This window comes from Arenimonas sp. (assembly GCF_035721105.1).
Lineage (GTDB): Bacteria > Pseudomonadota > Gammaproteobacteria > Xanthomonadales > Xanthomonadaceae > Arenimonas.
Genome location: NZ_DASTNG010000075.1, coordinates 1 through 40,596, shown reverse-complemented (window position 1 = coordinate 40,596; position 40,596 = coordinate 1). Strand labels below are relative to the sequence as shown.

The following is a 40,596-nucleotide window of genomic DNA, read 5'->3' as shown; positions in this document are numbered from 1 at the left end:
CCGAAGCCGCCGGCGCGGTCGAAGCGCCCGCCGCCGAGCGCCCGGCCCAGCGCCCGTCGCCGTCGTCGCCGATGCAGGTCGATCCGAACGCCCCCGCGCGCAAGCGTCGTCGCCGTCGCGGCGGTCGCCCGGTGGGCGAGGCCGCGGGCGCCGAGGGCGGCAAGCCGCGCGGCGAGCGCAAGCCCGAGGCCGCGCCGGCCAAGGCCCCGGCCGGCGAGAAGCCGTCGCTGTTCGGTCGCATCAAGGCGGGCATCAAGTCGCTGGTCAAGCGCACCCCGCCCACCGGCCACTGACCGACGCTTTCCGTAGGAGGGCCTTCAGGCCCGAAGCTCTTCGCCAAGAGCTTCGGGCCTGAAGGCCCTCCTACCTTTCTTCACGTCTGCTAGATTTGTGGCGCTTTCGCCGCCCCGGACCCGCATGGCCCTCCTCCGCTTCGACAACGTCACCAAGGCCTACCCGGGCAGCGCGCCCGCGCTGAGCGAGGTCAGCTTCTCGGTGGAGCAGGGCGAAATGCTCTTCGTCACCGGCCACTCCGGCGCCGGCAAGTCCACCCTGCTGCGACTGGTGCACCTGTCCGAGCGGCCGAGCCGCGGCACCGTGCTGGTGAACGAGCGCAACCTGGCCAAGGTCCGCGGCGGCAAGGTGCCGCTGCACCGGCGCCAGGTCGGCGTGGTGTTCCAGGACCACCGCCTGCTAACCGACCGCAGCGTGTTCGACAACGTGGCGCTGCCGCTGCTGATCGCCGGGATGCCCGGCGCCGAAGTCGGCAAGCGCGTGCGCGCGGTGCTGGACAAGGTCGGCCTGGGCGATCGCGAACGCGCCCTGCCGCTGCAGCTCTCGACCGGCGAGCAGCAGCGCGTGGGCATCGCCCGCGCCATCGTCGCCCAGCCGCAGCTGCTGGTGGCCGACGAGCCCACCGGCAACCTCGATCCCCAGCTGGCGGCCGAGATCATGCAGCTGTTCGCCTCGCTGCCGGCGCTGGGCACCACCGTCATGGTCGCCAGCCACGACCTGGCCCTGGTCAAGCGCATGCGCCGCCGGGTGCTGGTGCTCGACCACGGCAAGCTGCTCGACGACATCTCGCCCGAGGACCTGGCGGCATGAACACCCCGTCCGCCAAACCCGCCGCCAAGCCGGCCGCCAAGCCCGCGGCCGCCGAGCGCGTGAAGGCCGGCGGCCTGGGCAGCCGCCTTCGCGCCTGGCGCGAACAGCATCTGTATTCGCTGGTTTCCAGCCTCGGCCGCCTGCTCAAGCGGCCCTTCGCCACCGGCCTCACCGTCGGCGTGATGGCGATCGCGCTGGCGCTGCCGCTGGGCCTGGGGCTGGCGCTGGGCAACATCGAACGCTTCTCCGGCAGCGTGTCCGAATCGCGCGAGATCGGCGTCTTCCTCAAGGCCGACATCACCGAGGCGCAGGCCCGCGAGCTGGCCACCGGCATCGGCACCCGCCCGGACGTGGCCGCGGTGATCGTGCGCACGCCCGAGGAAGGGCTGGCGGAGTTCCGCGCCATGAGCGACCTGGCGGGCGCCCTCGAGGTGCTGGACGAGAACCCGCTGCCCACCGTGCTGATGGTGCAGCCGCGCGACGACGGCGACGCGCTGGCCGCCGACCTGCGGGCCCTGCCCCAGGCCGAGGTGGTGCAGCACGACGCCGCCTGGCGCCAGCGGCTGTCGGCCTGGCTGGCCTTCGGCGAGCGCCTGGTCCAGGTCGTGGCCGTGCTGCTGGGACTGGGCGTGCTGCTGGTGGTGGGCAACACCGTGCGGCTCGACATCGGCGCTCGCAGCGAGGAAATCGCCGTGCTCCAGCACCTGGGCGCCACCGATGCCTTCGTCCGCCGGCCCTTCCTCTACCTCGGCGCCTGGTACGGCCTGGCCGCGGGCCTGCTGGCCGGCCTGCTGCTGGTCGTGGCCGGCCTGCTGCTGCAGGGCCGGCTGTCGGCCCTGGTGGCCAGCTACGGCAGCCAGTTCGACCTCGCCGGCCCCGGCTGGCGGGGCAGCCTGGCCCTGCTGGCGGGGGCGGCGTTGATGGGGTGGCTGGGCGCATGGCTCGCAACCGGGCATCATCTACGTCGGACCCGTCCGGTGGACGTCTGACATGAACAGCCCCAGCTTCCGTAGCTTCGACACCAGCTCGCCCCGCATCATGGTCGTGGACGGCTCCAAGGTCGTGCGCAAGATGATCGAGGGCGTCCTGCGCCAGCAGCTGCCGGGCATGGAGTTCGTCGGCTGCGAAACCGGCGAGGAGGCCAAGGCCGCCCTGCAGGCCGGCGCCGTCAACCTGGTCACCACCGCCCTGCGCCTGCCCGACATGGACGGCCTGGACCTGGCCCGATACCTGCGCGAGCACACGCCGCAGGCCTACATCCCGATCATCGTGGTCTCGGGCGACGTGCAGGAGCGGCTGGAGAGTCGTTCGATCAGCGACGACGTCACCGACTACTTCGACAAGGCCCTGGGCTTCAACGCGCTGGCCGCCTTCATCAAGGGCTACGTGGCGCCCGAGTCCGAGGCCGGCGGCGAAGTGCTGTACGTCGAGGACAGCCGCGTCGTGGCCATGGCCACCCGCCGCATGCTCGAGAAGCACGGCCTGAGCGTGATCCACGCCACCGGCGTGGAAGACGCCATCGCCCACCTCGAAACGATGAAGGCGCAGGGCCGCATCCCCGGCCCGGACGTGGTGCTCACCGACGTGTATCTGAAGGGCGAGCTGACCGGCAAGGACCTGCTGCACTCGATCCGCCACGAATTCGGCTACGCCAAGGGCATGCTGCCGGTGCTGGTGATGACCGGCGACGCCAACCCGGCCAACCAGAGCGACCTGCTGCGCGAAGGCGCCAACGACCTGGTGCAGAAGCCGATCGAGGAGCGCCTGCTGGTGACCAAGCTGCTGTTCCAGCTGCGCGTCGGCCGCATGCTCCGCGACAAGCTCGCCAAGAAGTAAGCGGTGTCCGACGAGGACCGGATCCGGCTAGAGCCCTCCTGGAAGGCGCGGGTCGGCGACTACCTGCAGCGGCCCGACATGCGCGAACTCGGCGCCTTCCTGCGTCAGGAAAAGGCCCGCGGCAAGGCCATCTTCCCGCCCGGGCCGCGGATCTTCTCGGCGCTCGACGCCACGCCCTTCGACCAGGTGAAGGTGGTCATCCTCGGCCAGGACCCCTACCACGGCGCCGGCCAGGCCCACGGGCTGTGCTTCTCGGTGCTGCCGGGCGTGCCGGTGCCGCCCTCGCTGCAGAACATCTACAAGGAACTCAAGGCCGACCTGGGCATCCCGCCGGCCGACCACGGCTGCCTGCTCAGCTGGGCCCGGCAGGGCGTGCTCCTGCTCAATGCCGTGCTGACGGTCGAGGAGGGCAAGGCCGGCTCGCACCAGGGCAAGGGCTGGGAGGGCTTCACCGACGCCATCGTCCAGGCCCTGGACCGGGAGCGCGAGGGCCTGGTGTTCATGCTCTGGGGCAGCTACGCCCAGGCCAAGGGCAAGCTGGTGGACCCGCGCCGGCACTGCATGCTGCGCGCCCCGCACCCGTCGCCGCTGTCGGCGCACCGGGGTTTCCTGGGCTGCGGCCACTTCGGCAAGGCCAACCGCTGGCTGGAGGGTGCCCGCCAGGCGCCGATCCAGTGGGCGCTGCCGCCGCGCGGCGAAATCGAGGCCGCGTTGGCCCGCGGCGACTGAGGTGCTTGGGGCGGCGGCGCCCCGGGCCGGGAGCCTGTCCCGGGGCCCGGCGCCGGCCCGATCGGCGCCAGGAAGTCCCGCCCGGGCCCCCTTGAACCCGCCGTCACGGCCCCCAGAACAGGAACGTCGCCAGGGGATTGGCTGTTCCATTCATGGGACGGACAGGGAACTTTTGGCCTATTCAGCACTCCAACAGGCCGAGTGCTAAACTCTGGCCCATGAACGAGGAACGCATGACCACCACCGCCCTGATCGCGAATAACCTGCCGATCCCGAGTGCGCTCGGCTCGCTGGATGCGTACATCGCCGCGGTCAACCGCGTGCCCGTGCTCACCGTCGAGGAAGAGCAGGACCTCGCGCGCCGCTTCCGTGACGAAGAGGACCTCGATGCCGCCAAGGCCCTGGTCGTCTCCCACCTGCGCTTCGTCGTGCACGTCGCCCGCGGCTACCAGGGCTACGGCCTGGGCATGGGCGACCTGGTGCAGGAAGGCAACATCGGCCTGATGAAGGCGGTCAAGCGCTTCGACCCCGACCAGGGCGTGCGCCTGGTGTCCTTCGCCGTGCACTGGGTGCGCGCCGAGATGCACGAGTTCATCCTGCGCAACTGGCGCATCGTCAAGGTCGCCACCACCAAGGCGCAGCGCAAGCTGTTCTTCAACCTGCGCAAGTCCAAGAAGCGCCTGGGCTGGATGAACGACGCCGAAGTCACCGCGGTCGCCAAGGACCTCAACGTCTCCAAGCGCGAAGTGCTGGAGATGGAGTCGCGCCTGAGCGGTCGCGACATCGGCTTCGACGCGCCGGACGAGGACAATGACAACGCGCCGCCGTCGCCGGTGGCCTACCTGCGTGACGCCAGCGACGACCCGGCCATGGCCTACGAGCGCGAAAGCCACGAGGACGACCAGCTCGAGCTGCTGCGCGAGGGCCTGGCCGGCCTCGACCAGCGCTCGCGCGACATCCTCAAGCGCCGCTTCCTGGGCGAGCCCAAGGCGACGCTGCAGGAGCTGGCCGACGAGTACGGCGTCAGCGCCGAGCGCATCCGCCAGGTCGAGGCCAACGCGCTCAAGAAGATGCGGGCGCTGTTCGCGGCCTGAATTCGCCCCAGCGCAACAGACGACGGCCCCGCAAGGGGCCGTTGTCGTTCCAGCGTCTGGAAAACCGCCGCGGCCCCCGATGAAACCCCGGTCTCAGCCCAGGTCGGCCAGCAGGCCGCGCTCTCGGGCGATGCGGGCCAGTTCTGTGCTGTTGCGGGCGCCGAGCTTCTCCATCAGGTTCGCGCGGTGCCGGTACAGGGTCTTGTCGCTGATGCCCAGGTCGTAGGCGATCGCCTTGGGCGGCCGATCCGAGAGCAGGCCGCGCAGGGTGGCGCGCTCGCGCGGCGTCAGCAGCGGGGCCGGGTTCGAGACCGGTGGCGCCAGGTCCGAGCTCAGCACCACTTCGCCGGCGGCGACCCGGCGCAGGCCGTCGAGCAGCTCGTCGGCCGCCACCGCCTTGGTGAAGTAACCGCGCGCGCCCTGTTCCAGCGCACGCAGCACCAGCCCGGAGTCGTCGTGCATGCTCAGCACCACGCAGCGCAGGCCGTGCATCAGGTCCCGCAGCAGGGCGATCAGGTCCAGGCCGCTACTGGCGCCATCGCCCAGGCTGATGTCGACCACCGCGATGTCGGCGGAAACGCGCTCGAGCGCGGACAGTGCCTCGTCGGCGTTGCGCGCCTCGGCCACCACCAGGAAGCCCGGCGAACTCTCGATCAGCCGCTTGAAGCCCTCGCGGACGATGGCGTGGTCGTCGATGAGGAGGACGCGGATCATGGCGACGAGTTTGACAGTTCCGGCATCCTCCCGGCCCCGGGACTGAGATTTTTTCTTAGTGTGACCGGAGTCCTTGTACGCGGCCCGATTGCGTACGGACAATCCGCGGATGCGCGCGGACCCCCTTGCTCCTTACCCCGGAACCGCGCTGCGGTCGGCCTGGCCCGCGGCAGCCGCGTTCGGCCTGGGCTACTGGCTGCTGCTGGTGCTGGGGTTCCTGCACTGGCACGTCGCCACCGGACTGCTGTTCCTGGCCCTGTGGCTGCAGCCCCGGCGGCAGTGGCCGGCGCTGGTGCTGGCCACGATCCTGGTGCGTTGCCTCAACGGCCTGCTGATCGGCTGGCGCAACGGCGTCGACGGCGGCTTCCTGCACTACTGGCATGACGCCACGTCCTTCGTGCTGGGCAACCTGCTCGAACCCTTCCTGGTAATGGCGGGCGTCGCCCTGCTTTGCCGCGCCAACATCCGGCCGCTGGCGCTGGCCGCCGGCGACGGCATCGAACGCTTCCTGGTGGCGGCGCTGGTCGCCGCCGCGCTGCTGGCGGCCAAGGACGTGGGCTATGTCCTGAACGAAGGCAGCATCAGCGACATCCGCCTGTCGCTGCTGGTCGACACCGTGCGGCTGGCGGGCGACGCGTCGCTGCTCGGCTTCTTCGCGGTGAAGAACCTGCTGGGGCATTTCATCGGCATGCTGCTGGTGGTGCCGCTGGGCGCGTGGATCGCCGAGCCGCGGCACCACCCGGGCAGCCGCCGCATCCTGGGCGAGGCGATGATGCTGGCGCCGCTGTTCATCGCGCTGCTGTCGCTGGTGGCGGTGGCCCGGGAGTCGGCGGCGCTGGCCGAGCTGCTGCGCATGCTGGTGCTGGTGGCGGTGGTGGTGTTCTCGATGCGCCACGGCTGGCGCGGCGCGGTGCTGTCGCTGCTGTCGGCCAGCGTGCTGATCGCGCTCGAGGACCACCTGGGCCTCGCCGCGCAGTGGCCGGTGTGGCTGCAGCTGTTCATCGCCATCGCCGGCACCATGGCGCTGATGTTCGGCGCCACCGTCGACGGCCTGCGCCGGCAGTCGGCCGAGCTGGCGGTGGCCAGGCGCCGGCAGCTGCTCCTGGCCGAAGAGCTGCACGACGCCGCCATCCGCAACCTCAAGGTCGAGGAGCGCGAACGCCAGCGCCTGGCCGGCGAACTGCACGACGAATTCGGCCAGAACCTCGCCGCGCTGCAGACCCACCTGAAGCTGTCGGCCCCGGACCTCGCGGCCGCCGGCCGCGCCGGCGTGGTCGACCGGCTCCTGGAGATCACGCGCGCGATGCAGCAAAACATCGGCCGCGTGCTGGACTCGCTGCGCCCCGCGGCCCTGGACGAGTTGGGCCTGTTCGGCGCCATCGACCGCGGCAGCCTGCGCCGGCTGGTCGAGGACGCCGGCCTGGTGTTCGAGACCCGCCTCGAGGGCGATGCGCGGCTGCTGGCCCGGCTCAATCCGGTGCATCGCGTGGCGGCGTTCCGCATCGCGCAGGAATCAATCACCAACATCGTGCGGCACTCGCGCGCCCGGCACTGCTCGCTGCGGCTGCGGGTGAGCGCGCGCGACGGCCAGCTCTGCGTGTTCCTGGACATCCGCGACGACGGCTGCGGCCGCGTCGCCGAGCTGCGCCCCGGCAACGGCATGACCGGCCTGCAGGACCGGATCCTGGCGCTCGGGGGGCGCCTGGTGATCAGCCAGCTTCGTCCTGGCCTGCGCGTGCACGCGGTGCTCCGGCAGCCGCTGCGGTCCCCGGATCCCGGCGCGGCGCCGCGCCCACGATGATCCGGGCGTGGCGCGGGCAGGTCCAATACGCCCGGCGCCTTCAGTAGAGATCGGTGGGGTCGACGTCGAGCGACCAGCGCACCTTGCGGGCCGACTTCAGGGCCTGCAGGCGCGGCAGCCAGTCCTGCAGCGCGGCGTGCAGGGGCGCGCGCTGGAGGGCGTCGAGCAGGATCTGGCCGCGCGCCTTGCCGGCGCGGCGTGCCATCGGGGCCGGCATCGGGCCGTTGAGCTGCACGCCCTCGCGGCGGTCGAATGCTTCCTTGGCTTCGCGCAGGAAGGCCTGCATGTCGCCCTCGGTCGGCGCCTCGGCGCGCAGCAGCGCCAGGTGCGCGTAGGGCGGGAACTGCGCGACCTCGCGCTCGGCCAGCTGCAGCGCCGCCACCGCGGGGTAACCGCCGGCGAGCAGGGTGTTGAGCAGCGGGTGCTCGGGGTGGTGGGTTTGCAGCACCACTTCGCCCGGCAGCTGGGCGCGGCCGGCGCGGCCCGCGACCTGGATCAGCAGCTGCGCCAGCTTCTCGCCGGCGCGGAAGTCGGCGCTGAACAGGCCTTCGTCCACGCCCACCACCGCCACCAGCGTCAGCCGCGGCAGGTCGTGGCCTTTGGCCAGCATCTGGGTGCCGACCAGGATGCCCGCCCGGTCGCCGAAGGCTTCCAGGTGTTTCTCGATGGCGTCGCGGCGACGCGTGGTCTCGCGGTCGACGCGGATCATCAGGGCGTCGGGGAAGCGCTCGGCCAGCGCCTCCTCGATGCGCTCGGTGCCGGCGCCCTGCGGCTGCAGCGCCAGGCTGGCGCAGTCGGGGCAGGCATTGGGTGGGGTGGCGCGGGCGCCGCAGTGGTGGCAGATGAGGCGGCGGCCGCCGGCGTGCACGGTCATCGCCGCGTCGCAGCGCTTGCAGTGCGCGCTCCAGCCGCAGTCGTGGCACAGCAGCACCGGCGCATAGCCGCGGCGGTTCTTGAACACCAGCGCCTGTTCGCCGCGCGCCAGGCAGCGGCCGACGGCATCCAGCAGGTCCTCCGACAGGCCGTTGCGCAGCTGGCGCTTGCGGATGTCGACCACGCGCACGGCGGGCGGGCGGGCGCCGCCCGCGCGCTGGCCCAGGCGCAGATGCCGGTAGCGGCCGGACAGGGCGTTGTGCAGGGTTTCCAGCGACGGCGTGGCGCTGCCCAGCAGCACCGGGACACCGAGCTTGCTGGCGCGCACCAGGGCCAGGTCGCGGGCGTGGTAGCGGACGCCGTCCTGCTGCTTGTAGGAGCCGTCGTGCTCTTCGTCGACCACGATCAGGCCGGCCTCGGGCAGCGGGCAGAACACCGCCGAGCGGGTGCCCACCAGCACCCGCGCCTCGCCCCGCAGCATCGCGGTCCAGGCCCGGGCGCGTTCGCCGTCGGCCAGGCCCGAGTGCGCCGCCAGCACCGGCACCCCGAGGCGGCTGCGGAAGCGGGCCAGCGCCTGCGGGGTCAGGCCGATCTCGGGCACCAGCACCAGCGCCTGCTTGCCGGCCGCCAGGCAGTCGGCGATTGCTTGCAGGTAGACCTCGGTCTTGCCGCTGCCGGTGACGCCCTCGAGCAGGCAGGGGCGGAAACCCTCGCCCTCGCGCAGCGCGGCCAGGGCCTGGGCCTGGGCCGGCATCAGGGCCGGGCCGGGCGCCAGCGGCGCTGGCTCGGGGCGGCCAGCCAGCACGATCCGTTCGGCCAGGCCGCGCTCGGCCAGGGCGCGGGCGGCGCCGCGCCAGTCTTCGCCGGCCTGGTCCAGTCGGTCCTCGCCCCAGGGGCGGGCGGCCAGCTGCAGCAGCAGGCGCCGGGGCTTGCCGTCCCGGCCGGGCGCGGCGGCGGCGGCCTGGCCGGCGGCCGTGAGCGCCCAGCCGTGGCGGGCGGTCTCGGGCAGGGGCTGGCCGGCGCGCAGCGGACCCGGGAGCGCCATCGCCAGCACCTCGCCCAGGGGCGCGTGGTAGTAGCCGGCCAGCCAGCGCAGGCTCTCGAACAGTTCGCCCGCCAGCAGCGGCGACGCGTCCAGGCGTTCGCGCACGGGCTTGAGGCCCTCGCCGTCGCCCTCGGCCGGGCCGACCCCGACCACCACGCCCACCTGTTCGCCGTCGCCCCGCCCGAACGGGACCCGGACCCGGCAGCCGATCCAGCCGGCATCGGCCGTCGCGCCGGCGGGCGGGCGGTAGTCGAAGGCGCGCGGCAACGGCACCGGCAGGGCGATGCGCAGCACGGTTTCAGGGCGGGGCGGCATGGCGTGAGTCTAGCTGAGGGCTCCGTCGGAAGGGTTCTTACCCCACTTGCATACCATTGCTGTCGGATGCATCAGAAAACAGCCCTAAGCTACTGTTCACGAAAACGAATCTCCCTTATCCACACCGTTTGTGGATAACTCTGTGGAAGAGGTTCCGGGGAGGCCTGCGCACCCCCCATGCCAAGGGCGCTTGGGCCGGGTTGGCGATTTTTTAACCAAGCCGTCATAGTGCTTTTGAATCAACAAGTTGCAGTGATCACAAATCAGTCATCACGGCCTTCACGGCGTCCCGGGGGCCGGGTCGAGGCCCCAACTTGGCGCTGTGCACAACGTTTCACGCCGGAAGCCGCGCCGGGCTTGGCGGAGCAGCGTTTTCAAGCCTGTCAACCGCCTCGAAATGTGACGGGTTAGCTAGAATGCCCCGTGCCCTCCGCTCCCCCGTCCCCCGCCCCGACCCCGCCGGCCTCGTCCGCGCTGTCCGCCTTCCTGCGCGGCATCGAGCGACGGGCCTTCGTGTTCGTCCAGGTCCAGTGCGGGGAGGACGAGGTCGCCCAGGCGGCCCTGGGGCGCGCCATGCGGGCGTTCCGCGAGGTTTCCGGGCACAGCCCGCTGTCGTCCTGGCCGGCGGCCTTCTGGGCGCTGCTGCTGGCCCAGGCCGAGCTGGCCGAGGGCGCCAGCGACATCCCGGAGCTGGGGGCGCTGGGTTCCGGGCCGCGGGCGGCGCTGCTGCTGCGGATCGTGGCCGGCCTGGACTTCGTGCACGCCGCCTCGGTGCTGGGCGTCAGCGAGCCGACCTACCGGTTCGCCCTGCAGCGCGCCCTGCAGCAGCTGGGCGACGCCGGCGTCAGCTACGCCGTGCTGGGCGCCCTGCGCGAGCGCCTGCACCGCCAGGTCAAGACGCTGCCCGCCGAGCGGGTGGAGGCGCTGGCGGCGCTGCGCGCCCGGGTCCTGCAGGACGCGCCCGAGCCGGTCGCGGCCGTGGCGGCGCCCGTTTCGCCCTGGCGCCGCCGCCTGGCCTGGGCCGCGCTGGGGCTGCTGGGCCTCGCCTTCGCGGCGACCTACTGGCCCACCGCACCGGTGCTGGCGCCCGGCGGCACCCAGGACCTGCCGGTCGAACCCGCCCCCGCGCCGATGCCCGCCGGCAGCGAGGCCGACCTGGTCACCCACCCGGACTACGCGCAGATCGTGGCGCCCGGGGATGAAGCCCTCGCCGCCGACCTGGCGCTGTTGAGCTGGCTGGCCTCGGGCGAGGCCGGCGACGCCCTGGCGGCGCCTCCTGCCGCCGCGCCCGCCACCGCCGTTCCCGAGGGCGCCGGCGGTGCCCAGCCCCTCGGGTCTGCCGATGAAGCGGCGGATGCGGCGAGTGCGGCGGGTGCCGCCGATGCCATCGATGCCGCGAACGGCGACCGCGTCGCCAGCGCCGCCCCGGCCTTGCTCGACTTCCCCTCGCTGCCGCCGGAGGAGCGCCGGCTGCTGGCGCCCTTGGCCAGCGCCTGGCCGGCGCTGGACGCCGACACCCGCCAGCGGCTGCGCGCCAACACCGCGCACTGGGCCGCGGCGGACCCGGCCGCGCGCGACGCGCTGCGCCAGCGCATCGCCGCCTGGGACGCGCTGCCGCCGGCCGAGAAGGCCCGGCGTCGCGGACCCTTCGCCGCGTGGCTGGCGCTGCCGGCGGCCGAGCGCCAACAGCTGCGCGACGCCGCGGCCCGCCGGGCGGCCCTGCCGCCGGAATCCCGGGAGGCGCTGCAGGCGGCCTTCGATGCGCTGCCGTCGGACCAGCGCCAGGACTGGTGGCTGGGGCCGGACGTGGGGGCGGGCTTCGCCGAGCTGCGGCCGCTGTTCGCGTTCGTGCCCGAGGGCGAACGCGCCGCCCTGCGCGAGCTGCTGCGGGAGCTCACCCCCGCCACCCGCGCCGATCTGGCGATCCTGGCGCGGCGCCTGCCGGCCAGCGAACGCGAATCCCTGCGGCGCGAGCTGGTCGAGGCCGCGCCCGAGGCGCGCGAAGCCGTGGTGCGCGCCCGCCTGGGCCGCTGACCGCTGCTACATGTTGACCAGGCTGGCGAGCAGGCTGGCGGTGGCGCCGAAGGAAATCAGCACCAGGTAGGCCGTGCCCAGCACGGCGTACTTGAGCAGGGTCATGATCCAGCCCTGCCGGTACACGCGCTTCTGCATCAGCAGCAGGTAGAGCGGCATCCAGCAGAGCATCGCGATTTCGCCGAAGCGGAACAGCGGCGACAGCCAGGCCAGGCCGCTGCTCCAGCCGGCCAGCGCGTCCAGCAGCAGCGTCACCAGCAGCCCCGCGCACAGGAAGCTGTGGCTGTGCAGCGCGACGATCAGGTGCTCCATGTACAGCCGGCGCTTGAACAGGTAGGCGAGCTTGAGCAGCACCGCGAACAGCGGCAGCAGCGCGAACAGGGTGGTCGGCACCGTCGACAGGAAGGCGTCCTTGAGCAGGTTGGGGTCTTCCTGGATGCGCTTGATGTTGCCCTTGGCGCGCCCGGCGTAGGCATTGAGGCGGGCGTTGCCGCGTTCGCCCAGCCAGTCGACCTTCAGCGGGTTGGTCACCGGGTCCCAGGGGGTTCCGTTGAAGCTGATGTCGTCGTCTTCGTTGCGCTGGATCGCCAGCGGCTTGCCGGTGCGCTGGCTCTCCTCGATCTCGGCGATCCGCCGGCGGGCGTCGTTCTCGATGGCCTTGCTGGCCACGTCCAGGCCGATGCCGACGCCGGGCACGCCCTTGGACTCCTCGCGCGCCGCCGCGATCTCGGCCAGCGCGGCATCGCGGATCCGCTCGACGTCGGCGACGGTGGTGGCGTCGAGCAGGCGCACGCCGCCCTCGGTGGCGGTGATGGCCGGCGCGCCCGCAGCCTCGGCGTTGTCGAACTTGACGACGTCCTCGCCCTTGTCGATGTCGAAGCTGAGCTGGGCGGCGAAGAACGCGAACAGGCTCAGGAACACGAACAGCCGCACCGGGCTGACGTAGCGGACGCGCCGGCCGGCGAAGTATTCTTGGCTCAGGTAGCCCGGGCGGAACAGCAGCGGCCCGATGGTGCGCAGGATGCGCGAATCGAGCTCGAACACCGAGTCCATGAAGTCGCCGACGATCGAGCTGAAGTGCCGCACCAGGCCCTTGGTCGGCTGGCCACAGGCGTAGCAGTGCTCGCCCAGCAGGGCCTCGCCGCAGTTCTGGCACTGGCGGCCCGGGGCGGGGGCGGGGGTCGGGGTGGCTTCCGTGGTCATGGCGGGCTCCGGGGCGGCAGCCGCTAATATAGCGATCCTGAGCCTGCCGGCATTGCCCCATGAGTCATTCCGAAACCCGTGCCGCGCGCCTGCTGCGCGAGATGCGCGTCAGCTTCGTGCTGGCCCTGCCGCTGGTGCTGGGGCAGGTATCGTCGATGGCCATGAATATCGTCGACACCGTGCTGGCCGGCCGCCACGGGCCGGTCACGCTGGCCGCGGTGGGCATCGGCAGTGCGGTCTGGTCGGTGGTGATCCTGGTCAGCATCGGCGTGCTGATGGCGGTGCCGCCGACCGTGGCCCAGCTCAACGGCGCCGGCCGCCGCGCCGAGATCGGCGCGGTGTTCCGGCAGGCGCTGTGGCTGGCGCTGGCGCTGGGCGTCGGGCTGTTCTTCGTGGTGCGCGCCGGCGCGCTGGCGCTCGCGCCGATGGGCATCACCGCCGAGGCGCGGCCGGAGGCCATCGCTTTCCTGCGCGCGATCAGCTGGGGCGCACCCGGGCTGGCGCTGTACTTCTGCCTGCGCAACCTCAGCGAAGGCGTGGCCTGGACGATGCCGACGATGGTGTTCGGCATCGCCGGGCTGGTGCTGCTGGCGCCGCTGGGCTGGGCGCTGATGTTCGGCCTGGGGCTGGGTGCGGCGGGATTGGGCTATGCGGTGGCCATCACCCTGTACTGCCAGAGCGCGGCGCTGGCGGCCTACCTGGGGCGCTCGCGGCGGTTCGCCGACCTGGGCCTGTTCGCGCGCTTCGATCCGCCGCGCTGGGCGCCGATCCGCGACCTGCTGCGGCTGGGCCTGCCGATGGGCGTGTCGGTGTTCATGGAAGGCAGCCTGTTCGTGGCGACGGCCCTGCTGATCGGCAAGCTGGGCACGACCCAGATCGCCGCGCACCAGATCGCGATCCTGATGGCCAGCCTGTGCTTCATGGTGCCGCTGGGCGTGGCGATGGCGACCACGGTGCGGGTCGGCCACGCCGTGGGCGCCGGCGATCCGTCGGCGGTGCGCTGGTCGGCGGCGGCGGGCTATGGCCTGGCGATGCTGGCGCAGACGCTGTCGGCGGGGGTGCTGGTGCTCGGCGGCGTGTTCCTCGCCGGCTTGTTCACGCAGGATCCGGCGGTGATCGCGCTGGCGGCGCTGCTGATGGCCTACGCGGCGGTGTTCCAGTATCCCGACGGCCTGCAGGCGATGTCGGCGGGCGCGCTGCGCGGCCTCAAGGACACCCGCGTGCCGATGTTCATCACGGTGCTGGCGTACTGGGGCGTGGGCCTGCCGCTGGGCTATTGGTTTGGTTTGGTGAAGGGACAGGGCGCGCCGGGGCTTTGGACTGGCCTGATCCTGGGCCTGAGCGTCGCCGCGGGCCTGCTGGGCTGGCGTTTCTGGCGACTGGCGCGGCGGCCCCTGGCGCCGGTGCGGGTGACGTAAGGCGCATGCGGTCTTCACCCGGGCTGGGTATGCTGGCCCGAAGTTAAGTGGAGTCCTGAAATGTCCGAAGCCAAGCGCGGCCCGATCCTGGGGTTCTTCCGGGGGGTCTGGAGTGTCCTGACCTTCGCCCAGCAGCTCGTTTTCAACGTGTTCTTCCTGCTGTTCCTGCTGTTCGCCTTCGTGATGCTGCTGGCCATCGCGGCCAGCCCGGGCGTGCAGCCGATGCACGATGACACCGCGCTGGTGCTCGACCTCGACGGCGCCCTGGTGGAGCAGTTCACCTCGGCGCCGGTCGACCGGGTGATCAACCGCGCCACCGGCCAGGCCCAGCCCGAGATCCAGCTGCGCGACCTGCTGCAGGCCATCCACGCCGCGCGCGAGGATGCGCGCATCGACCGCATCGTGCTGCTCACCGACGGCTTCTCGACCTCGGGCTTCGCGGCCATGCGCGACCTGGCGGCGGCGCTGCGCGATTTCCGCGCGTCCGGCAAGCAGGTCGTGGCCTACGGCACCGACATGGAGCAGCGCCAGTACTACATCGCCGCGCAGGCGGACGAGGTCTACCTGGACCCGCAGGGCGGCGTGCTGCTCGAGGGCTTCGGCCGCTACCGCATGTACTACCGCGAGGGCCTGCAGGAAAAGCTGGGCGTCGACGTGCACCTGTTCAAGGTCGGCGAGTACAAGTCCGCCGCCGAGCCCTACGTGCTCGACGCCGCCTCGCCGGAGTCGCGCGAAGCCGACCTGTACTGGATGAACGACGTCTGGCAGCGCTTCGTCGCCGACATCGCCCAGGCCCGCAAGGTCGAAGTGCCGGCGCTGAACGCGATGATCAACGAGCTGCCGGCGCGCGTGCAGGCGGCCTCGGGCGACCTGGGCAAGCTGGCGCTCGACGAGAAGCTGGTCGACGGCCTGCGCACGGGCCACGAGTTCGAGCAGATGATGGTCGAGCGCGGCACCCTGGACGAGGACACCCAGAGCTTCCGGCAGATCGGGCTGGACGGCTACCTGATGCAGATCAACCGTCCGCACCTGGTGGCGGAGCCGCAGCCGACGGTGGCCGTGGTGGTGGCGCAGGGCGAGATCACCTACGGCCAGCAGCCGCCGGGCACGGTCGGCGGCGAGTCCACCGCCGAACTGCTGCGCGCGGCGCGCGAGGACGAGAACGTCAAGGCCGTGCTGCTGCGGGTGGATTCGCCCGGCGGCGGCGTGTTCCCGTCCGAGCAGATCCGCCGCGAGGTCGAGCTGGTGCAGGCCGCCGGCAAGCCGGTGGTGGTGTCGATGGCGAACGTGGCCGCGTCCGGCGGCTACTGGATCTCGATGAACGCCGACCGCATCTACGCCGACGAATCCACCATCACCGGCTCGATCGGCATCTTCGGCCTGTGGATGACGGTGCCGCGCGTGCTCGAGAAGATCGGCGTCAGCACCGACGGCGTCGGTACCACGCCGCTGGCCGGCGCCTTCGACCCGACCCGTCCGCTCGACCCGAACGTGGGCCTGCTGATCCAGTCGGTGATCGACCGCGGCTACGCCGAGTTCATCGGCAAGGTGGCGGCGGCGCGCGACAGCACCCCGGCCGAGATCGACGTGAATGCGCGCGGCCGCGTCTGGAGCGGTGCGCAGGCCAAGGAGCGCGGACTGGTGGACGAGCTGGGTGGCTTCCAGGCCGCACTGGACGCCGCGGCGGCGCTGGCCAAGCTCGAGGAAGGCAGCTATCGCGTGACCTACATCGAGAAGCCGCTGACGCCGTTCGAGCAGTTCGTAGTCAACCTGGGCCAGAACTCACGCACCGAGGGCCTGCTGCGCGTGCTGGCGCCGGCGCCGCTGATGCTCGATCGCGAAACCCTGGCCACCGCCGAGCGCGAACTGGCCTGGCTCGACCGCAAGGGCCGCTCGCCGTTCCGCGCCGTGGCGCACTGCCTCTGCGCCTACTGAGCCCGGCCCCGGGGTGGGACGCGACGCCCGGGCTTGCCCGGGCGTCGTCGTTTCAGCCGCCCGCTTCCTCCAGCGCCCGCTGGCGTTCGGCTTCGTCCTCGGCCTGGGTGTCCTCCACGGCGCGGGCCTTGTCCACCGGCGCCTGCATGGCATCGCGCAGTTCGGTGTGGGTGGCCTGCGGCTCGGGCACGGTCTCGGGCGTCGGGTCGGGCTTGGGGGCGTCGCAGCCGCTGGTGAGCAGCGCGGCGGCCAGGATCAGGGCGAGTCGCATCGGGGTGCTCCGTCGGGCGGGTTGCCCGGTATCCTAACCCCGGGACGCGCAGGAGGCCCGGGATGACCATCAATCGCTGGCGACTGGATGGGCAGGTGGCGCTGGTGACCGGCGCCAGCGCCGGCATCGGCCGCGCCATCGCCGCCGAACTGCTGGGCGCGGGCGCCGACCTGCTGCTGGTCGCGCGCGACGAGGCGGCGCTGGAGGCGACGCGCGCCGAACTCGAGGACGAATTCCCGGCCGCGCGCGTGCGCGCCTTCCCGGCCGACGTGTCCGACGCCGAGCAGCGCCGCGAGATCTTCGACTGGGTCGAGGACCTGGGCGAGGGGCTGCAGCTGCTGGTCAACAACGCGGGTACCAACACCAGCCGCCCGGCGATGGATTACGGTGACGACGAGTGGCGGCAGATCTTCGAGACCAACCTGTTCTCGGCCTTCGAGCTCAGCCGCTTCGCGTTCCCGCTGCTCAGCCAGCACGCGGCTTCGGCGATCGTGAACGTTGGTTCGGTCTCGGGCCTGACCCACGTGCGCACCGGCGCGCCCTACGGCATGAGCAAGGCGGCGCTGCACCAGCTGACCCGCAACCTGGCCTGCGAGTGGGCCGAGGACGGGGTGCGGGTGAATGCCGTGGCGCCCTGGTACATCCGGACGCGCCGGACCTCGGCCAAGCTGGCCGACCCGGACTACCTGGACGAGGTGATCGACCGCACGCCGATGGGCCGGGTCGGCGAGCCGGAGGAAGTCGCCGCCGCGGTCACCTTCCTCTGCCTGCCCGCCGCCAGCTACATCACCGGCGAATGCATCGCCGTCGACGGCGGCTTCCTTCGCTACGGCTTTTAGTTGTCGCCGGGGTTTGGGATTCCGGCGCGAACGGGACGGGAAGATTTTTTAACGCGGATAAAATCTGATGAACACGGATAAACACAGATAGAGCAGAGCTAAAGGGGTGGCACCGCCAGTTTCAGCAGAATGCGAAAGCCCAACTCAGAATGCTTCATCCGTGTTTATCCGTGTTCATCAGATTTTATCCGCGTTCAAAAGCATTTAAATGCCCCGAGCCCGGGTCAGCGGCAGCTTTCCGCCACGATCGCGTCCAGGCGCTTGAGCTCGGACTTGCGATAGGCGGCGGTGTCGCTGAAGGCGTGCAGGGCGTCGGAGCGGGCCTGCTTGAGTTTTTTCTTGAACTGCTCGCAGGCGGCATCGTCATCGAGGCGCAGGCAGGATTCGCTGACCCAGCGGCAGGTGCCGGCGGCGGCGCTGGAGCCGCGCACGTCGTAGCCCAGGACCGGCAGCGGCACGCAGCGCGTGTTCGGGTCGTAGTCCTCGCTGAAGCGCACGCTGCCGTCGAAGTCCGTGCACTGGAACAGCGGCGGCGGCGGGAAGGGCAGCGCGTAGTCGGCCTCGGGCGGCGGCGCCTCGGCGGGTTCGGGGGCGGGCGCGGGCCTGGGGGCGGCGGGCGCCGGCGCCGGGTCGCGCGGCCGCACCATGCTGCGGGTGGACTGCTGCTGGCCACTCGGGCAGGGCTCGTCCTGCAGGGTCACGCGGCCGCCGGCGTCCTGGCAGCGATAGACCGTCAATTCCTCGGCGGCGGACGGGCCGACGAGGGCGAGCAAACTCGCTAAGCTGGCGATCAGGACCGGGCGCATGTCGGGATTCTCCCCCCGCATCCCCGCCACCGCCACCCCGGGGACACGCCATGATGCGCCTGCTGTTCATCCTTGCCCTGCTGGCTGCGCCGCTCGCGCAGGCCGCCATTCCCGCCGCGCCCGACCGCCGTGAAGGCGAGGGCCCTTACCCGCAGCTGATCCTGCGCGGGGTCACGGTGATCAACGGCACCGGCGCCCCGGCCTACGGGCCGGTCGACATCGTCATCGAAGGCGACCGCATCCGCGAGGTGCGCATCGTCGGCAGTGCCAACCGTCCCATCGACCCCAAGGGCCGGCCGGCACTCAAGCCCGGCGGCCGCGAGATCGATCTCGCCGGCCAGTTCGTGATGCCGGGCATCATCGACCTGCACGGCCACATCGGCGGCGAGGAACAGGGCGTCGACGCCGAGTACGTCTACAAGCTCTGGCTCGGCCACGGCATCACCTCGGTGCGCGACCCGGGCTGCGGCAACGGCATCGACTGGTGCGTGTCGGAGCAGCGCCGCAGCGAACGCAACGCCATCACCGCGCCGCGCCTGTTCCCGTATGCCTTCTTCGGCCAGGGCCGGGATACCCCGATCACCACGCCCGAGCAGGGCCGGCAGTGGGTGCGCGACATGAAGGCGCGCGGCGCGCTGGGCATGAAGTGCTTCGGCTACCGCCCCGACATCCTCGAGGCGGTGTTCGACGAACTCAAGAAGCAGGGCATGGGCAGCGCCTGCCACCACGCCCAGCTCGACGTCGCCCGCGTCAACGTGCTGACCACCGCGCGCTGGGGCCTGACCACGATGGAGCACTGGTACGGCCTGCCCGAGGCGCTGTTCGAAGGCCAGACCGTGCAGCAGTACCCGGCCGGCTACAACTACCTCGACGAGCAGGACCGCTTCGGCGAGGCCGGCAAGCTCTGGGCGCAGGCCAGCGAAAAAGGCAGCGAGCGCTACGAGGCGGTGATCACCGAGCTGCTGGCGCTGGACTTCACCCTGGACCCGACCTTCAACATCTACGCCGCCAGCCGCGACCTGATGCGCGCCCGCCGCGCCGACTGGCACGACGATTACACGCACCCGGCGCTGTGGGATTTCTTCACCCCCAACCGCGGCAACCACGGCAGCTTCTTCTTCGACTGGGGCAGCGAGGAGGAGGTGGCCTGGCGCGACAACTACCGGCGCTGGATGGCCTTCGTGAACGACTACAAGAACCGCGGCGGCCGGGTCACGGTCGGCAGCGATTCGGGCTACATCTACAAGACCTACGGCTTCGGCACCATCGAGGAGCTGGAGATGCTGCGCGAGGCCGGCTTCCATCCGCTGGAAGTGATCCGCGCCGCCACGCTGTCGGGCGCCGAGGTGCTGGGCGCCGACGATCGCCTCGGGTCGGTCGAGCCGGGCAAGCTGGCCGACCTGGTGGTGCTGTCGGAGAACCCGCTGGCCAACCTGAAGGTGCTCTACGGCAACGGCCACATCCGCCTGGGCGAAGACGGTCGCGCCCACCGGGTCGGCGGGGTGCGCTACACGATCAAGGGCGGGCTGGTGTTCGACGCGCCGGCCCTGCTGGCCGACGTGCGCCGCAAGGTGGCCGAGGAAAAGGCGCGGCGCGGCATCGATCGCTACGCGCAGCCCGGCGACTGACCGGGCCGCGCGGGGCGGCGGTCAGGCGGCCTTGGTCGCCTTCTTCGCCGCTTTCTTGGCGGTGGCCTTCTTGGCGGGCTTCTTGGTCGCCTTCTTCGCCGCTTTCTTGGTGGCTTTCTTGGCGGCCTTCTTGGCCGGCGCCTTCTTCGGCGCGGCTTCGGCGGCGGCGTCCTTCTTCACGGCCTTCTTGGTCGCCTTCTTCGCGACCTTCTTGCCGAAGCGGCCGCCCTTGCGCACCGGCTTGCCCTCGGCCAGCAGCGCCACGCACTCGTCCTGGGTCAGGCTGGCGGGATCGCGGTCCTTGGGGATCTTGCCGTTCTTCTCGCCGTCGGTGATGTACGGGCCGTAGCGACCGTTGAGCACCTGGATCTCGGTGCCCGGGAACACCTTGATGGTGCGGTTGGCGATCATCTCGAGCTTGGCGCGCACCAGCTCCACCGCGGACTCGAAGTCGATCGTGTACGGATCGTCGGTCTTGCCCAGCGAGGCGTAGGTGTCGCCCAACTTCACGAACGGCCCGAAGCGGCCGATGGCGACCGTGACGTCCTTGCCTTCGTGCTGGCCCAGGCTGCGCGGCAGGTTGAACAGCGGCAGCGCCTCCTCCAGCGTGATGGTGTGCATGCTGGTGCCCGGCCGCAGCGACGCGAACTTGGGCTTGTCCTCGTCCTCGGCGGTGCCGATCTGCGCGAACGGCCCGTATCGGCCCAGGCGCACCGACACCGGCTTGCCCGACTTCGGGTCGACGCCGAGCACGCGCGAGCCCGTGGCCTCCGAGCGGTCGACCGACTCGCTCTTCTCGTCGATGGTCGCCTTGAACGGCTTCCAGAAGCGCTCGAGCAGCGGCACCCAGGCCGCTTCGCCCGCCGCCACCGAATCGAGCTCGTCCTCGAGCTTGGCGGTGAAGTCGTAGTCCACGTACTGCATGAAGTGGCCGGTGAGGAACTTGGCCACCGCGCGGCCGACGTCGCTGGGACGGAAGCGGCGGTTGTCGAGGTAGACGTATTCGCGGTTCTGCAGCACCTGGATGATGCTGGCGTAGGTGGACGGCCGGCCGATGCCGTACTCCTCCAGCGTCTTCACCAGCGAGGCTTCCGAGAAGCGCGGCGGCGGCTCGGTGAAATGCTGGTCGGTGTGGATGCTGCCCAGCGGCACGGCCTGGCCGGTCTTCATCGGCGGCAGCTTGCGGCCTTCGTCATCGTCCTCGGCCGACTTGGCGTCCTTGCCTTCCTCGTAAACGGCCAGGAAGCCCGGGTCGATCACGGTGGTGCCGCTGGCGCGGAAGCTGTGTTCGCTGCCGGCGGCCAGTTCGACCGACACGGTGTTCATGGTGGCCGGCACCATCTGCGAGGCGACGGTGCGCTTCCAGATCAGCTCGTACAGGCGGCGGCCGTCGTCGTCGAGGTACTTGGCGATCGACGCCGGCGTGCGCAGGGCGGACGTGGGGCGGATGGCCTCGTGCGCTTCCTGGGCGTTCTTGGACTTGGACTTGTACTCGTTGGGCTTGTCCGGCACCGCCTGGGTGCCGAAATCGCGGGCGATGACGTCGCGGATCTCGACCACGGCGTCCACCGACAGGTTCACCGAGTCGGTACGCATGTAGCTGATCAGGCCGACCGAGCCTTCCTCGCCGATCGACACGCCCTCGTACAGCTTCTGCGCCACGCGCATGGTGCGCGAGGTGGTGAAGCCGAGCTTGCGTGCGGCCTCCTGCTGCAGGGTCGAGGTGATGAACGGCGGCGACGGCCGGCGCTTGCGCTCCTTGCTGACCACGTCGGTGACGCGCAGGGCGTCGCCGGCGGCCTTGACCAGGCGCGCGCGCGCCGCCTCGGCGGCGGCGGACTCGGTGAGGGTGAACTGCTCGAACTTCTGCCCGTCCAGCTTGACCAGGCGCGCGGTGAAGGACTGCTGCGGGTGGTTGAGCTCGGCCTCCATCGACCAGTACTCGCGCGGCACGAAGGCTTCGATCTCCTCCTCGCGCTCGACGATCATGCGCAGCGCCGGCGACTGCACGCGGCCGGCGGACAGGCCGCGCTGCACCTTGCGCCACAGCACCGGGGACAGGTTGAAGCCGACCAGGTAGTCCAGCGCGCGGCGCGCCTGCTGGGCGTCGACCAGGTCGCCGGCGACCTGGCGGGGGTGTTCCACCGCCGCCTTGATCGCCTTGGGCGTGATCTCGGTGAACACGACCCGGTGCAGGTCGCGGCCCTTGAGCAGGCCGCGCTCCTTGAGGATCTCGGAGATGTGCCAGCTGATGGCCTCCCCCTCGCGATCCGGGTCGGTGGCCAGGTAGATGGCTTCGGCGCCCTTGGCGGCCTTGGCGATGGCTTCGACGTGCTTCTCGTTCTTCTCGATCAGCTCGTAGCGCATGGCGAAGCCGTGGTCGGGGTCGACCGCGCCCTCCTTCGGCACCAGGTCGCGGACATGGCCGTACGAGGCCAGGACGTGGAAGTCCTTGCCCAGGTACTTGTTGATCGTCTTGGCCTTGGCGGGCGACTCGACGATGAGGAGGTTCTTGGCCATGGCCGGGGGTTTGCTCCGCTGGGGCGCGCTTCGGGGCGCCCAGATGGCGCGGCCCGCGGGGGTCGCGGGCCGGGGGTCTTCTTTTTCATTAAGGCACCACCCCGGCGGCCACTGTCAAGCCGGGCCGGCGGGGGCGGGGTGGCCGGGGCCCGGGCGGGACCCCAGCCGGGGGCGGGTTACTGGCAGCCGGTCGGGGCGTACCGGGAGGAGTCCAGGTCGGTGCTGCAGGTCACGTTGCCGGTCTCGTCCAGGGTCAGGTACAGGCGCCGGCCGGCGAGGGAAGGGTGGCTGTGCAGGCCGTCCAGCGGCACCTCGATCACGCAGCGGGACGCGTCCAGGGCCACCAGTTCGACCTCCAGCGGGCCGCTGGCGGTGCTGGGGCGGGGCACGCCCAGTTCCTCGAGCGAGGTCGGGCAGCGGCCGTGGGTCTGCTGGTACTCGGCGACCGGCAGCATCACGGCGCGGACCTGCGAATAGGCCATCGTCAGCTTGGAGCGGACGACGTAGTCCTGGTAGGCCGGCAGCGCGATGGCCGCGAGGATGGCCATCATGATCAGCCCGCCCACGCCCACCACCAGGCCGATCACCAGGCAGCCGGTGTTGCTTTTCCTGGGCGCCATCCCGGGCAGGGACGGCGCGGCGACGGCGGCCGGCCCCATCGCCGGCGGGCCCATGCCCAGCTCGTCGCGGAACTGGCGCAGGGGCGCCCACTGGGCCAGGCCCTCGCGCCAGACCAGGCTGTCGTCGTTGACCTGGCCGGCCGCGAAGGCGGCGGCCACGGCCTCGGCCTCCACCGGACCCTGGCGATTGCGGGCGTTGTCCACGTAGAACCAGGTGCTCATGCGTCTACCCCTTGCCGCGCGGCGGCCTTCCCCATTGAAAACGCCCGGCCGGGGCCGGGCGCCGTGTCCGCCAAGGCCGGCGCTAGTGCACCGGCTCGGGCTCGTCCTCGAACATCTGGCTTTCCATCCACGCGTAGGCGGCTTCCGAGCCCGGCTGGTTGAACAGCACCATCAGCACGACCCACTTCAGGTCGTCCACGTCCACTTCGTCCTGGTCCAGCGCCATCACGCGGTCGAGCACCAGCTCGCGCTGGTCGGCGTCGATGACGCCGCTCTGCTCGAGGAACATCAGGAAGCCGCGGCACTCGATGTCCAGCCGGTCCAGCTCGGGCTCGGCGTAGACGCGGACCGGCGTGTCGAGTCGCGCGGCGGTCGACGCCGGGCGCTGGCGGGCGAGTTCGTCCAGCCAGTCGAAGGCCTTGTTGATTTCCGCGGGGCTGAAGCCGGCCTGGATCAGGCCGTTCTGGAGCGAATCACGGTCCCGGACGGCGTCGGGGTCGTCGTAGAAGTAGTGCTCGAACAGGTACAGCAGGACGTCCAGTATGGTCTCTTTCATTACCCTCAGCCTGCGCCCGGGGCGCGTTGGGAAGGTCAGGGGCGGCGGGCATAGCGACCGTTGTCGACGACCACGCGCCCTTCCAACTCCATGACCAGCAGCATGGAGGACAGGGCGGCCACCGTCAATCCTGTCCGCTCGACCAGGGAATCCATGCCGGTAGGGTCGTGGCCAAGCGCGGACCACAGCCGGTTGTGGTCGTCGTCGCCGGTTTCCTGTCGCTGCGCTGACCGCCGGACCGGCTCGGACGGGGCTGCCTGGAGGCGCCCGCGGAGCGAATCGGCGAGGCTGGCGGCCAGGGGCGCGAGGGCCTCGATCACCTCCCGGGGCGACTCGACCAAGGCGGCGCCTTCCCGGATCAGGCGGTGGCAGCCGCGGGCGGTGGGATTGTCGATGGAGCCGGGCAGGGCGAAGACCTCGCGGCCGGCCTCGGCGGCCAGGCGGGCGCTGATGAGGGCGCCCGAGCGCAGCGCCGCCTCGATCACCACGGTGCCCAGGCTGAGGCCGGCGATGATGCGGTTGCGGCTGGGGAAATGGCTGGCCAGCGCGTCGGTGCCGGGCGGGTGCTCGCTGACCACGGCGCCGGCGGCGGCGATCCGCGCCATCAGGGCGGCGTTGCCGGCGGGATAGCAGGTATCGAGCCCGGTGCCGACCACCGCCACCGTCTGGCCGCGCGCCAGGGCGGCTTCGTGGGCGGCGGTATCGATGCCTTCGGCCAGGCCACTGGTGACCGCCCAGCCCGCGCCGGCCAGGGCGGCGGCGAAGCGGCGGGCCCGGTCGCGACCGCCGGCACTGGGCCGGCGGCTGCCGACGACGGCCACCTGGGGATGCCACAGCCGGCCCGGGTCGCCGGCCACGAACAGGATGGCCGGCGGGGCCGCCGAGCGGCGCAGCAGCGCCGGATAGTCGGGGTCCTGCCAACCCAGCAGGTGATGGCCGGGGGCCGCGGCCCATCCGCGATCGGCCGCCTGTCGGGCCGGATCCGGACGGCACAGCGCCTGCCGCTGCTCGGCCGAGAGCGCCAGGCCGGCGCCATGGCGGGCCGCGTCCAGCGCCGCCACGGGGTCGGGCTGGCTGTCGAGCAGGCTGCGCAGCAGGGCGCCGGGCAGGCCGGCGCGGGCGAGGATCAGGAGGGCGTGGTCGGGTTCCAAGGCCCCGACAGCATCGCGGCGCCCGAAGGCGCCGCGATGTAGGAACTATGCGAGTCGTGCCGTCTTATTCGGACGCGTCCGGATGCTTGAGCACGTCGCCCTGGGTGATCGGGCGGATACCGTCCATCACCAGCGCGTAGCTGACCTTGTCGAACGTGCGGAACACCATCAGGTGACCCAGGAAGTCATCCGGCATCTGGACGCGGTCGCCGCGGGCGGCCATCGCGTTGCGATGGGCCGTCGTGTCCGGGCGCAGGGCGCCCTCGCTCCACACCGAGAAGGTGTGGCCGTTGCGGATGCCGTCGCGGGCGCCGACCGACAGGGCGACGACGTAGCGCGGGCCGGCGCCCATGCCGTCGGCGACCGCCAGGATGCGGGCATTGTCCGGGATGCTGTCCGGCGCGCGCGGCATGAACTGCAGGTCGTAGGGCTGCGCTTCCGGCGCCAGCACGCGATCACCGACGCGGATCTCGCGGCCTTCGTCGCGCAGCAGGACCACGGCGACGTCACCCTGGACCCGGGTCACTTCACCGCTGGCGTGCAGCTGCAGCTCGTGGCCGAGGGTCTCGCCGGTGGCTTCGCCGAAGCCCATCGGGGTCGACCAGTGGCCGTGGCCGCGGTCGCCGCGCTCGTCGAGACGCGAGAAGCCCGGGATGCGCTTGCCCTTGCCGCCGCCGAAGACGTTGATCGGACGGGCGAGGTCGACCAGCTGGCCCGGACGGGCGCCCTGCAGGCCGCGGACGTAGACGAGCTGGCCAGCGGCCGAGCGCAGGCGGTCTTCCTCGAGGCCGACCACGTGCGGCAGCGACTTGACGTCGTCCAGCACCGTGAACTGCTTCAGGAAGGGCTCGATCTCGGCCAGCGGGATGGTGTCGACCGCCTCGCCGATGCGCGGGCCCTCGGCCTGCACGACGGGCTTGCCGTCGATGTAGACCAGGCTGAGCACGTCACCCGGGTAGATCAGGTGCGGGTTCTTGACCTGCGGATTGGCCTGCCAGATCTCGGGCCACAGCCAGGGCTTCTTGAGGAAGCGACCGGCAATGTCCCAAAGGGTGTCGCCCTTTTTGACCGTGTAGGTAGTCGGATGACCGCCGGCAAGCTCCGCCGCGACAGCGGCAGTGGCGATGGTGAGCAACATGGCAGCAGTAACTGCAAGAAGCCGTTTAAGCATGGCGGCTATCCACCTGATTTTCCCCGGACAGGTTGGGCGACTATAGCCCAAATACCGTCCATGAATGCAAGCCCACCCGGGCTATAATGACCGCCCGGCCCTTGAGGTCGGATCCCGTCCTCCCTATCTCACAGTACATGGCCAAGCTCCCGATCCTCGAATTCCCCGATCCGCGCCTGAGAACGGTCGCCAAACCGGTCGCGCAGGTCGATGACGCCATCCGTCGCCTGGTCGACGACATGTTCGAGACCATGTATGACGCGCCCGGCATCGGCCTGGCCGCGACCCAGGTCGATGTCCACCTGCGCCTGCTGGTATTGGACGTAAGCGAGGACAAAAGCAGGCCAATGGTCTTCATCAACCCCGAGATCCTCGCGTCCCAGGGCAGCCAGGTGTACCAGGAGGGCTGCCTGTCGGTCCCGGGCATCTATGCCGATGTGTCCCGCGCCGACCAGGTGCGGGTCCGGGCCCTGGATCGCGACGGCCAGGCCTTCGAGATCGAGGCGGACGGCCTGCTGGCGGTCTGCATCCAGCACGAGATGGACCACCTGGCCGGCAAGGTCTTCGTCGACTACCTCTCGCCGCTCAAGCGCGAGCAGGTTCGCAAGAAGCTGGCCAAGCAGCAGCGCGCCGGCGCCGCCTGAGGTGGCCCTGCGCATCGTTTTCGCCGGCACCCCCGGCTTCGCGGTGCCCTGCCTGCGCGCCGCCGCCGGCCGCGACGAGGTGGTGGCGGTCTACACCCAGCCCGATCGCCCGGCCGGACGCGGCCGCCAGCCGACCGCCTCGCCGGTCAAGGTCGAGGCGCTGGCCCGCGGCCTGCCCGTGTACCAGCCCGAGAACTTCAAGACCGCCGCCGCGCGCGAGCAGCTGCGCGCGCTGCAGCCGGACCTGATGGTGGTGGTGGCCTACGGCCTGATCCTGCCGCAGTCCGTGCTCGACATCCCGCGCCTGGGCTGCTGGAACGTGCACGCCTCCCTGCTGCCGCGCTGGCGCGGCGCCGCGCCGATCCAGCGCGCGCTGGAAGCCGGCGACACCGAGACCGGCGTGTGCCTGATGCAGATGGAAAAGGGCCTCGATACCGGCCCGGTGCTGCTGTCGCTGTCGACGCCGATCAGCGCCGAGGACACCGGCGGCACCCTGCACGATCGCCTGGCCGCGCTCGGCGCCGAAGTGCTGGGCGACGGCCTGAAGCTGCTGCGCGCCGGCATGCGCCCGATCCCGCAGCCGCAGCCGGTCGAAGGCGTCACCTACGCCCACAAGCTCGACAAGGCCGAGGCCCGGCTGGACTGGTCGCGGCCGGCCCGCGAGCTGGCCAACCGCGTGCGCGCCTTCGATCCCTGGCCGGTGGCCGAGGCTGAACTCGCCGGCGAGCGCGTGCGCATCCATGCGGCCAGCGCGCGCGAGCTGGCGCACGCGGCGGCGCCGGGCACGGTGCTGGCCGCCGGCCGCGACGGCATCGACATCGCCTGCGGCGACGGCGCCCTGCGCCTGCTGCGGGTACAGCGCGAAGGCGGCCGGCCGATGGCGGCCGCCGATTACCTCAACGCCCGCCCGGCGCTGCGCACGCCATGAATTCCCCCGCCGGCGCCGCCCTGCGCGCCCGCGCCGCCCGCGTGCTGGCGGCCGTGCTGGGCGAGGGCCGGTCGCTCAAGGCCATGCTGGGCCAGGCGCTGCCCAACGTCGCCGATCCGCGCGACCGCGCCCTGCTCGAAGCGATCTGCTTCGGCGTGCTGCGCCATCGCCGTCGCTACGATTACGCCCTGTCGCAGTGGCTGGCCAAGCCGCTGGCGGCGCGCGACTTCCCCGTGCACTGCCTGCTGCTGGCCGGCCTGGCCCAGCTCGATGCGCTGGGGCTGCCGGCGCATGCCGCGGTCGGCGCCACCGCCGAGGCCACCCGCGAACTGGGCCGCCCGCCGCTGGTGGGCCTGGTCAATGCGCTGCTGCGCCGCGCCAGCCGCGAGCCGCTGCCGGCCAGCCGCGACCCGGCCATCGCCAGCAGCCATCCGGACTGGCTGGTCGCCGCGCTCCGCGCCGACTGGCCCGCCGACGCCGAGGCCGTGCTGGCCGCCAACAACCGCCCCGCGCCGATGTGGCTGCGGGTGAACCCGGGGCAGCTGGGCATCGACCGCCTGATGCGTTCGCTGCGCGAAGACGGCCTGTCGGCCGCGACCCTGCCGCTGCTGCCCAACGCCGCGCGGGTGGACGATCCGATCCCGGTCGAACGACTGCCGTTCTGGCACACCGGCGCGCTGAGCGTGCAGGACGGCGCCGCCCAGCTGGCCGTGCTGGCGCTGGCGCCCTCCCCGGACGAACGCGTGCTGGACGCCTGCGCGGCGCCGGGCGGCAAATCGGCCCAGATCGCCGAGCGGCTGTTCGCCGGCGACGGCGAGCTGACCGCGCTGGACATCGAGGCGCGCCGGCTCGAGCGCGTGACCGAGACCCTGCAGCGACAAGGCCTGGACTCGCCGCGCGTGCACGTGAAGGTCGCTGACGCGGCGGTGCCCGAGGCCTGGTGGGACGGCCGCGCGTTCGACGCGATCCTGCTCGATGCGCCCTGTTCGGCCACCGGCATCATCCGCCGCCAGCCCGACATCAAATGGCATCGCCGCGCCGACGACATCCCGGCGCTGGTGGCGCAGCAGGCGCGCCTGCTCGAGGCGCTCTGGCCGCTGCTGCGGCCGGGCGGGCGGCTGCTGTACGCGACCTGCTCGGTGCTGGTCGCCGAGAATGCCGGCCAGGTCGACCACTTCCTGGCGGCACACCCGGACGCTGCCGCGCGGCCGCTGGACGACCGCTTCGGTCGAGCCAGTGGCGCCGGTCGCCAGCGCTTGCCGGGCGAAGACGGCATGGACGGTTTCTTCTACGCCCTGCTGCAGAAGGCCGGCTAAGGCCGCGCCCGGCCCCGGGCGGTTGACCGCGGCCGTGCCGGGGCACACGGGCGACTGATAGAGTTTTCGCCATGGACAACGCCGCCGATCGTCGCGACACCTGGATCTTCTTCCTGCTGGCCTTCGTGGTGCTGGCGGCGGGCTACGGCCTGCGCGATCCCTGGCCCGCCGACGAGCCGCGATTCGTGCTGGTGGCCAAGCAGATGATCGAGAGCGGGAACTTCCTGTTCCCCCACCGCGGCGCCGAGCTTTATCCCGACAAGCCGCCGCTGTATTTCTGGCTGCTGTCGCTGGTCTACGCGGCGGTCGGCAGCTGGCGCTGGAGCTTCCTGCTGCCTTCGCTGCTGGCGGGCCTGGGCACGCTGGCGCTGGTGCGCGACCTGGCCAGCCGGCTGTGGTCGCCGCGCGCCGGGCTGTGGGCCGCGGCGGCGGTGCTGGTGTGCTTCCAGTTCATCTACCAGGCCAAGCGCGCACAGATCGATCCGACCCTGGTGTTCTTCACCACGCTGTCGCTGTACGGGATCCTGCGGCACCTGCTGCTGGGTCCGGCCTGGCGCTGGCTGTGGTTCGGCGGGTTCGCGGCCGGGCTGGGCGTGATCAGCAAGGGCGTCGGCTTCCTGCCGCTGCTGGCGCTGCTGCCGTTCGCGCTGATGGCGCGGCGCGGCTGGAACGGGCTGGCGCCGCTGGGGCAGGGCAACGGGCTGCGCTGGGCGCTGCTGGTGCCGGCGGTGCTGGCGCCGGTGGTGCTGTGGCTGGGGCCGGTGCTGGTGGTTGCCTTCACCAGCGGCAACCCGGAACACGAGGCCTACCTGCGCAACATCCTGCTCAAGCAGACCGCCGAACGCTACGTCGATCCCTGGCACCACACCGAACCGTTCTGGTACTTCGGCGAGGTGGTGCTGCTGTTCTGGCTGCCGTTCTCGCTGGCCTATCCCTGGCTGCTGGGGCCGTGGCGCGACGCGTGGCGTCAGCGCGACGCGCGCGTCTGGCTGCCGCTGGCCTGGGCCGTGCTGGTGGTGCTGTTCTTCAGCGCCAGCGCCGGCAAGCGCGACATGTACATCCTGCCGGCGCTGCCCGGGCTGGCGCTGGCGGCGGCCCCGTTCCTGGATGCGATCTCGCGTCGCGACGGATTCCGGCGCACCGTGCTGGCCTTCGTGCTGGTCTTTTCCGCGCTGCTTCTGGCGGCAGGCGTGGCGGCGCTGGTGTCCGACCCCGGCTTCGCCCGCAAGCTCGTCGCCGAGCGCGGGCTGGGCGACGAGGCGCGCTGGCTGTGGTGGATGCTGGCCACGGTCGGCACCGTCGGCCTGGCGGCCGGTGCACTGGGCCGCGCGCGGCGCGCGCTGGGCGCCTGCGCCCTGTCGCTGGGGCTGCTGTGGGGCGGCTACGGACTGGTGGTCCACCCGCTGCTGGACGACGAGAATTCGGCGCGCGGCCTGATGGTGCAGGCGCGCGCGCAGGTCGGGCCGGATACCGTCATCGGGCTGGTCGACTGGAAGGAGCAGCAGCTGCTGCAGGCCGTGGGGCCGGTGGCCGAATTCGGCTTCCGGCAGCCGGTGCCGGAGCAGTTCACGCGGGCGCTGGCCTGGCTGCGCGAGGCGCCGGAGGGCCGCCGGCTGCTGGTCCAGCGCAGCGAGATGCTGGCCTGCGCGGACTTCGACGCGGCCCATCGCCTGGGCACCGCCAATCGCCGCGACTGGTGGCTGCTCGATGCCGCCGAAGTGGCCGGCTGCCCCTGAAGCGGGCCACCCGCGCCGGCCGCGGGTACACTAGCGCCGTCCGGCCTGGCCGGACGCGTTTCCTGCCCCATTCGAAGACAAGGCCACGGCGTCAATGAAGATCCTCATCCTCGGTGCCGGGCAGGTCGGCAGTTCGGTGGCTTCCTCGCTGGCCTCCGAGAACAACGACATCACCGTCGTCGACACCGACCACGCGCGCCTGCGCGAGCTGGCCGAGAAGCTCGACATCCGCACCGTCGTCGGCCACGCCTCGCTGCCCAACGTGCTGTCGCAGGCGGGCGCCGACGAGGCCGAGCTGCTGGTGGCCGTCACCTCCAGCGACGAAGTGAACCTGATCGCCTGCCAGGTCGCCCAGCACCAGTTCCGCACGCCCACCCGGGTCGCGCGCCTGCGCGAGGCGCAGTACCTGGACGTGGCTTCGCTGGCCGATCCCGAGCATTCCGCGGTCAGCGCCGCGATCAGCCCGGAACAGCTGGTCTGCCGCCACGTCGAGCGCCTGATCGAGTATCCCGGCGCCCTGCAGGTGCTCGACTTCGCCGACGGCCGCGCCCAGCTGGTGGCGGTGCGCGCCGTGCCCGGCGGCGCCCTGGTCGGGCACGAGATCCGCGAGCTGCGCGAACACCTGCCCACCGGCGTCGACGCCCGCGTCGCGGCCATCTTCCGCAACGGCAAGCCGGTCAAGCCCGAGGGCAACACCGTGATCGAGGTCGACGACGAGGTGTTCTTCCTCGCCGACCGCAAGAACATCCTCACCGTGATGAGCGAGCTGCGCCGGGTCGACCCGCGCCCGGCGCGCCGCCTGCTGATCGCCGGCGGCGGCAACATCGGCCGCAACCTGGCCCGCAGCCTGGAGTCGCGCTATTCGGTGAAGGTGCTCGAGCGCTCGAAGGAACGCGCACGCGGCATCGCCGAGGACCTGCTGAACTCGATCGTGCTGGTCGGCGACTGCGCCGACGAGGACCTGCTGCGCGAGGAGAACATCGACCAGACCGACGTCTACTGCGCAATGACCAACGACGACGAGGCCAACATCCTCTCGGCGATGCTGGCCAAGCGCATGGGCTGCCCGCGGGTGATCTCTCTGATCAACCGGCCGTCCTACGCCGAACTCGTGGAGGGCGGCAGCATCGACATCGCCGTCAGCCCGCAGCTGGTGACGCTGGGCGCGCTGCTGGCGCACATCCGCGAAGGCGCGCCGGCCCGGGTGTACTCGCTGCGCCGCGGCGCCGCCGAGGCGATCGAAGCCGTGGTGCGCGGCGATCGCCGCACCTCGCAGGTCATCGGCCGCGGCCTGGACGAGCTCGAGCTGCCGCCGGCCACCACCATCGGCGGCCTGGTGCGCGGCGACAAGCTGCTGATCGCCCACCACGACGTGGTGATCGAGCCCGGCGACCACGTCATCCTGTTCGTGATGGACAAGCGCGAGATCGCGCAGGTCAGCGCGCTGTTCCAGACCGGGGCGACCTGGCTGTGATGAGCCAGCGTTTCCGCGCCATCCAGCGCATCATCGGCGTGATCATCGTGATGTCGTCGCTGACCAAGCTGCCGCCGGCGTTCCTGGCGCTGGCCTGGGGCGAGCAGGGCACGCCGCAGGTGTTCTTCGGCAGCTTCATGGTCAGCCTGCTGATCGGCGTCGGGCTGTGGGTGCCGGTGCGCAACGTCAATTACGACATGCGCCTGCGCGACGGCTTCCTGATCGTCACCATGACCTGGGTCTTCGCCAGCCTGGTGTCGGCGCTGCCGTTCGTGCACGGCCCGCCCTACCTCAGCTACACCGACGCCATCTTCGAGGCCACCTCGGGCCTGACCACCACCGGCGCCACCGTCATCGTCGGGCTGGACGACCTGCCCGCGAGCGTGCAGTTCTACCGCCAGCTGCTGCAGTTCCTGGGCGGCATGGGCATCGTGATCCTGGCGGTGGCGATCCTGCCGATGCTCAAGATCGGCGGCACCCAGCTGTTCCGCGCCGAGAGCACGGGCCCGACCAAGGACACCAAGCTGACGCCGCGCATCGCCGAGACCGCGAAGGCGCTGTGGGCGGTGTACTTCGGCCTCACCGTGCTGTGCGCGATCTCGTTCTGGTTCGGCGGCATGACCGTGTTCGAGGCCGTCTGCCACGCGATGTCGACCGTCAGCACCGGCGGCTTCTCGACCTATGACGCGGCCTTCGGCGTCTGGAACAGCCCGATCCTCGAGTGGACCGCGGTCGCCTTCATGCTGTTGGGCGGCGTCAACTTCGGCCTGCACTTCGTGGCCTGGCGGCGTGCGTCGGTGGCGGTGTATTCCACCGACTCCGAGCTGCGTTCCTTCATCCGCATCGTCATCGGCGCCAGCGTGCTGGTGACCCTGATGATCTGGTTCGGCGGCGACTACGCGCACCTGGGCGAAGCCTTCCGCTTCGCCACCTTCCAGGTCGTGTCCAGCATCACCACCACTGGCTTCGCGGTGTCGGGCTTCGACCAGTGGTCGGGCGCGGCGCCGCTGATCGTGATCGGCGTGGCCTTCATCGGCGGCTGCTCGGGCTCCACCGTCGGCGGCCTGAAGGTGGCGCGCGTGGTGATGGTGGTGCGCCAGGGCTACCGCGAGATCAAGCAGCTGGTGCACCCCAAGGCGCAGTTCCTGGTGAAGATGGGCGGGCGCCGGGTATCCGAAAGCGTGGTGCTGTCGGTGAGCGGCTTCATCGCGATCTGGATGCTGTGCTTCGTGCTGCTGATGGTGGGCATGAACCTGGCCGGCCTGGACATCACGTCCTCGTTCGGCGCCGTGGTCGCCACCATGACCAACCTCGGCCCGGGCCTGGGTTCGGTGGCCAGCAACTTCGCAGACGTCAGCGACGGCGCCGTGTGGCTGGGCACCCTGGCCATGATCCTGGGGCGGCTCGAAGTGTTTTCGCTGCTCGTGCTGCTTACGCCGGCATTCTGGCGGGAGTAGCGGCGGCGTCCATCGCCGCCGCCAGCTGGTCGCGCAGCGCCCGCGCCTCGGCCTCGGGCAGGTAGCGCACCCGCAGCGGCGGTTCGAACGGGCTGGCGCCGACCGTGTCCATCAGCAGGCTGGCCATGCCGTGGCGCCGGTCGAAGGGCGACTGGGCCAGGCGCAGCGACTGCAGCTTGCGCACTTCGGCGAAGCGCCAGGACTTGTCCAGCCAGCCCTCGCGCACCGCCACCAGGCCGCCCTCGAGGCTGTAGGCGGCGTACCGGGCCCAGACCACCGCGCGCAGCGCGAACACCGGCAGCAGCGCCAGCGCCAACAGGCCCCAGGGCCCATTGAGCCAGGTCAGTCCGCCCGCCAGCGCCAGCGCGAACAGCGCCGGGATCGTGAACTGGCGGCGCCAGGCCTTGGGATGCAGCGGGCGCCACTGCGCCAGTGGCCAGGCGTGGCCGGGCAGCAGGTGGCGGATCAGCGCCACCATCGCCTCGGGCGTGGCCACCGGGGCCAGGTCGCGCAGGGACCGCTGGTCATTGACCGCTTCGATCGAGGCGCTGTCCACGCGCAGCCCCTGCCGTCCCAGCCAGCGGTGGGTCAGGCTTTCGCGCAGGCTCCAGGCCTGGATGCGCGAGCGCGGCATGTTGGCGCGCACGCGGGTGAGCAGGCCGCGCTGGGCGCTGAGCCGGCGCCCGGTCTCGGTGAGGGTGAAGTCGTGGTACTGCAGCAGCGCCAGCACCACCGACAGCAGCCGCAGCGCCACCAGCGCGAACACCAGCATCGCCGCCAGCGCCAGCACGGTCCCGGCCACGCCCAGCGCATAGGCCCGCGACCAGTCGGCGGCGTGGTCGGCGACGTATTCGATGCCGTCGCCGAACATCTCGCCGCCCGACTGCGCGATCACGCCGATGACCGCGGCCACCATCAGCATGCCGCGGTTGGAGATCAGGCCCAGGCGCACCACCTCGGAGGTGGGCAGCGCCAGCAGCGTGTGGGTGGCGGCTTCCGGCGCCGCGTCGCCGGGCAAGGGCGCGCGCGGGGCGTCGCGGCCGTGGCTGCGCACCAGTTCCTCCAGCGCGTGCGCGTCGGCCAGCGACAGTACGCGCATCTCGCCCTCGGCCTTCATGCCGCCGGCGGATTCGAGCCGCACTTCGGCCACCTTGAACACCCGGTGCAGCAGGGTCTGGTGCAGCGCCACGTTGTGGATGCGCTGGAACGGGATGTGCCGCAGGCTCTTCTGCAGTAGCCCGCTGCGGATGACGATGCCTTCCCCGTCGACCCGGAAGCGGTAGGTGAAGTACTGCGCCAGCGACACCAGCACCAGCACGCCGGCGCCGACCAGCCCCCACAGTTCCCAGCTGTTGCCGCGGCCGGTGAAGAGCAGCACCACCAGCGGCAGCGCGAAGCTCTTGAGCTGCTGGATCAGGACGAACAGCCACGACCACGGATGCAGGCGGCGCTCGTCGCCGCCGGCGACCACGCCCTCAGAGGGAGTCGTCATCGCGGTCCGCCTCCGGCAGCAGCGCGTCGCGCAGGGCCAGCGCGTCGGCATCGCGGAGGCCAGGCTGGCGCAGCGCGTGCATGCGGGTGCCGGCGGTGTGCACCACCAGCGTGGCCAGCCCGAAGCGGCGCTCGATCGGGCCGCGCTCGATGTCCAGGTGCTGCACGCGCGAGCGCGGCACCAGCAGCTCGTGCTTCCACACCAGGCCGCGCCGCACCTGCAGGCCGCGGGCGTCGAGCTTCCAGTGCGTGCGGCGCGCACGGGCGCGGCCGATCCAGGCGCCCAGCGCCGCCACCCCCGCGAACAGCAGCAGCGCCGCGCCGATGCGCGCCGGCCAGCCATCGAGCAGGGCGCTGCCGAGCACGCCGGACCCGAGGCAGAACGGGATCGCGACCAGGGCGCCGACCAGGCCCGACACGGTGAGGGCGGCGGGCGGCAGCGGCTGCCAGTCGTCGGGCGTGGTCCAGGCGGCGGGGAGGGGCGTGTCGTCCAAGGGATTCACCTGCATTCAGGACCGTAGGGGTCGATTTCACCGGAGCCGGGTGGCCGCAGCGTGAAGCGTTTGTAGGTCCACTGGTATTGCCTGAAGTCACGCCGGGCGATCGCCTCGACGCCGGCGTTCATCGCGGCGGTCGCGGCGGCGATGTCGGCGCCGCCCAGCGCGGCCTCGGCCGGCGCGAAGTGCAGGTCGAAGCGGCCGTCCTCGCGGCGCTCGGCGAAGGCGAACAGCACCGCCGCGCCGCTGCGCTCGGCCAGGCGTGGGATCAGGCTCAGGGTCAGGGCCTGGCGGCCGAAGAAGGGCGCGAACTCGCCGGCGCCCAGCTTGGGCTGCTGGTCGGGCGTGATGCCGACCACGCCGCCGGCCTTCAGCGCCTTCCACAGTGGCCGCATGGCGTTGCCTTCGGCCGGCACCAGGGTGATGTTCTCGCCGCCGCGGGCCAGGCGCAGGAAGCCGTCGCCGACGCGGCTGTCGGGCACCCGGTAGACGAGGGCGAAGGGGCCGCGCGCGGCCATGAATTCGATCACCAGCTCCAGGTTGCCGTAGTGCGGCGCGGCCAGGACCAGGCCGCGCCCGGCGGCCATCGCCGCCGCCAGGTGCGGCTCGCCCACCACCGAAGCCACCAGGGCGAGGTTGTCGGCACGCGGCCGGGTCCAGATGCGCAGCGTCTCGAAGGCGTTGCGGCCGGTGGCGCGCAGGATGCCGGCGACCGCGGCCTCGCGCGCGGCGGCGTCCAGGCCGGGCTCGACCAGCTCGAGGTTGCGGCGCGCCACCCGCGCCTCGCGCGTGTCGCGCCAGTGCGCGAAGCGGCCCAGGGCATCGCCGAGGCGCTGGTGCAGCGACAGCGGCAGCCGCCCCAGGCACCAGGCGACGGCGAACAGCAGGCGGCTGGCGAGGGAAATCGGCGGCATGGCCGGAGTGTAAGGGATGCCCGGCGGCCGCCGCGCGCCTTAAACTCGCGCCATGATCGCCCTCATCCAGCGCGTCACCGAAGCCCGCGTCCGCGTCGACGACGAAACCGTCGGCGAGATCGGCCCCGGCCTGCTGGCGCTGGTGGCGGTGGAGCCGGGCGACGACGAGGCGCGGATCGGGCGCATGGTCGAGCGCCTGCTGGGCTACCGGGTCTTCGCCGACGACGCCGGCCGCATGAACCGTTCCCTGGCCGACACCGGCGGCGGCCTGCTGCTGGTCAGCCAGTTCACCCTGGCGGCCGACACCTCCCGCGGCATGCGGCCCGGCTTCAGCACCGCGGCCACGCCGGAAGCGGCGCGGACCGGCTTCGAGCGGCTGCTGGCCCTGTGCCGGGCCCGGCATCCGCGGGTTGAAACCGGCCGCTTCGGCGCCCACATGGTGGTCAGCCTGGTCAATGACGGCCCGGTGACCTTCCGACTGCAGTCCTGAGCCCCTCCGGGGCGTTCCGTTTTCCCTAGGTTAATCAAAAGGTTAGCTAAGGGCCGGCGGCTCCTGTATACTGCGCGGTTCCATTTTCCCAGTCGCGGGATGCCTCAATGGCCAACGATCGTCCGGCTCAGCAGTCCGAAATCAAGCAGCTGATCAGCAAGGGCCTCGAGCAGGGTTATCTGACCTATGCCGAGGTCAACGACCACCTGCCCGACGATATCGTCGACGCCGAGCAGCTCGAAGACATCATCGGCATGATCAACGGCATGGGCATCGAGGTGCACGAAGTCGCGCCCGATGCCGAGACGCTGCTGCTCTCCGATTCCTCGTCGCAGCGTGACTCCGACGACACCGCCGCCGAAGAAGCCGCCGCCGCGCTCACCGCGCTCGACAGCGAGGGTGGCCGCACCACCGACCCGGTGCGCATGTACATGCGCGAGATGGGCTCGGTCGAGCTGCTGACCCGCGAGGGCGAGATCGCGATCGCCAAGCGCATCGAGGAGGGCCTGAACCAGGTCCACGCCTCGCTGGCCAGCTTCCCGTGGTCGATCCAGCTGCTGCTCGAGGACTACGACCAGCACCTCGAGGGCAAGAAGCGCCTGAACGAGGTCGTGGTCGGCTTCCTCGACATCGAAGAGCCGGAGGAAGTGATCCCGGTCGCCGCCGTCGAGGAAATCTCCGAGGACGAGGAGACCGACGAGGTCGAGGGCGCCGACGAGGAAGAGACCGTCGTCGACACCGGTCCGGACCCGGCCGAGGTCGGCCGCCGGATGGACACGCTCAAGGGCCTGTACACCAAGTTCCAGAAGACCCACGCCAAGTACGGCGCGACCGACAAGAAGTCGATCAAGGTCCGCGAGGAAATGGCCGCCGAGTTCCTGCGCCTGAAGCTGCCGCTGGCGCTGATGGACGCGTTCGTGCGCAAGCTGCGCGAAGTGGTCAACTCGATCAAGGAACACGAGCGCCGCATCCTCGACATCTGCACCCGCAACGCCAAGATGCCGCGCAAGGACTTCCTGCGCGCCTGGCCGACCAACGAGGTCAACCTGGACTGGGCCGACGACGTCATCCGGCGCAAGCAGAAGTGGTCCTCGGGCATGCGCGAGTACAAGGACCTGATCATCGCCGAGCAGCACAAGCTGGTCGGCATCGAGCAGTCGCTGTGGCTGACCCTCCCGGACATCAAGGAGATCAACCGCGCGATGGCCTACGGCGAGGCCAAGGCCCGCAAGGCCAAGAAGGAAATGGTCGAGGCCAACCTGCGCCTGGTCATCTCCATCGCCAAGAAGTACACCAACCGCGGCCTGCAGTTCCTCGACCTGATCCAGGAAGGCAACATCGGCCTGATGAAGGCCGTGGACAAGTTCGAGTACCGCCGCGGCTACAAGTTCTCCACGTACGCCACCTGGTGGATCCGCCAGGCCATCACCCGCTCGATCGCCGACCAGGCGCGCACCATCCGCATCCCGGTGCACATGATCGAGACGATCAACAAGCTCAACCGCATTTCCCGCCAGATGCTGCAGGAAATGGGCCGTGAACCGACCCCGGAAGAGCTGGCGAAGAAGATGGAGATGCCGGAGGACAAGATCCGCAAGGTGCTCAAGATCGCCAAGGAACCCATCTCGATGGAGACCCCGATCGGCGACGACGAGGATTCGCACCTGGGCGACTTCATCGAGGACACCAGCATCGAGTCCCCGATCGAGGCCACCACCAACCTCGGCCTGATGGAAACCGTGCGCGACGTGCTCGCCGGCCTGACGCCGCGCGAGGCCAAGGTGCTGCGCATGCGCTTCGGCATCGACATGAACACCGACCACACCCTCGAGGAAGTCGGCAAGCAGTTCGACGTCACCCGCGAGCGCATCCGCCAGATCGAAGCCAAGGCCCTGCGCAAGCTGCGCCACCCGACCCGCTCGGAGCAGCTCCGCAGCTTCCTCGACCTCGAGTAAGCGCCTTGCTCCCTCTCCCCTTGCGGGAGAGGGCCGGGGAGAGGGGAGAACGGCCGCGAAAGCGGCCGTTTCCATTTAAGATGCCAACGCCACAGCGGGCCTATAGCTCAATGGTTAGAGCACGGGACTCATAATCCCTTGGTTCCAGGTTCGAGTCCTGGTGGGCCCACCACATTGGCATCCGAGGGTGTCCCGGATTGCGCGATCCATTGAAGTGGAGTTCCCAGCTTTTAGTGGACAGCTGACCGCGTTCCTGGACGCGGTCAGAGAGGAAGGCCGTGCGGGATTCGTCAACACATACTTCTACGAGTCGATCTACGGACCTACGACGGGCTAACGATGAAAACCTACTTCAAGCGCTGGGCCACATTGTTCCTTCAGACAAGCGTTGTACTTGGCGCGCTTGCCTTCGCATTCCAGAGTCCTCACTTTCCGCCTCTTGAGATGATGGCGCTGGGTGCGTTGGGAGTAGTCGTAGTTTCGCTAGCCGCGAGCGCGGTTTCGGCTGCCATATTCGTAGGAGAAGGTAGCAAGAGCCTAGTTGCCTCGGCCATTGGTGCGGCCTTGATTCTTACAGGCCTGCGGTTGATGTGATCCATGCTCGTTCCGCGGGCGGCGGCTGTTGCATTGTTCCACGCGCCCGCGACGACGACACGAACTAGCAAGAGGCGTTTGATCGCTGCGCTTGGTCCAGTCCACTTTCAGCCGCTATAAGAAGCGCTCTGGACCGCCTCCACCCTCGTGCGCAGAACACCGTCTCAAGGGATTTTTGCCGGGTACACTGCCCGGCATGGTCCATGCCCTCGCAACCCCGTGCCGTGTAAGGAGAAACCGCCATCGGTGGCGGAAAACCGCGTCGGGTCGGCAACGCTACAACGACTGCTGCGACGATGACCCGGCCGGGGGTTGGCAGCTTGCGGTGCGCAGGGCAGGTGAGAAGAAGTCGTAGCTCGGCCGGACCATCTCGGGCCCTATGTCGACTCATTCCGGCCGTTGCAGCCCAAAGGAAAGCGAGTAAGAGTGAGAGTAACGCGGAGCATTTCGTCTGATTAAATGCAGCCTAATCAATTGGTTGGGGGTCCTATGTGGTTGCTGGTGGGCACCACCCCGTGCTGCCGCATTCCGGTCATGCAGGCCCGCTAGGCTAGCGGGCTCGATTACAAGGAACTTCCCCATGCCCGCCCCCCTGCGCGCTGTCGCCCTGGCGTCGTCCCTGTCCCTGCTGCTGGCCGCCTGTTCCGATCCGGCGGCCACGCCCGAGGCGGCCCCGGCGCTCGATTCGCCCGCGAGCTCCGCGGCTTCGGTCCCGGCAGCGCCCACCGACGAGGCCGGCCTGCGCCAGGCCGTGCGCGAGGCGATGGCGAGCCAGCGCGTCTACGCGCCGGCCGGCGACAATGCCATCGAGTACTACCTGGCGCTGCGTGCGCTACGCCCGCAGGACGCCGCGATCGGCACGGCGCTGATGGAGCTGCTGCCCTACGCGGTGATCGCCAGCGAGCAGGCCGTCGGCCGCGAGGATTTCGTCGAAGCCCGCCGGCTGCTGGGGCTGATCGAGCGCGCCGACGCCAGCGCCCCGGCGCTCTCGCGCCTGCGCGAAAGCATCACCGCCGCCGAAGCCAACGCCGCGCGGCGCCTGATCGCCGAGGCCGAAGCCGCCAAGCTGCGCGAGGTGCAGGCCGCCGAGCAGGCCGCGGCCACCGAACGCGAACGCCTGCTCGCCGAGCAGCGCGCGCGCGAAACCGCTGCGGTTACCGCTCCGGCGGCCGCGCCGGCGCCCGCCACCCCGCGCCCGCCGGCGGCGACGCCCGT

At 71.1% G+C, this 40,596-nt stretch carries 33 protein-coding genes, 1 tRNA gene and 2 pseudogenes; 23 read left to right on the top strand and 13 right to left on the bottom strand.

Translation table 11 applies throughout. The features are described from left to right. From VFQ84_RS12390 to rpoH, 6 genes and pseudogenes are all read left to right on the top strand, one after another. Positions 1 to 293: pseudogene (locus VFQ84_RS12390) on the top strand (hypothetical protein); the annotation flags it as partial. Between the two features lie 124 nt (positions 294 to 417). Further along, positions 418 to 1,104: a cell division ATP-binding protein FtsE gene (gene ftsE / locus VFQ84_RS12385; RefSeq protein WP_325131945.1), complete on the top strand. Its 687-nt coding sequence runs from the start codon at positions 418 to 420 to the stop codon at positions 1,102 to 1,104. Continuing rightward, positions 1,101 to 2,093: a permease-like cell division protein FtsX gene (gene ftsX, locus VFQ84_RS12380; protein ID WP_325131944.1), complete on the top strand. Its 993-nt coding sequence runs from the start codon at positions 1,101 to 1,103 to the stop codon at positions 2,091 to 2,093. The genes ftsE and ftsX overlap by 4 nt, the downstream gene beginning before the upstream one ends. A 1-nt stretch (position 2,094) precedes the next feature. After that, positions 2,095 to 2,940 carry a response regulator gene (locus VFQ84_RS12375; protein ID WP_325131943.1) on the top strand — a complete coding sequence of 282 codons (846 nt, stop codon included), beginning with the start codon at positions 2,095 to 2,097 and terminating at the stop codon, positions 2,938 to 2,940. Between the two features lie 3 nt (positions 2,941 to 2,943). Then, the gene (gene ung, locus VFQ84_RS12370) at positions 2,944 to 3,669 is read left to right on the top strand and encodes a uracil-DNA glycosylase (RefSeq protein ID WP_325131942.1); all 726 of its coding nucleotides are present in this window, start codon (positions 2,944 to 2,946) and stop codon (positions 3,667 to 3,669) included. 233 nt (positions 3,670 to 3,902) lie between these two features. Further along, positions 3,903 to 4,763 carry an RNA polymerase sigma factor RpoH gene (gene rpoH / locus VFQ84_RS12365; protein ID WP_414637047.1) on the top strand — a complete coding sequence of 287 codons (861 nt, stop codon included), beginning with the start codon at positions 3,903 to 3,905 and terminating at the stop codon, positions 4,761 to 4,763. 93 nt (positions 4,764 to 4,856) lie between these two features. Here the strand turns inward: rpoH and VFQ84_RS12360 are convergent, their stop codons facing one another. After that, entirely contained in the window at positions 4,857 to 5,477 is a 621-nt protein-coding gene (locus VFQ84_RS12360) for a response regulator transcription factor (protein WP_325131940.1), read from the bottom strand. Between the two features lie 109 nt (positions 5,478 to 5,586). Here VFQ84_RS12360 and VFQ84_RS12355 point away from each other — a divergent pair, with 109 nt between their 5' ends. Continuing rightward, positions 5,587 to 7,278: an MASE1 domain-containing protein gene (locus VFQ84_RS12355; RefSeq protein ID WP_325131939.1), complete on the top strand. Its 1,692-nt coding sequence runs from the start codon at positions 5,587 to 5,589 to the stop codon at positions 7,276 to 7,278. 40 nt (positions 7,279 to 7,318) lie between these two features. Here VFQ84_RS12355 and VFQ84_RS12350 read toward each other — a convergent pair whose 3' ends face one another. Next, positions 7,319 to 9,511: a primosomal protein N' gene (locus VFQ84_RS12350; protein WP_325131938.1), complete on the bottom strand. Its 2,193-nt coding sequence runs from the start codon at positions 9,509 to 9,511 to the stop codon at positions 7,319 to 7,321. 423 nt (positions 9,512 to 9,934) lie between these two features. Here VFQ84_RS12350 and VFQ84_RS12345 point away from each other — a divergent pair, with 423 nt between their 5' ends. Then, positions 9,935 to 11,545 (top strand): DUF3106 domain-containing protein, encoded by a 1,611-nt coding sequence (locus VFQ84_RS12345; RefSeq protein WP_325131937.1) that lies wholly within the window; start codon positions 9,935 to 9,937, stop codon positions 11,543 to 11,545. Between the two features lie 6 nt (positions 11,546 to 11,551). On the opposite strand, the gene VFQ84_RS12340 is transcribed toward VFQ84_RS12345, so the two are convergent. Further along, on the bottom strand, positions 11,552 to 12,748 hold the full coding sequence (locus VFQ84_RS12340; RefSeq protein ID WP_325131936.1) for a DUF3667 domain-containing protein: 1,197 nt from the start codon (positions 12,746 to 12,748) through the stop codon (positions 11,552 to 11,554). A gap of 59 nt (positions 12,749 to 12,807) precedes the next feature. Between VFQ84_RS12340 and VFQ84_RS12335 the strand changes: the two genes are divergently transcribed. After that, entirely contained in the window at positions 12,808 to 14,166 is a 1,359-nt protein-coding gene (locus VFQ84_RS12335; protein WP_325131935.1) for an MATE family efflux transporter, read from the top strand. Positions 14,167 to 14,226: 60 nt separating this feature from the next. Further along, a complete protein-coding gene (gene sppA / locus VFQ84_RS12330; RefSeq protein WP_325131934.1) occupies positions 14,227 to 16,101 on the top strand; it encodes a signal peptide peptidase SppA in 1,875 nt (624 codons plus the stop codon). 52 nt (positions 16,102 to 16,153) lie between these two features. Here the strand turns inward: sppA and VFQ84_RS12325 are convergent, their stop codons facing one another. Beyond that, a complete protein-coding gene (locus VFQ84_RS12325) occupies positions 16,154 to 16,372 on the bottom strand; it encodes a hypothetical protein (protein ID WP_325131933.1) in 219 nt (72 codons plus the stop codon). A gap of 62 nt (positions 16,373 to 16,434) precedes the next feature. Between VFQ84_RS12325 and VFQ84_RS12320 the strand changes: the two genes are divergently transcribed. Continuing rightward, positions 16,435 to 17,211 carry an SDR family oxidoreductase gene (locus VFQ84_RS12320; protein ID WP_325131932.1) on the top strand — a complete coding sequence of 259 codons (777 nt, stop codon included), beginning with the start codon at positions 16,435 to 16,437 and terminating at the stop codon, positions 17,209 to 17,211. A 224-nt stretch (positions 17,212 to 17,435) separates the two neighbouring features. Here the strand turns inward: VFQ84_RS12320 and VFQ84_RS12315 are convergent, their stop codons facing one another. Further along, positions 17,436 to 18,017, bottom strand: a complete 582-nt coding sequence (locus VFQ84_RS12315; protein ID WP_325131931.1) for a DUF4124 domain-containing protein — start codon at positions 18,015 to 18,017, stop codon at positions 17,436 to 17,438. A 50-nt stretch (positions 18,018 to 18,067) separates the two neighbouring features. Between VFQ84_RS12315 and VFQ84_RS12310 the strand changes: the two genes are divergently transcribed. Further along, a complete protein-coding gene (locus VFQ84_RS12310) occupies positions 18,068 to 19,645 on the top strand; it encodes an amidohydrolase family protein (protein WP_325131930.1) in 1,578 nt (525 codons plus the stop codon). A gap of 21 nt (positions 19,646 to 19,666) precedes the next feature. Here VFQ84_RS12310 and VFQ84_RS12305 read toward each other — a convergent pair whose 3' ends face one another. The 5 genes from VFQ84_RS12305 to VFQ84_RS12285 form a co-directional block, all read right to left on the bottom strand. Then, positions 19,667 to 22,165 (bottom strand): DNA topoisomerase I, encoded by a 2,499-nt coding sequence (locus tag VFQ84_RS12305; protein ID WP_325131929.1) that lies wholly within the window; start codon positions 22,163 to 22,165, stop codon positions 19,667 to 19,669. Between the two features lie 176 nt (positions 22,166 to 22,341). Next, positions 22,342 to 23,007: a GYF domain-containing protein gene (locus VFQ84_RS12300; protein ID WP_325131928.1), complete on the bottom strand. Its 666-nt coding sequence runs from the start codon at positions 23,005 to 23,007 to the stop codon at positions 22,342 to 22,344. A gap of 82 nt (positions 23,008 to 23,089) precedes the next feature. Then, on the bottom strand, positions 23,090 to 23,563 hold the full coding sequence (locus VFQ84_RS12295; protein ID WP_325131927.1) for a DUF494 family protein: 474 nt from the start codon (positions 23,561 to 23,563) through the stop codon (positions 23,090 to 23,092). Positions 23,564 to 23,598: 35 nt separating this feature from the next. Then, on the bottom strand, positions 23,599 to 24,714 hold the full coding sequence (gene dprA / locus VFQ84_RS12290) for a DNA-processing protein DprA (protein ID WP_325131926.1): 1,116 nt from the start codon (positions 24,712 to 24,714) through the stop codon (positions 23,599 to 23,601). A 64-nt stretch (positions 24,715 to 24,778) separates the two neighbouring features. Then, positions 24,779 to 25,885: a LysM domain-containing protein gene (locus VFQ84_RS12285; RefSeq protein WP_325131925.1), complete on the bottom strand. Its 1,107-nt coding sequence runs from the start codon at positions 25,883 to 25,885 to the stop codon at positions 24,779 to 24,781. A 137-nt stretch (positions 25,886 to 26,022) separates the two neighbouring features. Between VFQ84_RS12285 and def the strand changes: the two genes are divergently transcribed. From def to VFQ84_RS12255, 6 genes are all read left to right on the top strand, one after another. Continuing rightward, entirely contained in the window at positions 26,023 to 26,529 is a 507-nt protein-coding gene (gene def / locus VFQ84_RS12280) for a peptide deformylase (RefSeq protein ID WP_325131924.1), read from the top strand. A gap of 7 nt (positions 26,530 to 26,536) precedes the next feature. Then, positions 26,537 to 27,457, top strand: coding sequence for a methionyl-tRNA formyltransferase (gene fmt, locus VFQ84_RS12275; RefSeq protein WP_325131946.1), 921 nt, complete (start codon positions 26,537 to 26,539; stop codon positions 27,455 to 27,457). Then, positions 27,454 to 28,773 (top strand): 16S rRNA (cytosine(967)-C(5))-methyltransferase RsmB, encoded by a 1,320-nt coding sequence (gene rsmB / locus VFQ84_RS12270; protein ID WP_325131923.1) that lies wholly within the window; start codon positions 27,454 to 27,456, stop codon positions 28,771 to 28,773. The genes fmt and rsmB overlap by 4 nt, the downstream gene beginning before the upstream one ends. Positions 28,774 to 28,844: 71 nt before the next feature. Then, positions 28,845 to 30,509, top strand: a complete 1,665-nt coding sequence (locus VFQ84_RS12265) for a glycosyltransferase family 39 protein (RefSeq protein ID WP_325131922.1) — start codon at positions 28,845 to 28,847, stop codon at positions 30,507 to 30,509. Positions 30,510 to 30,603: 94 nt separating this feature from the next. Next, entirely contained in the window at positions 30,604 to 31,983 is a 1,380-nt protein-coding gene (trkA, locus tag VFQ84_RS12260; RefSeq protein WP_325131921.1) for a Trk system potassium transporter TrkA, read from the top strand. Beyond that, positions 31,983 to 33,440 (top strand): potassium transporter TrkG, encoded by a 1,458-nt coding sequence (locus VFQ84_RS12255; protein ID WP_325131920.1) that lies wholly within the window; start codon positions 31,983 to 31,985, stop codon positions 33,438 to 33,440. Before trkA ends, VFQ84_RS12255 begins: the two co-directional genes overlap by 1 nt. Here the strand turns inward: VFQ84_RS12255 and VFQ84_RS12250 are convergent. Genes VFQ84_RS12250 through VFQ84_RS12240 form a run of 3 tightly spaced genes read right to left on the bottom strand, consistent with a single transcriptional unit; the run spans position 33,415 to position 36,342 of the window. Further along, entirely contained in the window at positions 33,415 to 34,932 is a 1,518-nt protein-coding gene (locus VFQ84_RS12250) for a PH domain-containing protein (RefSeq protein ID WP_325131919.1), read from the bottom strand. The genes VFQ84_RS12255 and VFQ84_RS12250 overlap by 26 nt on opposite strands. Beyond that, entirely contained in the window at positions 34,916 to 35,425 is a 510-nt protein-coding gene (locus tag VFQ84_RS12245; RefSeq protein WP_325131918.1) for a PH domain-containing protein, read from the bottom strand. Before VFQ84_RS12245 ends, VFQ84_RS12250 begins: the two co-directional genes overlap by 17 nt. Positions 35,426 to 35,430: 5 nt before the next feature. After that, entirely contained in the window at positions 35,431 to 36,342 is a 912-nt protein-coding gene (locus VFQ84_RS12240; protein WP_325131917.1) for a lipid A biosynthesis lauroyl acyltransferase, read from the bottom strand. Positions 36,343 to 36,394: 52 nt separating this feature from the next. Between VFQ84_RS12240 and dtd the strand changes: the two genes are divergently transcribed. From dtd to VFQ84_RS12215, 5 genes and pseudogenes are all read left to right on the top strand, one after another. Beyond that, positions 36,395 to 36,832: a D-aminoacyl-tRNA deacylase gene (gene dtd, locus VFQ84_RS12235; protein WP_325131916.1), complete on the top strand. Its 438-nt coding sequence runs from the start codon at positions 36,395 to 36,397 to the stop codon at positions 36,830 to 36,832. Between the two features lie 107 nt (positions 36,833 to 36,939). Continuing rightward, positions 36,940 to 38,787, top strand: a complete 1,848-nt coding sequence (gene rpoD, locus VFQ84_RS12230) for an RNA polymerase sigma factor RpoD (RefSeq protein ID WP_414637046.1) — start codon at positions 36,940 to 36,942, stop codon at positions 38,785 to 38,787. Positions 38,788 to 38,883: 96 nt separating this feature from the next. Continuing rightward, a tRNA-Ile gene (locus tag VFQ84_RS12225) sits at positions 38,884 to 38,959 on the top strand. Between the two features lie 167 nt (positions 38,960 to 39,126). Beyond that, positions 39,127 to 39,381, top strand: coding sequence for a hypothetical protein (locus VFQ84_RS12220; protein WP_325131915.1), 255 nt, complete (start codon positions 39,127 to 39,129; stop codon positions 39,379 to 39,381). A 580-nt stretch (positions 39,382 to 39,961) separates the two neighbouring features. After that, positions 39,962 to 40,596, top strand: a pseudogene (locus tag VFQ84_RS12215) (hypothetical protein); the annotation flags it as partial.

Coding starts and splice junctions, on each gene's coding strand:
- ftsE (WP_325131945.1), top strand. CDS start 418: ATGGCCCTCCTCCGCTTCGACAACGTCACCAAGGCCTACCCGGGCAGC.
- ftsX (WP_325131944.1), top strand. CDS start 1,101: ATGAACACCCCGTCCGCCAAACCCGCCGCCAAGCCGGCCGCCAAGCCC.
- VFQ84_RS12375 (WP_325131943.1), top strand. CDS start 2,095: ATGAACAGCCCCAGCTTCCGTAGCTTCGACACCAGCTCGCCCCGCATC.
- rpoH (WP_414637047.1), top strand. CDS start 3,903: ATGACCACCACCGCCCTGATCGCGAATAACCTGCCGATCCCGAGTGCG.
- VFQ84_RS12360 (WP_325131940.1), bottom strand. CDS start 5,477: ATGATCCGCGTCCTCCTCATCGACGACCACGCCATCGTCCGCGAGGGC.
- VFQ84_RS12355 (WP_325131939.1), top strand. CDS start 5,587: ATGCGCGCGGACCCCCTTGCTCCTTACCCCGGAACCGCGCTGCGGTCG.
- VFQ84_RS12350 (WP_325131938.1), bottom strand. CDS start 9,511: ATGCCGCCCCGCCCTGAAACCGTGCTGCGCATCGCCCTGCCGGTGCCG.
- VFQ84_RS12340 (WP_325131936.1), bottom strand. CDS start 12,748: ATGACCACGGAAGCCACCCCGACCCCCGCCCCCGCCCCGGGCCGCCAG.
- VFQ84_RS12335 (WP_325131935.1), top strand. CDS start 12,808: ATGAGTCATTCCGAAACCCGTGCCGCGCGCCTGCTGCGCGAGATGCGC.
- sppA (WP_325131934.1), top strand. CDS start 14,227: ATGTCCGAAGCCAAGCGCGGCCCGATCCTGGGGTTCTTCCGGGGGGTC.
- VFQ84_RS12325 (WP_325131933.1), bottom strand. CDS start 16,372: ATGCGACTCGCCCTGATCCTGGCCGCCGCGCTGCTCACCAGCGGCTGC.
- VFQ84_RS12320 (WP_325131932.1), top strand. CDS start 16,435: ATGACCATCAATCGCTGGCGACTGGATGGGCAGGTGGCGCTGGTGACC.
- VFQ84_RS12315 (WP_325131931.1), bottom strand. CDS start 18,017: ATGCGCCCGGTCCTGATCGCCAGCTTAGCGAGTTTGCTCGCCCTCGTC.
- VFQ84_RS12310 (WP_325131930.1), top strand. CDS start 18,068: ATGATGCGCCTGCTGTTCATCCTTGCCCTGCTGGCTGCGCCGCTCGCG.
- VFQ84_RS12305 (WP_325131929.1), bottom strand. CDS start 22,165: ATGGCCAAGAACCTCCTCATCGTCGAGTCGCCCGCCAAGGCCAAGACG.
- VFQ84_RS12300 (WP_325131928.1), bottom strand. CDS start 23,007: ATGAGCACCTGGTTCTACGTGGACAACGCCCGCAATCGCCAGGGTCCG.
- VFQ84_RS12295 (WP_325131927.1), bottom strand. CDS start 23,563: ATGAAAGAGACCATACTGGACGTCCTGCTGTACCTGTTCGAGCACTAC.
- VFQ84_RS12285 (WP_325131925.1), bottom strand. CDS start 25,885: ATGCTTAAACGGCTTCTTGCAGTTACTGCTGCCATGTTGCTCACCATC.
- def (WP_325131924.1), top strand. CDS start 26,023: ATGGCCAAGCTCCCGATCCTCGAATTCCCCGATCCGCGCCTGAGAACG.
- rsmB (WP_325131923.1), top strand. CDS start 27,454: ATGAATTCCCCCGCCGGCGCCGCCCTGCGCGCCCGCGCCGCCCGCGTG.
- VFQ84_RS12265 (WP_325131922.1), top strand. CDS start 28,845: ATGGACAACGCCGCCGATCGTCGCGACACCTGGATCTTCTTCCTGCTG.
- trkA (WP_325131921.1), top strand. CDS start 30,604: ATGAAGATCCTCATCCTCGGTGCCGGGCAGGTCGGCAGTTCGGTGGCT.
- VFQ84_RS12255 (WP_325131920.1), top strand. CDS start 31,983: ATGAGCCAGCGTTTCCGCGCCATCCAGCGCATCATCGGCGTGATCATC.
- VFQ84_RS12250 (WP_325131919.1), bottom strand. CDS start 34,932: ATGACGACTCCCTCTGAGGGCGTGGTCGCCGGCGGCGACGAGCGCCGC.
- VFQ84_RS12240 (WP_325131917.1), bottom strand. CDS start 36,342: ATGCCGCCGATTTCCCTCGCCAGCCGCCTGCTGTTCGCCGTCGCCTGG.
- dtd (WP_325131916.1), top strand. CDS start 36,395: ATGATCGCCCTCATCCAGCGCGTCACCGAAGCCCGCGTCCGCGTCGAC.
- rpoD (WP_414637046.1), top strand. CDS start 36,940: ATGGCCAACGATCGTCCGGCTCAGCAGTCCGAAATCAAGCAGCTGATC.
- VFQ84_RS12220 (WP_325131915.1), top strand. CDS start 39,127: ATGAAAACCTACTTCAAGCGCTGGGCCACATTGTTCCTTCAGACAAGC.